This is a genomic window from Nitratireductor aquibiodomus, from assembly GCF_900105565.1.
Lineage (GTDB): Bacteria > Pseudomonadota > Alphaproteobacteria > Rhizobiales > Rhizobiaceae > Nitratireductor > Nitratireductor aquibiodomus.
This window is the reverse complement of sequence record NZ_FNSL01000001.1, coordinates 223,844-280,959: the sequence shown is the minus strand read 5'-3', so window position 1 is coordinate 280,959 and position 57,116 is coordinate 223,844. Positions and strand designations below refer to the sequence as shown.

Sequence of the window (57,116 nt, the reverse complement as noted above, 5' to 3'; positions counted from 1 at the left end):
CAGGGTGACGTCATCGACTATCCCAGAGCATATGCATACTCCGTGGCGCGCAGGGCGGCTTTCGATTTCACGGCAGAGCGAAACAGGGAATGGCTCCAGCGGGTCGATTTCGAGGATGCGGCTGTGGACGGAGCAAGCACGGATCCGACCCCGCTTCTCGACCGTCGCCAGAGGATTCTGAAGCTTTCCGTGGTTCTCAACGAGCTCCCGGAAGCCTGTCAGAGAGCCTTCATTCTCAACAAGATCGAAGGGCATACGCATCGCGAAATCGCCAGCCGTCTTGGCATCTCGATAAGCATGGTCGAGAAGCACATCATTCGCGCGATGATACACTGCCGCGATACGCTGCGGGACGATGAAGCGCTTTAGGCTCTGTTAATCTGATGGATCGTTGAGGATTTTCCCGGCGAAACCGGTCTAAAGCCATAGGAACGCAAGATCTGAGGAGAACCCCGCCCATGCCAGAAATCCGACAATCGCGCTACGCGCCCAGAGAACTGTCGGACGAGGCCATTGCCTGGATTGTCAGATTGCATTCGGGTGAAGTGGGAAACGCGGAGCGCAGCGCTTTCGCCGAATGGCGACAACAGAGCGATGCCCACGAACAGGCAGCCCGGGAGGCCGAAGCCCTGTGGGACGACGCGTCGCAACTGCATCGCGATCCGCGCAACGGCTTCATTCATCCGGGCCGGCGGCCGTCGGGTCCATCGCGCAGAGCGGTTCTTGGCGGGCTTGGCGGCCTCGCCTGCGCCGGGATGGGCGCCTGGGCAGTCAGCCGACAGATGTCTCCGGCGGGCGAGCATGCGACTGGTATCGCCGAGACCCGTACGATTGAGTTTATTGACGGCTCCAGAGCGACACTGAATGCCATGACGGCGCTGGATGTCGCTTTCACGGCGGACCGTCGACAGATCACGCTGATCAAGGGACAGGCCTATTTCGAGGTTCGTTCGGATGCCGCGCGCCCATTCATCGTGCAAGCCGGAAATCTCGACGTGCGGGCGCTCGGCACCGCATTCGACGTGAATGCTTCTCTGCCCGGTCAAAACATTGCCGTTGCAGTGACGGAGCATGCCGTTCAGGTCGGCGCATTCCGAACAGATGCAGCGCACAGGCCCCCACTCGTGATCTCGGAGGGGGAGCGTGCGGTCATGGCGCGTGACGGAACGCTGAAGACACGGGAAAGCCAGTCCGCCGACATCACACAGGCATGGCGTTCAGGACTTTATATAGCCGAAGGGCGGCGGCTGGACGAAGTCCTTTCGGCGCTCAGCGCCTATCATCCCGGCTGGATCATCGCGCGGGACGACGCCCTGAAGGCGCTGCGGGTCAATGCCGTTCTTGATTTGCGCTCACCATCCGCTTCGCTTGATGCCCTGGCAGATGGTCTGCCCATACGGGTGCTGCACGCATCCAGATATCTTACAATAATTTCAAATAGTTAGATTTTTCTTAGATTATTTCCGATTTTTGTTGAGGATTTTAGTCAGGAAACCTGTCTTAGCCAGTGAGGGGTGTTGTGCACTGTGCATGCCAAGCCCCGCTGAAGATAATGGAGACAGGGTGTATGTTGTCTGGAACGGGGCAGAGTAAGTTTCTAAGGGCGCTGTTGGTCGCCTCTACGGCAATCGTGCCGGTTTGCGGTGTGGTTTCCGCCAGAGCGCAGACGACCGCGCAGGTGACGGCGTTCAATATTCCGGCGCAGCCGCTCGCGGCCGCGCTCAGCGCCTTTGCAAACCAGGCGGGACTGAAGCTCGCCTATCCGGCGTCCCTCGCATCAGGGCGCACCGCCCCGGCAGTGCAGGGCTCCTATTCCAGCAATGAAGCGCTTCGGCGTCTGCTTTCGGGAACGGGCCTCTCGCATCAGATCAACGCTTCGGGAACCGTCACCATTGCCGACCGGGTTTCGTCGGCACATGCTCCCGTTGCCGCAGACGGGTCGCTGATGCTCGGTGTGATCGAGGTACTGGGCGGCAATGCAAACAGCGCCGTCTACGCCCCCTATGCAACGGCGGCAGCGACCGCTCATATCGATGAGGCGACAATCGAGCGCTACCGTGGCTCCGATCCTACAGACATGTTTCGCGGGATGCCGGGCGTCGCCTCCGCCAACGCACGTAACGGCTCTGGCGGCATCGACATGAACGTTCGCGGCATGCAGGGTCTCGGACGCGTCGTAACCAAAATCGATGGCAGTTCCAATTCCGTGACGGTGCCGCAGGGTTATCAGGGTTACTCCAACCGCACTTTCGTCGATCCCGACTTCATCGGCGGCATCGACATCACGAAGGGATCGGACGCAGCCTCCAACGGCATTGCAGGCACGGTCTCGATGCGCACAATCGATGCGAAGGATATCGTTGAAGAGGGCAAGCGCTTCGGTTTCCGCGTCAAGGGCGGCTTTGGAACCAATTCGTCCAAACCCACTCCCGGCGCGTTTGGCGGCTATCAATTCCCCGGAAATGCCTGGTCACCTCCGGTGGCGACCCCCTCGCCCGATGGCATGGACCGTCCCTCGTTCCTGAAGCCGACAAATGGCCACGGAAGCGCCGTCGCGGCATTCTACGATGAGAAGTACGATTTTCTTGTCGGCTATGCGTACCGCAAGCGTGGAAACTACCATGCGGGCAAGAATGGTCCCGTGGCCAAGCCCTACAAAAGCGGTCCAAGGGAGCTTTGCAACTCTTGGGGCTGGTGTACCAACTGGCCGGAATATGTCGAAGTCGGCGGCATCGCCAACTACCGCCCCGGCGAGGAAGTTCTGAACACCGAGCTCGAAACGAAATCCACAATTGCAAAGGGAACGCTTCGGTTCGGTGACGGACAGAGCCTCAAGCTTGGCTATACAGGCTTCAGGAGTGAAGCGGGCGATCAGATTTCCTGGCGCATGCAGACCAATCGCGACCGCCCCGTTCAGCGGGATCAGACGAGCGGCACCTCCGTCGACACCTATACCGCACGCTACAAATGGCAGCCTGAGGAAAACGACCTCATCGACCTGACGGCCAATGCCTGGCTGACGGACATGGAACTGCGCAAACCCTGGAACCGTGGTACGCGCACTTGGCCGACGCCGGACCAGTTCGGCCTTCCAATGGACTTCCGGACCGGTTCGGACGTGCTCATGTGGGGTCTCGACATCGGCAACAAATCCAGGCTCGACACGCAGTTCGGCGATGTGAATCTGGATTACGGCCTTTCCTACAACTACATGACCACGGAACCCAGCGCCTATACCGATGAGCTTTCCGGCCCCTATTCCGCTTACGGAAACAAGAAAGAACTGGGTGCCTTCGTCAAGGCGAACTGGAAGCCGATCGACTGGCTGACCGTCGACGGTGGTCTGCGCTACGATCACTACTGGACGCAGGACAAGCGACCGGTCGGTCCGTCTCATTACATCGAGAATTCGGGTAAGCGCTCGGCAGGCGGTCTGAGCCCGTCGCTGGGCCTTACGTTCGAGCCGTTTGAAGATACGCAGATCTACGGCCGCTATTCCTATGCGCTTCGCACGCCCAGCCTGCTGGAAACCGTGTCGGGGGGCATTGCTGTCAGCACGATAACCGATATCGAACCGGAGCGCGCGAGCAACTGGGAGTTTGGGGTCAATCACACCCGACAGGGCCTCTTCAGCGCCGACGATCGCGCCATGGTGAAGCTGGGCTATTTCGACTGGACCATCGACAATTATGTTGCACGCCACGTCGGTTACATGCCGAACGGCTACTTTGGCAGCTTCATGTACAATATGGACAAGGCCAAGTTCTCCGGCATTGAATTGTCCGGTCGCTACGAGAATGCCGGGTTCACGGCCGAACTCTCCGCGAATTACTATACGAATGTGGAGTTCTGCCCAAAGGACACCGGCTGCGCAAACGAGACCATCTATTCGGACTTCGCGACCAATCAGGTGCCGCCGGAATACATGATTGGGCTCTCGCTTTCGCAGAAACTGCTTGAAGACCGGCTGACGCTCGGCGGACGCGTGACCCATGTGGGCCCGCGCGCGGCCGGACACACAAACATCGACGGTCAGGGCGCAGGGCAGTTCATCTCGCTCATCAAATGGGACCCATACACACTTGTCGATGTGTTTGCGGAGTACAAGTTCACCGACAATCTGACCGCCACTTTCCGGGTCGAGAACCTCACAGACGAGTTCTACGTGGACCCGATCAGCCTCATGCAGCGGCCCGGACCGGGACGCACCTTCTATGCGTCCATGACGGCGAAGTTCTGAAACCACTCCCACGCGGGGCGGCACAGCCGCTCCGCGCATCTCACGATCCAAAGGCATTATCCATGAATGAACGCGTCATTCTCGACAACCCTGATGGCAAAACCCGCTCCAAACTCCTGAAGGAGCGCACAGCCACAACGCACGACCGCCTCGACAAGGCGATCATGGACCGCGAGCCTTTCGCCAGCCGCGAACGCTTCGGGCAGTTTCTGCGCATGCAGTATCTGTTTCACCGCGACATCGACGCGCTTTATTGCAACCCGGCTCTCTCCGCTCTTCTGCCGGATCTCGATGTGCGCAGACGCTTCTCGCTCATCGCGCAAGATCTCGCCGATCTCGAAATTGGGGCACCGGCACTGAACGAGGCGCCCATTTTCACCGCTGAAACCCAACCGGACATGCCCGCCGCGCTTGGCTGGCTCTATGTGGCGGAAGGCTCAAACCTGGGTGCCGCCTTCCTGCTCAAGGAAGCCCGGACACTCGACCTTTCGGAGGATTTCGGCGCACGGCATCTGGCCGCCGCTCCCGAAGGGCGCGGACGGCACTGGCGCACCTTTACCGGTGCACTCGACGCGCTCTCACTCCAGGAAACGGAAGAACATTCGGTTGTTGCAGGTGCGGAGAACGCATTTCATCGCGTTCGCACCCTTGTCGAGGAGGTGTTTCAATGAATACGATCCCTGCAGCCATGAAGGCTGCCACCGCCCCGCAGATATCGGGGCAGGAGCAGGTCTCTCTCACAAGCTGGTCGGTCGATGGAGGTCGGTCCTTGAAGATCGCGCCCGCATTCGAACATGCAAAGCGTACGATGCTGCTCATTATGGGCCTCGTCATGCTGCTTCTGGCCGTGATCGGGGCATTCCTGCCAGTCATGCCGACCACGATATTCCTGATTCTGGCCGGGTGGTTCTTTGCGCGTTCCTCACCCGCGCTTGAACGCAAACTGCTCGAACATCCGAAACTCGGTCCCGTTTTGCGCAACTGGCGCGACCATGGCGTGATGTCACGCCGCGCCAAACTTCTGGCGGCGGGCGGTATTGCCTTTGGTTATGGCGTTTTCATCCTGCTTTACGAACCGGGCCTTCTGCTGGCGCTCGTCGTTGGGGCAGCGACAGGCAGCGTGGCGATCTGGATTGCGATGCGCCCCGAGGCCTGAAGAAGCAAGCGCGCCAGCCTGACAATCTTACCGAACGCAATTTTCATCAAGCGACGATGCGTGCCCCACCGCAAGTGGGAGCAATGCGGTGCCGCGCCAGCAAAAAAGACCGATCATGACCGCTTCTCATCATTCCCGCGAAACCGTGCTTCACCGGACTGGCCTCCGGTTTGCCCTGGTGCTCTCGGCCGCTTTGCTCCTGGCGCCGGCAAACCCGGCCATGGCACAGGACGTGGCCGCGCCGGATACGGAAACCAGCGCGCCTGCCGAACCACAGTCCCCAACGCCGGCAGAAAGCACCGGTTCAGGCAGCGCGGAGGCGGACGCTCCCGCGTCCGGGGCGGCACCGGCACCCGAACAGAAGCCGCAACCAGCCGACACACCTGCCGCAGACACCCCCGCCAGCGCCGCACCCGCAGTGGAAGCAGAGCCGGTGGCCGCGCCAACGCTGGCCGAACCGGCCCCCTCGCTTCTCGACGATCCGGCGGCGGCGCTCTCGCAAATGCTCTCCCAGCCAGAAAAGCGTTCCGATCTGCCGCACGACCTTTCCCCCTGGGGCATGTTCATGGCCGCCGACTGGGTGGTGAAGGCGGTGATGATCGGCCTCGCCCTTGCATCGCTCCTGACCTGGACCGTCTGGCTCGCAAAAAGCATCGAAATTGCCTGCGCACGGGCCCGCGCAAAGCGCGTTCTGGGGATCATCACACGGTCTTCCAGCCTGAAGGATGCGGGAAGCGCCCTTGCCCGACGCGGCGGACCCGCCGCCTATATGGTGCGGCTGGCCGAAGAGGAAATGCAGCAGTCCGCCGCAGCGCTCGACCATGCCGGCAATGACGGTGTGAAGGAACGCATCGCTTCGTCGCTCGGCCGGATCGAGGCACAGGCCGGACGCCGGCTGACGCGCGGAACCGGTGTTCTGGCGACGATCGGTTCGACGGCGCCCTTCGTCGGTCTTTTCGGCACGGTCTGGGGCATCATGAACTCCTTTATCGGCATTTCGGAAGCGCAGACCACCAATCTGGCCATCGTCGCGCCCGGCATCGCCGAAGCCCTTCTGGCCACCGCCATCGGCCTCGTCGCGGCCATTCCGGCCGTGGTCATCTACAACGTCTTCGCGCGCAGCATAACGGGATATCGCCAATTGCTTGGCGATGCGGCCGCCGGTGTCGAGCGGCTTGCCAGCCGCGACCTCGACTTCCGTCTCGCCGCCGCCTCGATGCAGGAAGACACCCAGAAGATCGCGGCAGAGTAGAAGCCATGGCCGGACGTATGAAGGAACGGGCAACCGACGATCTCGAAGAGAATCACGAAATCAACGTCACACCCTTTATCGACGTGATGCTTGTGCTGCTCATCATCTTCATGGTGGCCGCGCCGCTGGCCACCGTGGATGTGAAGGTCGATCTGCCGGCATCCAGCGCCAAGAAGGAAGAGCGCCCCGACAAGCCGCTCTACCTGACGCTGACATCCGAACTCGCGCTTTCGCTTGGCAACGATCCGGTGACGCGCGAGGGGCTTGCCGCCGCCATGCAGACCGCTTCGGAGGGGAACCTTGAGACGAGGGTGTTTCTGCGAGCCGACAAGACAGTGGCCTACGAACATCTCATGGAGGTGATGAACCTGCTTCGCGATGCGGGCTATCTCAAGATCGCGCTGGTCGGCCTGGAAGGTTCATCGCCAGCACCGGCGCCCCCCGAACCAAAGGCAGAGCAGCAGCCATGAGCGCCTGGAACGGTTCTGCAGGACGTCTTGCCAGACTGACGGAACTGGCTCTCTGGACAGGTGCCTGTCTCGCGGTTCTGGCCGTTCATGTCGGCGCGGTGGTTCTCCTGACCCGTGAGGAGCCGGTGACGCCCGTGGCCAACGAGCCACCCGCCGCCATCATGATCGAATTCGCCGAAGCGCCGGAGGCAGTGGCCACCGAGGAAGAGGTGATGGCTGCCGAACAGGAAAACTCGACCGAGAGCACCGCCAGCGCAGGCGAAGAACTCCCGGAAGAAGAACCGCCCGAAGAGGTGGCAGAGCCCACCGAGACGGAGGTGAAGGAAGATCAGCCGGAAGTCAGTGAGATTGCGCAGCTGCTCGAAAACGTGGCCGTTCCGCTGCCGACCCCGCGCCCGCAGCCGCCCGCGCCCATCAAAGTGGAGAAGAAAGAGCCCACCAAGAAGGTCACGAAGCGCCGCAAGAAGAGAAGTGCGGCCTCGACACAGGCGACCAAGGCGCAGGCCAATGTGCGCAAGTCGAACCGCACCGCAGCCCGCCAGAATGCGTCGGGACGCTCTGCACCCAACATTTCCCCGGCCCGCTGGCAATCGCGTCTGATGGCGCATCTGGAGCGGCGCAAGCGCTATCCCTCATCGGCAAGGGCGCGGCGCGAACAGGGCACCGTCTATGTGCGCTTTCGCATCGACGGCAATGGCAATGTGAGCGGGATTTCGCTTGCGCGATCGTCCGGTTATCCGGCGCTCGACACGGCGGTTCTCTCGCTGGTGCGCCGTGCCTCTCCCGTTCCGGCTCCACCGCCCGGCGTGAACCGCACACTCACGGTTCCAGTCCGGTTTTCACAAAGGTAGTGTTGGTTGGCGAACCCCGTCTCTCTGTTGGTTCCGTCGCATTCCCCTACGCGGAAGCGCTACTACTGCGCGCGGAACAAGCGGGGCTGTGTTTCCGGCATCATGGGCGGAACGGCCTATAGGAAACGACGGTCGCTTGTTCAGCCGCCACCCTCGCCTCAAGATGTCACGGCCCCACCCGTTGCATGTAACCTTCGGCGCCATCTCCGCAGGTCGCCTGCCCTGTACGGGCGATTGTGTTGATCCGTTTTGGACTGCGCTTCGTATTCTCAGGCAAGAGGGAGACGGAAAGATATGGCACGCAGGAAACACAAAGGAATCGTCTGGGTCACCGGCGCCAGCTCAGGCATCGGACGTGCGCTGGCGCTACGCTTGGCGCGCAATGGATGGCAGGTTGCCGCGAGCGCCAGAAGCGCGGCAGCTCTCGAGGAACTCGCTGCCGATCAGGAGGGCAGTATTTTCCCCTACCCGCTTGATGTGACCGACATGGCGCGAACGAAACAGGTGCATGCGGAGATCGAACTGGCAATGGGGTCGATCGACATGGCTGTTCTGGCCGCTGGTACCTACAAGCGCGACGGGGCTTTTGACTTCCGTGCTCAGGTCGCGCAGTCGATGATCGCGGTGAATCTGCAGGGCACCTGCAACGCGCTTGAGCCGCTCCTGGACAGTATGATGAGCCGCAGGCGGGGAAAGATCGCCATCATGGCTTCCGTTGCCGGCTATAACGGCCTTCCCGGCGGCGCTACTTACGGAGCGACCAAGTCTGCGCTCAACAATCTATGCGAAGCGATGAAACCAGAGGCGGAGCGCCGCAATGTTTCGTTGAGCGTCATCAACCCCGGTTTCGTCGATACTCCCCTGACGGCCAGGAATGACTTCCCAATGCCGTTCCTGATTTCGGCGGATGAGGCGGCAGCCAGCATAGAGAAGGGGCTTGAGGATGGACGGTACGAGATCATCTTTCCCTGGAAAATGAAACTCGCGATCAAATTTCTGCACGCGCTGCCGGCCATGCTTCGCTTCACGATTACCCGCCGCCTTGTAAGGGCGCCGGACTGACCCGTGCGCACACCGCAGCGCTACCGCGACAAAAGCTCGTATTGAGCCACGTCGATGCGGCCGCTCTGGAAGCCGACCCGGCAATAGGCAAGGTAGTAAAGCCACAGGCGGCGGAAACGTTCGTCGAAGCCGAGCGCGGCGATGGCTTGCCAAGTTTGCTCGAACCGCGTCTCCCATTCCGTCAGCGTACGGGCGTAATCCTGTCCGAAAAGGTACCGGTCGGAAAGCGTCAATCCTGCGGCGGATGCAGCGTTCTCGAAAGCGCGTGGCGAGGGCAGCATTCCGCCGGGGAAAACATAGGTCTGGATGAAATCCGCCCTGCGGCGATAGGATTCAAAACGGCTCTCATCGAGAGTGATGACCTGAATGACGGCTCGAGCGCCTGGCGCCAGCAAAACACGGAGGCGATCGAAATAAAGGGGCCAGTTCTCCTCGCCCACGGCTTCAAACATCTCGATGGAGACGACTTTGGAGAACCTGCCTTCGCAATCGCGATAGTCCTGAAGCCGAATGTCGGCCCTTTCGGTGAAGCCGGCTTTCTCCAGCCTGTTCCGCGCATAATCGGCTTGTTCGCGAGACAGTGTCAGCCCGGTCACGCGGCAACCCGTTTTTCGGATGACGTGTTCTGCAAATCCACCCCAGCCGCATCCGATCTCCAGTACGTGGTCATCCGGACCAATCTCCAGCCGGGATATGATGCGGTCGTATTTAGCGGCCTGCGCCTCTTCCAGATTCTGCGCATCCGGAGTGTATATCGCAGAGGAGTAGGTCATCGTGTTATCGAGCCAGAGGCGGTAGAACGCATTTCCCAGGTCGTAGTGAAAGGAAATGTTTCGACGGCTTCCCGCCCGCGAATTGCGGCGCAGGCGGTGCCTGACGGTCTCCAGCCGCGACATGATTGTTGAACTGCCCAGGATATCGCTCCACCGCTCCTCGTTGACCAGCGCAAGCTCGAGCAATGCGTCCAGGTCGGGCGTATCGACATGGCCGTCGATGAAGGCCCGTGCGAAGCCGTTGCTGCCTCCCGTCAGAATTTGCATAAATCCGCGGCCGCTCTTGAAATTCAGTGCGGCTGTCGGTCCGGGGCGTGCGCCGACGGCGGTATGGCGCCTGCCATCGGGAAATCGCAGGGTGATCTGCCCGCAGCCAACGGCATCCGCCCAGCGGCAGACAATGCGCTGCCACAATGGGCTGGCTGGTTGGGCGGGCAACCTGGAGGCGTCCTCAATATGACTCATGATGATCTGCCTTTTTGATCGGATTTGATCAGGGTTTGAGCGACACGCTCTCCCGATGGCGCATGCCGGTGAAAGGGCACTTTCTTCAGCCAGAGGCGCATTGCCTCGAAGTGAATTGCAGCGGTAACCTTGAGGGTCATCAGCGGGTGACTGAGCAGGAGGCCAAGCAGAGCGCGATCCGTCAACTCCCTTCGTTGGCCTGTGAAGGATGCGTGCAGGACGGGCTCGCTGGTTTCTGTCTCGTTGATCGCGACCACCACATCCTGCGCCGGCGGCATGATGTGGAAGTGATACCGGCAATCCATCGAAAGGAAAGGCGAGACGTAAAGAGCCTTGTCGCAGGCATGGCGAATCCCCTTCGGGCCGACACGTTCCACCGGGATCACATAGGTGTGCCGCTCGCCAAAGGTGTTGCACACCTCGTAGAGTATCAGTCGAATATTTCCATAAGTGTCGTGGCAGAAATACACGGACAGTGGATTGAAGACGTATCCAAAGATCCGTGGATAACAAAGCAGGAACACGCGCATCGACCCCGGATCCAGGCCGGCCTTTTCGATCTGCGTGTCGACCCATCGACGCAGGCCGCCCTTTGTGCCATCCCCGTGATCGCCGTCGTTGAAGGAAAACACGCCGGCACCATTGTAGCCGAAAAGCTTCATGGCTTTGGACAGGGCCGGTATCTCGTCAAGATCGAGATAGAGCGCGAACACCCGATAGAACAGGCGGTGCACCTTCGGTCGATGGCGACGGTGTATGACCCGACCGGAATAAATGGCGGAGCTCCGTTTCATTCTGCTGCGACAAGTTCCGGCATTGCCATCTCTTTCCGACCCGGGCGGACGTTTCTCCAGGGGGGCGACACGCCTGCCAGTTGTTCCGCGGCGCTGAGCCCCGAGCGGATCCCGTCTTCATGAAAACCACTGCCGAAATACGCACCGCAGAACCACGTACTGCGGATACCTTGCAACCTCCAGAGCTGCTTCTGAACAGCAAGCGCCTTCGTGTCGAACAGAGGGTGCGCATATTTGAAGGAGGTAATCCGGTCCTGCTCAGGAACGTCAAAAACGGGATTGAGGGTGACAAACAGTGGGTGAGCCGGGTCCAGGTTCTGCAGGCGGTTCATCCAGTAGGTGACACAGAGCTCTTGTGCACCGGACTGCCCCGCTGCCTCGACATAGTTCCAGCTCGACCAGACGCTGCGGCGCTTCGGCATGAGACCCGGATGCCGGTGCAGAACCGCTTCGTTGGCCGTATAGGAAAACGCGCTCAACAGCCGGTGTTCGTCTTCGCTCGCATCTTCAAGCATGCCCAGGGCCTGATCCGCATGGGTGGCGATCACGACATCATCAAACGTGTCGGAGCCTCCTTTCGCGTCGGTAATTTCGACCCCGCGATCCCGGCGCCGCACTCGCGCCACGGGCGTTGAGAGACGCACCTCACCATCGAAATCTTCAAGGAGCCGCTCGACATAGGTGCGACTGCCACCGGTAACGGTGCGCCAGCGGGGCCGGTCAACCAGCGACAGCAGGCCGTGACGCTCGAAGAACATGATAAACGCATGGAGTGGATATTCTCGCATCTGCGCTGCCGTGGCCGACCAGATCGCCGCCCCCATGGGCAATAGATGGTTATTTATGAAACTGTCGCTGTACCCTGCCCTCTCAAGAAACGAGCCGACGGTTTCATTGTCATGGTTCCGCTCGATCAATATCGAGGGTGCCTGTCGATAGAAGCGCAATATGTCTGCGATCATGCGCCAGAAGTCGGGCCGCAACACATTCGACCTCTGACCGAGGAACCCCTTGAGGCCCGAGCCGGAATACTCGAAACGGCCACCGTCCAGCGAAGCGGCGAAGGACATGTCAGAGAGTTGGGTCGACACGCCAAGATGACCGAACAGCGAGACAAGCTCGGGATAATTCCGATCGTTGAAGACGATGAACCCCGTATCGACCGCGACGGGGCCGCCGGGGGTTATGACATCATAGGTGTTCGCATGTCCGCCCGGCCGATGATCCGCCTCATACAGCGTCACACGGCGAGAGCGAGAAAGGAGCCAGGCTGCCGAGAGCCCGGATATGCCGCTCCCGATAACGGCCACTCGACTGTCGGTCGCTCTGTGTTTCTGTGGCAGCAACGGAAGCCCTCCTTGAGATTTATAAGTGTCTACGGGCGCTGAACCTGTTTGGATCTTCGGAACGCAAAAAAATTGCCTGCTGTGATCCGGGATGCTCTAAGTGTCGTAGCTAGGGGCATGAACCTGGAACTCCGCCCGACAAAGTCTGCCAGCCAGACGCTACAAGCTTTTTCCGTCGTGCATGCCGCTCGGCATCACACACACGTTCCGCGGGGCTTGATGAAGCAGAATTCCAAATCGGCGGCTAAGGACGATCTTGCGCGGTTGATCGCCCGCGTCGGCAGCAGCCGCGACATGGAGGCTTTTGAGCGGATATTCCGTGCTTATGCGCCTCAGGTCCGTGCATTTATGTTGCAGCGTGTCCGCGATCCGCAGCTCTCGGAAGAACTGATGCAGGAAACGATGGTCACGGTCTGGCGGAAGGCTGCCCAGTTCGACCCCTCCAGAGGCACGCCCAGCGCGTGGATTTTCACCATTGCGCGTAACCTGCGTATCGACAACTACCGTCGAAGCCGGCGCCCCGACTTTGATCCCAACGATCCCGCATTTGTGCCGGAGCCGGAGCCTGCGGCCGACCATGCCCTCGAAACGCGCGATGAGGAAACACGTCTTCATGCCGCGATGACCGGGCTTCCCTCCGAGCAGCGTGATCTTCTGAAACTTGCATTCTTCGAGGATGTCTCGCACAGCGAGATCGCGGACCGTCTCGGCCTGCCGCTGGGCACCGTGAAATCGCGCATCCGGCTTGCTTTCTCGAAACTGCGCGCAGCGCTGGGGGACCGGCCATGACGATACGGCACCACGTCAGCGACGAACTGCTTCTGGACTATGCCACCGGTGCCCTTTCGGAAGGCTGGCGCATCGCTGTAGCGACCCATCTCGCGCTTTGCCCGCAGGGCCGGCGCCGTCTCTCTTTAATGGAAATGGCAGGGGGTGTGCTGGTGCGCGAACATCCACCAGAGCCCTTGCGATCTAACGACGATGAAGCCTGGATATCGATCAAGAAGCGCCTGGGCGTTTCCGAAATGCAGCCTGCCGTCCTTCAGGCGGACGACCTGGCTGTGCGAGGCGGGGCCGTCGTTTTACCCGAACCTCTGCGGTCTTATGTGGGCGGAGATTTAGAGTCCGTGAAATGGCGACCACTCGGCCGTGGCGCATACCATATGCCGATCGAGCTGGAGGACGAGAGCACCAAAGTACGGCTGCTGCGCATTCCAGCAGGCAAACCGGTGCCTGAACACGGACATCGCGGCCGGGAGTTGACGCTGGTCCTTTCCGGCAGTTTTCACGATGGCGAAGCGCTGTTTGCGCGCGGCGATCTGGAAGAGGCAGACGAGACGCTGCAGCACCAGCCGGTGGCAACGGAAGGTGAGGACTGTATCTGCCTTGCCGTGACCGATGCCCCGTTGAAGTTCCGGAGTTGGCTGCTGCGTGCCATACAGCCGATCCTGGGAATCTGAACCTGACTGTAGACCCAAGCACCGGAGAAACCAATGAGCTATGTCATTGCTTATGCAGCCACGGCGATCGTCTTCTTCGGGTTGGACTATATCTGGCTTTCGCGCGTCGCGGCGGGGTTTTACCGTGACCGCATGGGGCACCTTCTGCTGGATCAGCCAAACTTCGCAGCGGCGGGAATGTTCTATCTCTTCTATGTGGCAGGTGTTGTCTACTTCGCGGTCGCACCTGCCCTCAGCAACGGAACGGCGACGAGCGCCCTGATCGCGGGTGCGCTTCTGGGACTCATAGCCTACGGGACTTACGACATGACCAACCTCGCCACGATCAAGAACTGGTCGGTTGCCGTAACCGTTGTCGACATGGCCTGGGGCACGGTGTTGACCGGGGTCTCTGCCTGGGCCGGCTACACAATGACGCTGCACCTGACCGAAAGGTTCTGACTGGACACCACGCGGGAGCGAATTCGGCGCCCGGGCGTTTGCCTCCATGGGGAAAATGCGATGATTCATGATTGCGAAGCCAGCGCTGAAAGAAGCCAGAAAAACGCAAAGGGCATTCGTCTGTAGAACCTGGTCTCCGCCTCAGCTAATGACGCGAGACCGCTCTATCCAAGGCGTGTGAACCCTGCCCTTCAGCTCAATGGAAATCGGCAATTCCGGCCAGACGATCATCGCCGAAACAGAGCATTTTAGAGAATTTTCAATCGCTTACATGTGCCACATAAACTACACCGTGATTGTGTGGTCCGGCACTCCCCGCTCACCAGGGCATGGCACTCATTTCGCCTGCATTTTAAGTGTATGTGCGAGGTATCACTCAGCGCTGCTCTTCTGCTCGAGCTCGCTACAATGGACGGACCGTCATCTCACACGAAACCGTCCGGCGCGGTTTCTTCTCGCACGCTGCAGTGAGCAAGATGCTTCGCAGGCCTGGCTCCGTCCATGTCGCCCTGCCCCTAACGGCGAATTTCTGCCCGTTCCAGCATGTAACGCTCCGCCGCTTCCATGTGGTCGCGCATGACCTTTTCCGCCCGCTCGCCATCACCCGCCTTGATCGCCCGCATCAGGCTGATCTGGTAATGCAGGCCCGCCTCGCGGAGCGCCGGGTTTGACTCCTTGTAGATCGCCCGGCACACGGTCATGTCGCGCAGAAGGCTGACAAGGAAAATGCAGTTGAAGCCAAGCAGCGCATTTTCCGCGTGGCGTGCGAGCTCGACGTGAAAGTCGAGTTCGGCGAGACGCTGCCGGTATTCCTCTTCCGCCGTCTCCGGTTCTGCCTCGTAGAGCCGTATCTTGGCCTGAAGTGCGGCAAAGGCCTCGGGCGAGAGCCGGCCGGCAACACTCGCCGCAAGCTGCGGCTCGAGAACCTTGCGGATCGCATAGATCTCCGCGATGGACGGTGGCTGGAACAGGAAGAGGTTGTCGAGCAGCCGAATGGCCTGGTCGGCCCCGACAGTCGAGACGAAAACCCCGCCGCCCGGTCCCGTCTTGCTGACGATCAGCCCCTGGAACTCGAGTATTTTCTGCGCCTCCCGCAGCGTTCCGCGCGATGCTTCTTGCGTTTCAGGCAACAGCCACTCATGCGGAATGCGATCGCCGGGCCTTAGCCCGTGCGTGACGATCATCTCGCGTATGCGGTCGGCGATAATATCCGGGCGCTTGCGGCGCTTGAGCACCGTGGAAAGTTGCGAAGGCCCGGGAGCCGGTGGCGAACTGCTGCGGTCAGGCATCCTCGTTCTCTTTGACGGGGTGATGGCAGGCCGCCATGTGCCCCGGGTGGCCGGGTGCAGCCTCGAGTGGTGGCTGCACCGATTTGCATCGGTCGGTTCCGCGCGGGCAGCGGGCGAAGAATGCACAGCCTGGCGGCGGATCATACGGATCCGGCAGTTCTGTATTCGCATCTTCCGGGATGAGCGACCGTTTTCCCGGAACCGGCGCCGATTTCAACAGGAGATGCGTGTAGGGATGGCGCGGCGCTGCGAAGATGCGCTCCGACGCCCCGAGTTCGGCAAGCCGGCCGAAATAAAGCACCGCCACCCGGTCGCTGACGCTTTCGATCACCGAAAGATCGTGGCTGATGAAGACGTAGGTGAGGCCGAACGTCTTCTTGAGGTCGTCGAGAATGTTCAGAACCTGCGCCTGAACCGACACGTCGAGCGCGGAAACCGGCTCATCAAGCACGATCAGCTCGGGGTCGGCGGCCAGCGCACGGGCAATGCCAATGCGCTGCGCTTGTCCGCCGGAGAACTCGTGCGGGTAGCGCTCCAGGAATTCCGGCGCGAGATTGACTGCCTCCATCAGTTCCTCAAGCCGTTTTTCGCGCGCCTCGCGGCCCAGTCCGAGCAGATTTCTGAGCGGCGCTTCAAGAATGGTGCGGATCGTCTTGCGCGGATTGAGCGACGCGACGGGATCCTGAAAGACATACTGCACGCGCCGCGCAAGCTTCTGCGGGTCGCGCCTGGCTTCGACAACCAGATCCACCCCGTCGAAGGTGATCGCGCCGCCGGTGGGCGTATCGAGGCCGACGATCAGGCGCGCAAGTGTCGACTTGCCGCAGCCCGATTCCCCGACCACCCCAAGCGTTTCGCCACGGCGCACGTCGAACGATATGCCCTGCACCGCATGCACCGCCGGCAAGGGCTTGCCGAACAGTGTGCGGCCGCCGCCGAAGACCCGCTCGGCCTTGTCAATTTCCAGAAGGGCCGTGTCAGCCATCGGCGGTCTCCCCCGTCATTGGATAGAGGCAGCGCACGGCCTGCGTATCGCCAAGGCTGGAAAGTGCGATATGCCCCCTGCGGCAGTTGGGCTTCACCCGCGGGCAACGTGCTGCGAAGGCACAGCCCGGCGGCAGATCGTTGACCACCGGCGGACGCCCCTCGATGGCGTCGAGCCTCCGGCCGGGCTCGCCCAGAACCGGCACGCAATCGATCAGCTTGCGGGTGTAGGGATGCGCCGGCGCATTGAGCACCTCCTCCGTCGTCCCCGTTTCGACGATGCGTCCTGCATACATGACGGCAACCCGGTCGCACACGGCCGACACGACCCCGAAATCATGGGTGATGAACAGGATCGCCGCATTGCTTTCGCGTCTCAGCGTGTCCATCAGCGACAGGATCTGCGCCTGCACGGTCACGTCCAGCGCCGTTGTCGGCTCGTCGGCGATGATGATCCTGGCATCATTGGCAAGAGCCATGGCGATGCACACGCGCTGGCGCATGCCGCCGGACAGTTCGTGCGGATAGACCTTCAGCCGCTCCGCCGGATTGGTGATGCGCACCAGACGCAGCAGCTCCTCGGCGCGTGTATCCGCCTCCGACCGCCGGATCGGTCGGTGCGCCATGATCGCCTCCGTAAGCTGGTCGCCGATGGTGAACAGCGGGTGCAGGGTGGACAGCGGGTCCTGAAAGACATGGCTGACATCCGCTCCGCGCAACGCGCGGATACGCTCATCGCTGACGGCGAAAAGGTCTTCGTCGCCTAGCCAGGCGGCCCCGCCGGTGATGCGGCCGGGCGGTGTCGGCACCAGCCCCATGAGCGACATGGCCGTCACCGATTTGCCGGAGCCGGATTCGCCGACAATGCCGAGGCATTCGCCCTGCTTCAGGTGCAGGTCGATGCCGCCCACCGCCCGATAGACGTCATCGCCGATGTGAAACTCCGTGTTCAGGTCCGCCACTTCCAGAACACTGTCGTTATGGGCGCGGGTTTCCGGCACCGTGCGGCGTTCCACTGCCGTGCGGGCCACGGGCCGCGTCAGCGCACCCGATTTCAGCCGCGGGTCGAGCACGTCACGCACGCCATCGCCCAGCAGATTGATGCTCATGACCAGCGCGAAGATCATCAGGCCGGGAATGATCGACACATGCGGTGCGGTGAAGAGGATTTTGCGGCCCTCTCCCAGCATTGAGCCGAGATCCGCCTGCGGCGGCTGTGCGCCGAGCCCGAGGAAGGACAGGCCGGCCGTTTCGAGGATCATCCAGCCGATGGTGGTCGACATGGTGATGATGATGACCGGCAGAACGTTGGGCAGGATCTCACCGAACAGAATGCCCGCGTTGGACTTGCCCGAAAGACGCGCTGCATCGACAAATTCACGCCGCGACAGCCCGATGGTGATGCCGCGAATGTTGCGTGCGAAGAAGGGGATGTTCACCACCGCGATGGCGTAGAGCGCATTGAGCAGTCCCGGTCCGAGCGCCGCCACGATGGCTAGTGCCAGCAGGATGTAGGGGAACGCCATCACCATATCGATGCCGCGCATCAGGAAGGCGTCCACACGGCCGCCCGCATAGCCTGCCACCAGCCCGATGAGCGAGCCGAAGAAGGCGGCGATCAGCGTCGCCGAGATGCCCACGGCAAGGCTGACGCGCGTGCCCCAGACAAGCCGCGAGAGAATGTCGCGCCCGAGCGCATCCGTGCCGAGCAGGTGCCCTTCGGAGAGCGGGCGCAACAGCCTGTCGGCCGGCGCTGTCGCGTCCGGGTCGGGTAGCGGCAAGAGCGGCGCCAGAAGCGCGGCCGCGATGATCAGCACCAGCAGCGCCAGCCCGGAAGCCGCAAGCGTGTTGTTGAGAAGCAGGCGGACCGGTCCGGGGCGGCCTGCCCCGCGCGCCCTGCCCTTCGCGGCGGTGGAAACGGCTTCACTCATCAGCGCATCCTCGGGTCAAGAAGCGTCTGCACCACATCGGCGGCCAGATTGAAAAGAACATAGGCGGCGGCCACCACCAGAACCCCGCCCTGCACCAGAAGCAGATCGCGGGTGGAAATGGCGTTGACCAGCATCGAACCGATGCCCGGCCACTGGAAGACGGTTTCGATGTATACCGCACCGCCGAGCACGAACCCGGCCTGAATGCCGATCACCGGAATGACGCTGACAAGTGCGGCCTTGAAGGCATGACGGTAAATCACGCGTCTTTCGGTCAGCCCCTTGGCGCGCGCGGTGCGTATGTAGTCCTGCCGCAGCACTTCCAGCATGGCCGTGCGGGTCAGCCGCGCGATGACGCCGGTGGCGACGACCGCCAGCGTGAGCGCCGGCAGGAACAGGTGGTGAAGCAGGTCCGGCAGATCGCCGCCGCCATAAATGGCGTACATGCCACTGGCCGGGAACAGCCGAATCTTGACGGCGAAAGCCAGGATGAGAAGCAGGCCGAGCCAGAAGGACGGTATCGAAATGCCGATCAGCACCAGAACGGTGATCACCTTGTCGGCCAGACCATACTGGCGAACGGCAGAGACGACGCCCGCCAGAAGTCCGAGGATCGAGCACAGCACCAATGCCGTTCCGGCCAGGATCAGCGTGGCCGAGAAACGCTCCAGCACCTCGTCCAGCACCGGCCGGTTGAGCGCATAGGAACGTCCGAGATCGCCCTGAAGAAGGTTCCCGAGCCAGATCAGATATTGCTGGGGCAGTGGCTTGTCGAGGCCAAGATCGGCGTTGATCCTGGCCACGTTCTCAGGCGTCGCATAGGAGCCGAGAATGGCCGTTGCCGGGTCGCCGGGGATCATCGCCATGATCAGAAAGACGATGATCGAGAGCCCGAACAGGACCGGGATGGCGGCAAGGAGGCGCTTGGCTATGTAGGCTGCCATGGCTGGGGCCTCGTTTCAGGTTCGGTTATGGGCGCGGTTCGCTTTTGATGCGATGCCCTGCATGCCGCCCTCGCCCTTCAACAGGCTCAGGATGAGGGCTGTGCAGGCTCGGTGCGTCGGTTGAACAACCTGCATGCGCGCCGTCGCCCCACCCTCATCCTGAGCCTCTTGAGCTTGTCGAAAGGCGAAGGACGAGGGTGGGAATGCACGTTCACGCCCCTAGGGCTTGGCCACGTCCTGCAACATCAGGAAGAAGGAAGGCTGGAGCTTGAAGTTCTCGACATTCGCGCCGGTCACCGCATTCTGCTTCCAGTTGGCGACGAAGACCCAGGGCGCATCCTCCTGAACGATCTTCTGCATCTCCTTGTAGAGTGCGGCGCGCTCGGCCTGATCGGTCGAGGTGCGAGCCTTGTTCAGGAGTTCATCCACTCTCTCATTGGCGTAGTAGCCGGAGTTGAACCCGCCCTTGTCAGGCCAGGCTTCCGAGCGCAGCGCCAGGAAGGGCAGCGTGTCCGGCGAGTTGGTCATCCATGCCATTTCGGCCATGTCCGCCTTGCCTTCCAGCCCCGGGTTCACCTTGCCGAGGAACGTGTTCCACTCATAGGTCTCGATGTTGACCTTCATGCCGACGGCCTGCAGATCGGCCTGGATGGCAGTGCCCATGGCGATGGGATCGAGCATGCCCGAACCGCCCTCGGTGACGTAGAAGGTCAGTTCCTCGCCATCATAACCGGCCTCTTCGAGAAGCTGCCTGGCCTTGTCCGGATCATAGGGATAGGGCTGCAGTTCTTCATTATAGGCCCATGCGAAGGCCGGCGGTGTCGGTCCCGCGGCCACGTCCGCCGTGCCCTGGAGGATGTTCTCGACCAGCGCCGTCTTGTTGATGGCGTAATTGGCAGCCTGGCGCACCGCCTTTTCGGTGAACGGCCCCTCCTTCATGTTGAGGATGAGGAACCAGACATGCGGGCCCGCCTGCTCGTAAACGCTGAAGTTCGCCCCATCGCGGAACTGCTGCAGGCTGTCCGGTGGCACCTCCACCATCACGTCCAGACCACCGGAGAGCATTTCGGCAATGCGGGTGTTGGTGTCGGTGATCGGGCGGTAGATGACGGCCTCGAGCGGCGGCGCGCCATCCCAGTAATCTTCGTTACGGGTAATGACGACGCGCGAATTGGCCTGCCATTCCTCGAACCTGAAGGCCCCCGTTCCGACCGGATTGCGGCCGTAATCCTTGCCGTGTTCCTTGACCGCCTCGGGCGAAACGATCAGCCCCGTCGGATAGGACAGGTTCGACAGGAAGGGCGCAAAAGGCTCTTTCAGCGTGAACTTGACGGTCAGGTCGTCCACCGCCGTCACCTCATCCACGGACGAGAAATAGAAGGCGAGCGGGAACGGTCCCGTATCGTGATAGGGGTGATCTTCTTTCAGCATGCGGTCGAAGTTGAACTTCACCGCTTCCGCGTTGAGCGGCGTGCCGTCATGAAACGTCACCCCCTCGCGCAGCTTGAAGGTGTAGGTGATCCCGTCATCGGAAATCTCCCAGCTCTCCGCCAGCGCCGGTTCCGGTTCCAGCGTGCCGTCCTTGTAACGGGTCAGGCCGTCATAGACGTTCATCAGGATGCGAAAGTCGTTGACTGCCGTCACCGCGTGGGGATCGAGCGATTTCGGCTCCGCGATCTGCCCGACGACCAGAACGTTGGGCGGTGTCTGCGCAAAGACCGGCGACGCAAAGAGCATCGAACCGGCGGTGATGGCGGCTGCAATCAGTTTCCTCATGGGGGCTCCTCCCTCTGTTGCGCATAATTAATCCTAACAATCTATCCATTGGCAAGCATTTATTATAATAAATCGAAAACGCACCGCTTTTCTGCACTCCGGACGCGGAACATATGTTTGAAAAACAGGCAGGTCTCATGGCCAACACACCCGGTATCAACTCACAGCGCCTGCGCGCCCTGCTCGACGGGGTCAACACGTTTGGTCGCAATCCACAGACCGGCGGCTATAACCGCGTCGGCTACAGCGATGCGGACATGGCCGTGCGAAGCTGGTTTCTGGAGCAGATGCGCGCCGATGGTCTGGCTGTCCACCGCGACCCCGTTGCCAACCTGTTCGGTAGATACGGACCGGCGGACGGCCCATGCATCATGGCCGGCTCGCATCTAGACACCGTGCCCGAGGGCGGCGCCTTCGACGGTGCGCTCGGCGCCTGTGTAGCGCTTGAATGCGTGCGCGCCATGAAGGACGTCGGTTTCACGCCGGCGACCGCGATCGAAGTGGTCGCCACCGCCGAGGAGGAAGGACGGTTCGGCGGCATGCTGGGCTCGCAAGCGATTGCCGGCGTCGTGACCGCCCAATGGCTGAATGAAGCCCGCGACGCCGACGGGATCCGCCTTGCAGACGCGATGCGCGATCAGGGTCTGAACGCCCGTGATGCGCTCGACGCCGCCCGGCCTCCCCGTGACGTTAAAGCCTTCCTCGAACTGCACATCGAACAGGGTCCGGTGCTGGAACAGGCCGGCATCCCCGTCGGGATCGCCGACAGTGTCGCCGGCGTTATCAATCTCGCCGTGTCGCTGCTCGGCCGCGCCAACCATTCCGGCACCACGCCGATGAACCTGCGCGCCGATGCCTTCGCCGGTCTCTCGGCGGTCGGTCAGGCGGTGCGGAGTATCAATGCCGAACATGGCGGCGAGCGCAGCCGCATCACCATCGGCAAGGTGACGCTTCAGCCCAATTTTATCCACACCGTGCCGGGCCGCGCCGATTTCATAATCAACATCCGCGATACCGATCCCGGCACGATGGCGGCTCTCGCCCAGGCCATGGAACAGGCCGTGCGCGATGCCGCGCAGGCAAACGGGCTGAGCTTTTCCATCGAGGAGCAGAGCCGAATGGAGCCGGTTCGTCTCGACGGCACGCTGGTCTCGCTTTTGAACGAGGAAGCGCATCGGCTCGGGCTTAAAACCCTCACCATGCCATCCGGCGCCGGCCACGACGCCCAGACGATGCAGGCCCTGAGCCCCTCGGGCCTGATCTTCGTTCCAAGCCGCGACGGCATCAGCCATGCGCCCGAGGAATGGACCGACTGGGAAGCCATCGAAAAGGGCGCTCAACTGATGCTTTCAGCGCTGGTCCGGCTCAGCGCTATCGCCGCAGATTAGTGGCATGGCGGCACGGCCATAATCTTATGGAGCTCTGCCGCTGACAGCCAACAGTCCGACTGGGGCTCATCAATGGCTCACGGCTCGGATAAAAGCCCTCTTTCTCAAGGCTTTTTCATAAACCACAGCTCACGCAGTCAGGACGCTGCGCCGGTGAGCGCTCACCGTTCCGTAGCCATCATCGCTGCCTTCAGCGCGGCCGGACCTTCGAGCACCGCTTCCACAGACGGTGAAAAGCCTGCAGCAAGCATCCGCCGCGCCATCATGTGCTCGCCGGGCCGATTGACGGTTTCCACGGCGACCAGATGGTCGCCCGAGAAGAGGTAGACGCCAAAGGCGCCGCTCTCGGGATCGCCCGTCACGATCTCCCGATCCACATCGAATGGGAGACCTGCCATCTGCAGCTTGCGTTCGCCCTGATCGGACCAGAACCACGGGACCGCGTCGTAGGCTGCCTCTTTGCCGAGCATTGCCTTTGCCGCAATGCGCGCCTGATCGGTGGCGTTCTGGACCGATTCAAGACGCAGTGTGCGTCCGGACGCAGCGTGCGGGAAGGAAACACAATCCCCGATCGCGTAGACGTCGGCAGCGCTGGTGCGGCAGCTGGCATCCACGCGAATGCCGTTGTCGCAGGCGAGGGCCGCGGCTTCGGCCAGAGGGGTGTTCGGCAGCGCGCCAATGCCCACCAGCAGGATATCGGCGGAAAGCTCCTGCCCATCCGATGTGATGACACTGCGAAGGTTTCCCTTCTCGCCGACGAGCCGCGCGACACCCGTGTTCGTCAAAATCCTGACACCGAGGCTCTCATGATAGGCGCGCATGTGTTCTGCGACGCGCGCACTCACGGCGCGGCCGAGGATGCGTTCGGCCGCCTCCACCACCGTCACGCTCTTTCCGGCCATGGCAGCCGTCGCCGCCACCTCAAGCCCGATGAAGCCGCCTCCGATCACGACGATGTTCTGCGCCCCGGCCAGGGCATCGCGCAGGATGCGGGCGTCGGCGCAGTCGCGCAGATAATGAACGCCGGCGCCTTCAGAACCGGGCACCTTCAATCGGCGGGGTTCAGCACCGGTGGCAAGCAGAAGTCTGCTCCAGCCAAGTTGCCTGCCATCGTCGAGTGTCAGCGTGCGGGTTTCCGGCGCTATGCCGGTAACGCTGACACCCGTCTCAAGCTCGATATTCTGTGTGTCGTAAAACAGCCGGGCGCGCAAAATCTGCGGTTCGGCATCCGGCGACTTCAGGAAAACCTTGGAAAGCGGCGGCTTGTGATAGGGCAATTCCGGATCGCCCGAAACGAGCGTCAGCCGGCCTTCATACCCCTCCTCGCGCAAACTCGCGGCAGCCTGTACGCCGCCATGGCCTGCACCGATGATAATGATGTGCTCGTCCAGGGTCCCGCCTCCGGCTCTTTGAAATCCCGATGACAACGGGTCCGACATAGAGAGCGCGGGGCACATGGGCAAGCCCGCGATTGCGCCGCAGACGGGACTGCTCCTGCAGTTTCCCTGGGTTGGCACAAACGAAACTGCCCTCCGGCGGGGCTCATGCCGGAGGGCAGCGCTGCAACAACCCTGTCTAGAACAGGGCCGCGGTCTTCTGCAGCGTTATCCAGACACCCCACAGAATGGGGATGCCGACGATGGCCCACGCGGCAAGCGCCTTGCCATCGAAACCACCCCTGCCGATACCGAACGAGCCGGTCGGGCCTGCATCGGCAGCCGCCGATTTCGCCTGAAGTTTCGCGACCTCCTCATCCGACATGTACCATTTGTCCGAAAGCGGCTTGACCAGCATGTTGCAGATCAGGCCAAGGAGAAGCATGCCGGCCAGGATATACATGGTGAAGTCGTAGACCTGCTCGCGCGGAATGCCCGCATTGAGCTGCGCTTCACGAATGTAGTTCACCACGACGGGACCGATAATGCCGGCCGTCGCCCAGGCCGTCAGCAGACGGCCGTGGATGGCGCCAACGAACTGGGTGCCGAAAATATCGGCCAGATAGGCCGGCACCGTGGCGAAACCACCGCCATACATGGACAGGATGATGCCGAACATCAGAACGAAGAGCACCTGGCTGCCCATATGCGCGGCCGAGGGGGCAAGCGCATAGAGCACAATGCCGATCAGGAAGAACGCGTAATAGGTATTCTTCCTGCCGATCCTGTCGGAGAGCGACGCCCAGAAGAACCGCCCGCCGATGTTGAACAGCGACAACAGACCGGCAAAGCCCGCGGCAATCGCCGCAATGGCGCTCTTCTGGGAGGCATCGAGCTCGTTGAATGTCAGTTCCGGCATGCCGAGCAGGCGTCCGCCAAAGATTTCCTGAAGCATGGGTGAGGCCATGCCGATCACACCGATACCAGCCGACACGTTGAGGGTGAGAACCGCCCAGATCAGCCAGAACTGTTTCGTCCTGTGTGCGTCGCGCAAATGGACATGGCGCGACGTGATCATGGATTTCGCGCTCTTTGCCGGCGGTGTCCAGCCTTCCGGTCGCCAGCCGGATGGCGGAATACGATAGCCGAAGGCGCCGCCCATCATGAAGACGAAATAGATGGCGGCCATGACCAGAAAGGTCTGCCAGACGCCAACGGAGCCCGCGGTCTTGAACGTGTTCATGAGCATGTCGGCCAGCGGGGCGCCGATCATAGCACCGCCGCCAAAGCCCATAATCGCCATGCCCGTTGCCATGCCCCGACGATCCGGAAACCATTTGATCAGTGTCGAAACCGGCGAGATATAGCCAAGGCCGAGGCCAATGCCGCCGATCACGCCGGCGCCGAGCCACATAAGCCAGAGCTGGTGAAGCATCACGCCGAGCGCTGCAACAGCGATGCCGCCGCACCAGCAGAAAGCCGCAACCACGCCCGCCTTGCGCGGGCCGGCGCGTTCGAGCCAGCCGCCCCAGATCGCCGCCGCCGAGCCGAGCAACACGAAAAACAGCGTGTAGATCCAGCCCAGATCAGAAACGCGCCAGTCGCAGCTCGTCGTGAAAAGCGCGCTGATGAGCGTCATGTCCTCGCAGACGACGCGCTCGGAAATGCCGATGGCCTGGGTCAGCGGTAGCCAGAACACGCTAAAACCATAAGCCATGCCGATGCAAAGATGGATCGCAAGGGCCGCCGGCGGAACAAGCCAGCGGTTGAAGCCCGGCTGGGCAATGATCCTCTCCCTGTCCAGAATACCGCCGGCGGGGGCGCCGGATAATGTGTCACTTGCTACGGACATAAGTCTCCTCCTCCTGCCGGGTTTTCCGGCAGCCGTCCTGCTGGTTACGCGCTTGAAAGTTCCCGATTGATGCCGACCCGCCGCCCTCCGCGACAGTGGCTTCCGGGTCGGGCCCCGGTCATCGATAGCGTCCTCCTCTTACCTCGTCTGGAGGTAAGCAATGGCCGTGCCAGATGATTGCTGTGAACGATTTCAGATGCTTATCGGCTGACAGATCAGCTCAATGGACAGTTTGTCCGAGGCGGTCGGACATTTTGTCCGAAACGCTTCGAGCATCGCACCGAAAAGTGGAATCCGGTTTTCGGGCTACTCCGATGCTCCATCAATCGCGTGGATCGTCATGCGTCCATCCAGACACATGACGATCTAGCGCGCCTCCGGCAACCAGATCGTGAAACAGGTGCCCTCGCCCGGCCTGCTCTCGACTGAGATCTTGCCGCCCTGACGGCTGATCAGCGTCTGGCTGATCGAAAGGCCGAGCCCGGTCCCCTCCTGCCGCTTTGTGGTGAAAAACGGATCGAACGCCCTGTCGAGCATTTCGGGCGTCATGCCGACGCCCGTATCTGAAACCGCGATAACGAGCCCCTTGTCTCCGTCCTGCTCTTCATCGCGGGTGGCGAGCGAGAGAGAGCCTCCGTCAGGCATTGCATGCACGGCATTGACGATCAGGTTGACGAGAACCTGCTGGAGTTCCGTGCGGTTCATCAACACAAGGCGGGTCGCGCGGTCTTCACGCATGACCACGATTTCTGCCTTGTTGAGAAGGTGCTGCACCAGTGGCAACGTGTCGGAAATCACATCCGTCGGGGCGTGACGCTCCAGAAAGCCAGCATATTCCTCCGGCTTGGCAAACTGAAGCAGCTTGGTGACGATCTGGCTGATCCGGTGGATCTGTTCATCGAGCAGGCGAAATTCCGTCCGCGCCTCATCCGCGCGATCCCCCATCACCTGACGCACCACTTCAAGATTGCCCTGCATGACTGCGATTGGATTGTTGATTTCATGGGCAACGCCAGCCGTAATCTCGCCAATCGCAGCGAGTTTTTCGGACACGATGAGCTGACGGGTCGTGGCCTCAAGCTGCCGGTTTGCAAGCCGCAGCTCGCGCGTGCGCTCTTCCACCCGGGCGTTCAATTCCTCGTTCCAGGCGCGCAATTGCCTGTCGCGTTCCTGCAGCTGCTCAAGAAGCAGGTCGAGATGCTGTGCCACCCGGCCGATTTCGTCATCAACGCCGTGAATGCCCGTGCGTGCGCCCAGGTCCCCGCCTTCGACCTCCGAGATCGTGCCGGCCATGCGCTCCAGCGGCTTGAAGATCGAGCGGGCCCAGCGCAGGAACAGCGGAACACTCAGCGCGGTGATCGCCAGGAAGGCGATGGCGATCATCAGCAGCGTCGTGTACTTCGTTTCCGTGAAGGGCGCTTCCAGAAAGCCGACATAGAGCATGCCGACGCGCGTGCCGTAGCTGTCGGTGATCGGCTCATAGGCGGAGATGTACCAGTCATTGACGACAAAAGCGCTGTCGAGCCAGACGCGCCCCTGACCGAGCACTGCCGAGCGGACGATGCTCGAAACGCGTGTGCCAAGGGCCCTGCGCCCCTCAAAGAGCCGTACATTGGTGCTGATGCGCACATCGTCGAGGAACAGTGTTGCCGTTCCCTGGCTTCCCTCCGGCAGGCTCGCTTCGCGGTAGACGAGATCATTGATCGTGTCGATGAAAACGAGATTGCGGTTCAGGAGATTACCGCCGACAAGGGCGGCCGGGCTGTCATCGGCAAGACGCACCGGCGTTGCCGAATGAACGACCATGCCGCGCGTTTCGGCTGCCCGTTCGGTCGGCACGGCATTGGGCGTTGGCACCAGTTCCAGCCGGGCACGCGCGGCGAGTGCGGGCGCGATTGCGGTCAGTTCCTCCCCCGAAAAGATATCGATCCCCGTAGACGCCTCTCCTGAAAGCGCCCTTTCGATGATCGGCCAGTCAGACCGCGGAGCGCCGGCAAGCTTTGGAGCGGATGTTACGACCCTGCCATTCGTCGGGATCAGATACAGAAAATCGAGATCGAGCGCGCGGCGATGTTCTTCCAGGAGCGCTTCCAGGCCGCCGCCTCCGGCCTCCACGATATCGCGGAACCTCGCCGAGCCGCCAAGGGCCGTGATGCGTTCACCGGTGTTTTCCAGAAGCCGCGCGAAATACTGATGCGCGATGGTCAGATCGCCATTGACCTTGGAGATCAAGGCTGCGTCGAACTTTGCATTCCACCGATAGACCGCCATGCCAAGAAGCAGGGGCAGGATCACAAGTGTGGGCAAAAGAGCGATCACAAGCAGGCGAAAACGAACCGAGCGCCCCTGCCCCCTGCGCCGGTCCGGGTCTAATCGGTCAGACATTCCAGGCCGCGCATTTGCGGTCGATTGTCTTGCGGGAAACACCAAGCTGGCGCGCGGCAGCCTCACGGTCGCCGTCCAGCCGGTCGAGAACGGCCAGTATGTGCCGGCGTTCGATATCGGCAAGGCTCTCGCCACCGGTTCCGCTTTGCTGCATTGTACGAACCCCGCCGCCGAAGTCGTCTGGGAACCGGCCCAGAATCAGCGTGCGTTCGACAAGATTGCGCAGTTCGCGCACATTTCCGGGCCAGGAATAGGCCGCAAGTGCCGATCGTGCATCTGCCCCGATGGATACTTTCGGCGTTCCCAATTGCTGCGACAGCTTGGCCATGAACAGATCGGCAAGTTCCTGCACGTCCTGGCCACGATCCTTGAGCGGCGGCAGGTGGATCTGCATGACGTTGATGCGGAAGAACAGATCGGCGCGAAACTGGCCGGCTTCGACCAGTCTTTCGAGTTCGGCATTGGTGGCAAAGACGAAGCGCAGATCGACAGGGATTTCGCGCTCCGAGCCCACCGGCCTGATCCGGCGATCCTCAAGCACGCGCAAAAGCTTGCTCTGCGTGGCCGGCGGCAACTCACCGATCTCGTCGAGAAACAGCGTTCCGCCCTGAGCATGCATGAAAAGACCTTCGCGGGCCGTGTCCGCGCCGGTGAACGCACCCTTGAGATGACCGAAAAGCTCGGTTTCGATCATGTCCGGCGGAATGGCGGCGCAGTTGACGGGGACGAAGGGTTTGTCCGCCCGGTCCGAGAGCGAATGAAGCGAACGCGCGGCGACTTCCTTGCCCGTGCCCGACTGGCCAGTCAGAAGCACCGACGTCGGCAGCGGTGCAACGCGTGCAATCGTCTCCCGCACATCGCTGATCGCTTTGGAGCCGCCGATCAGCTTGTCGCGCAGCAGAACGTGATCGGAAGTGGATTTCAGTTCGTAGCGCAGGACATAGTTTTCGCGCTGGAGGCGCATCTGATCGAGACAGCGCGCCACGGCGTTCAAAAGCTGGTTGGAGCGGAATGGCTTCAGAATGAAATCCACCGCGCCGGCACGCAATGCCTGGATGGCGGTCTCCAGATCCGCATAGGCCGTCATGAGAATGGCATTGGAGAAAAAACCGATGGCGCGCTGCTCGGCAAGCCAGTCGACACCATTCTTGCCCGGCATGATGTTGTCGAGAATCACCACGTCATAATGGTTGGTGTCGAGCTTGCGCGATGCCTCTTCGGTGTCGACGGCCTCATCGAGACGCTTGCAGCGGGGGCCGAGTGTACGCATGAGAAAATTCCTCATGCCCGGCTCGTCATCGATCACGAGGATGGAGGCCTGTGCCAGCCATGGGCCGAATTCCGGGTCCGCCGCCATGTTGCGTGGCGCTCTTGCAGCCTGTCCGCTTGCCATATCCTCCCGATCCCCCTCCGGTGTTGAGCCGCATGATTAGCCAAGCTCCTTAGGAAAGCAAATAGGGTCCCGCCTACTCTCCGCCGCCTGCCTGAAAGGATTTGCGCCACTGGTCCAGAAACGCCCGGCGCTTGGCCTGATCAAGGCCGACCAGAAGTGCTGGAGAAAGCGCTATGGGCCGGAATGCGGCCTCTCCCGCTGTCGGTCCGGACCCCGTGTCTATGAGATTGAGCATTTCGGGACCGTTGAGCGATGAAAACAGGCGTGACGGTCCGGAGAGAAGCCGTTGTCCGGTATCGGTCAGTGCAAGTGCGATCAGCGCGTTGGCAGCACGCTTGTTGCGCGCGTGACGCGAGACGAACGCAGCGCGCGACAGGGCGAGCGTATAGTCGGACGGAAAGATGATGCCGATCCGCGGGTCCTCTTCCTGTCGGGCAAGGGCATACGAGCCCAGAACGTTGTAGCCGAGCACCAGACGCCCGGTCCGCACACCGTCGATCACCTCGGAACTGCAGCAGAAAAGTTTTGCCTGATTTTGCCCGAGGCTTTCCAGCAACCGCCCCCATGTGGAAGCCTGCGCGGCATCCTCGAATGCGAAGATGTATCCGACGCCCGAGCTCTCGATATCGTAGGTGCCGATGCGGCCGCGAAAGCGCTCCGTCTGGCGCAGAAGGTCAACCAGTTCGAAACGGTTGCGAGGCACTTCCCCGGGTCTCAGTCCCTGCCTGTCATAGACGATGACGGCGGGCTCGAAGGTCAAACCGACAAGCTCGTTGCGCCAGGACGCCCAGTCCGGCAGATCCGGGGGCAGACTGAAACGGAACGGCTCCGAGCAGCCATCGTTGACGAGGCGCACCTGTTCGGGAATGGCGGATGAAATCACCGTATCGGCGAAGAATGTCCCGGCTTCGCAGGCCTCCGCGACAGTCGCATAGAGATCGAGACTGGTCATCTGACGATAGACGACCGCTGTCGAGGGATTGGCGCGCTGAAATTCGCGGATCAGCGGCTCTATGAAGACCAGATCCGTCACGCTGCCGATAACCAGGGTCTCGCTCCCCTCGCCGGTCGCTTCAAACAGCGTGTCTTCAGCCATGCCCGCCACCGGCGCGAACGATATGAGAAGCAGGAAAAGGCCGGTAATCAGGCGTCTCATGGCGCTTCCGCTCCTTCCTGTGCGAGCGGCAGATCAAGGCTGATGGTAAAGCCCCTGTCGCCGCGATCCAGCATGATGCGCCCATGGTGGAATTCCGCCACCTCCCGCACGATTGCGAGCCCCAGCCCGGCGCTTTCCGGCTTGTTGGGATTGATTGCGAAACGGTGGCCGATATCCGCGGGATCGCTGGCAGGCAGCCCCTCACCCTGATCGGTAACCGCGATGCGTGCACGGTCGTCGCTCAACGCGACCACAAGATCAATGGGCGGTTTTCCATGCGCATGAGCATTGTTCAACAGGTTCTTGACCGCTTCGCGCAGACTGAACGCATCTCCACGCACCACGACAGGTTCTTCCGGCAAATCGAGCCGTATGCGCGGTTTTCGACCACCCACGATCTGAACGAAATCACGCTCCGCGCCGACAGCGATGCGCCGGAGATCGAGTGGTTCGAGACGGGCGGTGTCGGCACGGTGCGTCACGAGCGCATGGCTCAGGAGCTGGTCCGTCAGACGGTTCAGGCCGATGGCGCGGCTGCGAATGCGGCGGTGCAGCGCTTTCAGCCGCTGCGGGTCGTCTTCATCCAGCGCAAGTTCGCTATGCGCCCTCAGGGCGGTGATGGAGGTGCGTATCTGATGGGCGGAATCGGCAACATAATCCTGCATGGCACGCACACGCCGGTCGAGACGACCCATGAACCGGTTGATGGAGGCCACCAGCGCCGACACCTCGTCGGGCGCATGCATGGAAAAGGGCGAGAGGTCGAGCGGATCCCGCTCGAGAATCGCCGTCTGAATGCGTTCCAGCGGCCGCATGGCATAGCGCATGGCAAGCAGCGCCAGGATAAGGATGGCAAAACCGGCGCCGGCGATGACCGCAACCGCCTGTGTGGCCATGCTGCGGGCCAGCTGCTCGCGGCTTCCGGTCGTGTGCGCGACAACGATGTATATGTCGCCGCTCACCGCGCGTTCGGCAAGCCTGCGCAACATGGCAAGCGCGCGCACCCGCTCGCCGCCGAAATCCACCTCATAGGCAAAACCGCCCTCAGGGATCGTGTCCGCCTCGGGCATCGGAAAGTCCTCGTAACCCGTAAGGGTCGCCCCGTCGGGCTGCGCAACGCGGTAGAACACACGCTCATCCTTGGCGAGCGACAGGAGTTCAAACGCCGAAACCGGTATGTCGACGCGCACCTCGCCCTCGATGACGAAGATGCGCTCCGCAATCTGCAGCGCGGCCCCCTGAAGCAGTCGGTCGAACGCTTCATTGGCCGCCTGCCGTCCATAGCCATAGGCCGCATAGATGGTGGCGCCGACAGCCAGCGTGAGCACCAGGGTGAGCGAGATCGTCAGGCGATAGGCAATCGACAGGCTGCGACCGGGCACGGCCTGACGCACGGGATGCGCCATCAGGTCCCCGGCTCCATCGTAACCGCCTGATAGCCGAGCCCGCGCAAAGTCCGGATTTCCAGGCCCGATCCCTCGATCTTGCGCCGCAGGCGCCCGACATAGAGTTCGACCGCGTTTGGATTGCGTTCTTCGTCATGGCCGAAGAGCCGTATCAGCAGGTCTTCCTTCTCAAGCACCCGATCGCGGTTGGTGAGAAAGATCTCCAGAAGTGTCTGTTCTCTTCGCGTCAGTTCGCAGGGTTCTCCATCGATCAGGACCCGGCGGGCGGCCATGTCGAAGCTCAGCTTCCCCACGGCCAGTGTGCGGTCGGCATCACCGCTGCGCCGGCGGATGATCGCGCGAATGCGCGCTTCAAGCTCGCCCAGATCGAATGGTTTGATCATGTAGTCGTCGGCGCCCAGATCAAGCGCATCGATCTTGTCATTCACGGCAAGCCTGGCCGTCAGCACAAGCACCGGTACGCGGTTTCCCGCTGCCCGTAGCTTTTTGAGGAACGCAATCCCCGACCCGTCCGGAAGGTTGATGTCGAGCACGATCAGATCGTGGCGCGCCATGGCAACGAAATGCTCCGCGTCCTCAAGCGTTTCAGCGCGATCGCTCACATGGCCGGCCTTCTCAAGCCGCCGTTCTATGGCCTCAGCGACATCGCGCGTATCTTCGACAATCAAGAAATGCATTTTTCCAGACAATGACAGCTTGTTGACAGGCTTACCCTATAGGCTCTCATTCGTCATGAGAACAATCTCGTGTCATACCGTTCCGGCCAATGGGAGGGCGGCGGTATTGAAAAGTTTGAGGACGATTTCGCCATGTCTCGGTGGAATCACTCAAGGAGGAGAAAATCGATGAAAAAGCTGCTCGGCCTCGCGGCCGTCTTCACGCTCGCATCCAGCCTGTCGGCGTTCGCGTTCGAACCGAACAACACTGAGTGCATCGCCCCCGCCAATCCCGGAGGCGGCTGGGATTTCACCTGCCGCCAGGTCGGCAAGACACTTCAGGATCTGAAGCTTGTGCCCGGCACGATGCAGGTTTCCAACGTTGCCGGCGGTGGTGGCGGCGTTGCTTTTGCTGAAGTGGTCGGCAAGCGCAATGCCGAGAACAACCTGATCGTCGCCGCCTCTTCGGCCACGGCCACACGCCTCGCACAGGGCGCCTTCCCCGGCAACACCATGGACCAGGTGCGCTGGGTGGGTTCGGTCGGTGCGGATTACGGCGTGATCGCGGTTGCCAAGGATTCGCCGATCAACACGCTTCCTGAACTGATGGACAAGCTCAAGGCTGATCCCTCTGCGGTATCGGTCGCGGGCGGTTCCGCCGTTGGCGGCTGGGATCACCTCAAGGTTCTTATCGCTGCGTCCAAGGCCGGCATCGAGGATGTTCGTCAGGTGAAATACGTTGCCTTCGACGGTGGCGGCGAGGCTGTGACGCAGCTTCTGGCCGGTTCCGTGCAGGCCTTCACGGGTGATGCTTCGGAGGCCAAGGGCTTCGTCGATTCCGGCGATATCAAGGTGATTGCCGTTCTCGCGCCGGAACGCCTCGAAGGCGATTTCGCGTCCTTCCCGACGGCAAAGGAGCAGGGCATCGACGTGATCGGCGCCAACTGGCGCGGCTTCTACGCGCCCGGCGACATGTCGGATGACGCCTACGCCTACTGGGTCGATGCCGTCAGCAAGGTCTATGCATCCGACGAGTGGAAGGAAGTCATGGCACAGAACGGCCTCGCCCCGCTCAACCTGCAGGGTGAGGAGTTTCAGGCCTTCGTGAAGGAATCCATCGCTTCCATCACCGATCTGTCGAAGCAGATCGGCATCGTGAAGTAACACGCGACAGAACTCACTCGGGCCTGCCGGGACATCCCGCAGGCCCGAATTGTATCAAGAACAATAGGGGAGCGCGTCCGTCATGAGCGACCGTATCTTCGGGGTCTTCGGCTTCCTTCTCGCCGCCTTCTATATGTGGCAGGCAACGCAGATCGAGCTGAGCTTCATTTCCGATCCGTTCGGACCAAAGGCCTTTCCATTCATGATCGGCACAGTGCTGGCGATTTCCAGCGTGATCATCGTCCTCAAGCCGGACACCGAGCCCGAATGGCCCACTTTCTCACGTCTTTTCGAGATCGGCATGGCCACCGCGGTGATGGTCGCCTATGCGCTGTTTCTCAAAGAATACGGCTTCGTCGCCTGCACCGCTGTTGCGGCGAGCTATCTCTCCTGGCGCCTGGGCTCCCATCCGGTAGCCGCCTTCACCGCCGGCGTGATGATTGCCGTCGGCATCTATGTCATTTTCCATCTCGTCCTGGGGCTGTCGCTGGCACGCGGCCCCTGGGGCTTCTGAGACGGGAGGCCCTTCATGGACACACTTGCTTCACTCGCAGACGGATTTGCCGTCGCGCTCACCTGGCAGAACCTTTTTCTGGCTCTGATCGGGTGTTTTCTCGGCACCATCATCGGTGCTCTGCCGGGTCTCGGCCCGTCAAACGGCGTTGCGATCCTCATACCGCTCGCCTTCACGCTTGGCCTGCCGGCCACGCCAGCGCTCATCCTTTTGACCAGCGTCTATTACGGCGCCATGTATGGCGGCCGTATCTCGTCAATCCTGCTTAACATTCCAGGCGACGAACCGGCCCTCATGACAACGCTCGACGGGCACCCGATGGCGAAGGCCGGCAAGGCCGGCGAAGCGCTTGCCATTTCCGGTCTCGCCTCGTTTGTCGGCGCCTTCTTCGCCACATGGGGGCTGGTCTTCCTGGCACCGCAGCTCGTCAAGGTCGCGCTGCTGTTCGGACCGGCCGAGTATTTCGCGCTGTTCGTGCTGGCCTTTGCCACGCTTGGCGGCATTGCAAGCCGAAACCAGGCAAAAGCGGCACTCGCCGCCGTTCTCGGACTGGGCATCGCCACCATCGGCGTCGATGGCCAGACGGGCGTACCGCGCTTCTCGTTTGGTGAAGTGCATCTTTATGACGGCATCGATTTTCTGGTCGCCATCGTTGGTCTCTTCGCACTTTCGGAGGTTTTCATCTTCCTGGAACATCGGGCCGGCGGCGGTGCCGACGACAAGGCCGTGAAAGTGGGCCGCATCGTGCCGCCATGGAAGATGGTGCGCGAGACGATCCCCGCCATGGGCCGCTCGACGATCTTCGGCTTCATTGCAGGCGTGCTGCCGGGAGCCGGTGCCTCGCTCGGCTCCTTCATCTCCTACACGTTCGAAAAGCGCATCTCCGACCGCAACGGCACGTTCGGAAAGGGCGACCCGCGCGGTGTGGCAGCACCGGAAGCCGGCAACAACTCGGCGGCTGGCGGTGCACTTGTGCCTATGCTGGCGCTTGGCGTTCCCGGCTCCGGCACGACGGCCGTCCTGCTCGCCATGCTGCTCGCGCTCAACATCACGCCCGGCCCCCTGCTCTTCCAGCAGAACCCGGATGTGGTCTGGGGCCTGATCGCCGCGCTCTTCATCGGCAACATCATGCTTCTGGCCATGAACCTGCCGCTTGTATCGCTTTTCGTGCGGGTTCTCCTGATCCCGACACGCTATCTGATGCCTGCCGTGGCGATGATTTCTTTCGTCGGCATCTACGGCATTTCAGGATCCACCTTCGATCTGGTGGTAATGGTCATCTTCGGTGTGATGGGCTGGGTCCTGCGAAAGCTCGACGTGCCGCTGGTGCCGATAATTCTCGGCGTGTTGCTGGGCGACCAGATGGAGAAGAATCTGCGCCGCGCCATGACCATTCATGATGGCGACTGGACGATGCTGTTCAACTCGTGGCTGGCCATCGGCCTCTGGACCTTTGCCATTGTCGGCTTTGTCCTGCCGCTCATCGTCGGCCGTTACTTCCGGCCGAAAATCGCCGATGAACCCATCGCGGAAGGCGCCGATCCCGACTGACCGGCGCTTTCAGATCAACTGCCTGAGGCGGCGTGGCTCCTGAGCCGCGCCGTTCTCAATGTCAGGAACCCCGTTGCAAGAACGATGATGGCCGCGCCGATCACCGTGTTGAGGCTAGGTATTTCACCGAAGAAGACGTAGCCGACAAGCCCGGAAAGAATGAGGCTTGAATAGCCAAGCGGCCCGAGAAAACCGGCATCGCCCAGCCAGTGGGCGCGCAGGAAACAGAACTGTGCGGCCTGCGAAAAAACGCCCACCGCCAGAAGAAACGGCCAGTGCCCCGCAGCGACCGGCTGCCAGCCAGAGAGCGCGGGCCACGCGGTGATCAGCGCAAGCCCACCCGTATAGAACAGCATCATGACGACCGGTGGCGTTCCCTTGAGTTGTCGTGTGACGATGATGGCGCCGGTTCCGGCCAGAACGGCAGCGAGTGCGGCCAGAAGGGCCGGCGTCCACGGCACATTGCCCGGATTTGCGGCAATGAACGCGCCCACGAGGCCCAGCCCTGCCGCCAGCCAGCGCGAACCGGAAACAGCTTCGCGCAGGATCAGAGCCGAGAGCGCAACAAGAACCACCGGCCGCGTGAAATTCATCGTCATGTAGAGCGCGAGCGGCAGATGCGCGACCGCGTAAAACCCGCCCGTCAGCGCCACCGCCGAAAGAATCACACGGAACACATGCAGTGGAACCCGGTCGATCCGCGCCAGCACGGCGGACTGGCGCGCGAGCCATGGCAGGATCAGGCAGAACCCGACCAGCGCGCGCAGGAAGACGAGCTGCCACGGCGGATAGCCAGCGCCCAGCGCCTTGACGATGGATATGGCCCAGATGTTGAGGCTCATATCCGCCAGAAGCCATGCGCCGGCGCGCAGATTGTCCTTTGCGGTTGCTCCTGCGCTCACGGCCTGGCCACGAGGTTCGCCATCAGGCGGAACGCGCCCGGCACAAGCTTCTCCATCTGATGGTGCAGGATGAGCGCCACATGTGTGTGCCGCCCCTTGCCGATGCGGGCCGAAAGAAGCGCACCCTCATGCGCCGCCTCATCGGGATCGGCCATGGAGAGAAGCGGCTCGTAGGCCTCGTCCCAGCTCTTGGCAAAATAAAGCCCGCGCTCCTTGTGCCAGCCCTTCCAGTCCTCATCCGTGATGCGGTTTGGCGTGTTGAGCAGCGGATGGCTGGGCACAAGATGGGTCACCTCCGCGTTCTCGTCGGTCACGCGCCAGCGCAGCGACGGTTTGCCGATCTCCAGCCGGCGCGGCGGCACCTTCTCCGGGTCCCAGTCGTCCCACGGTCGATGATAAAGCGTGACCAGATTGCCACCGGCCTCCACCCAGGCCTTCACCTGCGGCATGGCGTCCTTCAGCGCCGGTCGCGCACGCATCGCAAAGATGCCGACCACCACCGTGTCGACGCTTCTCAGGCTGTCAGCCGTCAGGTCATTATCGGCGAGATCGGTCACATCCAGGCCCAGCGCACGCAGCCAGTGGCCAACGCGGTCATTGCCGCCACCGATATAGCCGATCCGCACATCCGGTAAAGCCACATCCAGAACCCGCACAGACAGCTGCGCTGGAAACGTGCGCGCGCGCGCATCGATATGCGGATAAGCGATCCTGTTCACGGTTTCGGCGTGCGCGCCATCAATCTGCAACGGAAGACTGCAGAGACCCGATGCAACATCCTGCGGTGCCTCCACGCGAAGGCCACCGGCTACCGGTTCTGCGTTCCAGCCGGAGGGCAGTGCCAGTGCGGCCTGCCCCGAATGCGGGAAAACGTCCGAGATGCGCAGATCGATCTGGCGCGTTTCAGCCGCCGCGTTGATCAATGCGCGGTCGGGAGACAGTGTGGCCGACCGCGCAGGAAGCACGACAGGCGCCCGCTCCAGCGGCAGAAGCGTTTCTGACGAAACCCCGCCGACGGTCACGCCGACACGTATGGCTGGCAGGCGGGCGACACCGGGACTGTAAACCGCCGGATAACAATCCGTGCTTTGTGCACCCGCCGGAACATGGACAACACCATCCGAATGCCGCCAGCCCTCCGGCAGAACGGGTGTGACCTCGGCCACTGGACCCGTCGTTTCGATGGACAGGGCAACCTCTTCGCCCGGACGCAGAACATCACGTTCAAGCGTTGCGCGTACCGAAACGCCACTGGCAATGCGCATGACGTGTGAAAGCTGGATTTCCTTGGCGGCAAGGCGATGGTGCACCTCGCCGCGCGCCCTGTCCGGACAGGCGTCGCGGGCGGCGCGGACTGCCTTGAGTGCCATAGCCGCCTGAAGCGCCACCCTGTTCATATCCGGGAACGCCGCAAATGCAGCCTCGCAGGCCGATTGCGCCATTTCGAGATGGTCGGCGATTTCAGGTGCACCGGCAAATTCTGCCAGATCGGCGAGCGTCGCCGGCAGCCCGTCGGTCAGCTCGTTGTCGGGCCCGTCCACCTCGGACCGCACCAGATGCAGCGGCCAGTCGTTCGGCTCGCCATAAGGCACCCAGCGGCCCATGCCCTGCGTCAGATGGAAGGCGCGCGACTGTTCACCGATCTGCGCCCAGCTCCAGCCCGTCACCGGGTCTTGTCCGGTGCCCTTAACTGTCAGCGTGGCGCTGGGCGGCGGCAGATCGTCATCGTAATTGTCTCCCGCCCCCGACCATGCCGGAAGATAGAGCTTCTTCACCTGCCAGACAGGCAGATCCACATCCGGGAATGTCGGATCGGCGGCAGCGCTCATCACCTCATGGGCGAGCCCCGTCATGGCGCGGTGGTGACCATGCTGGCCCGGTATGTCCAGAAATGTGGGGCAGATGATGTCCGGACGTTCGGTACGGATGATCTCGACAAAGCGTTTGAGCGCCCTCTCACGGCCCCACTTCTCAAGCGTCTCGGTACCGCTCTTTGAGAAACCGAAGTCGAAGATCGTGTCATCGGGCGTTTCGGAGAGCCAGTAGAGGTTGAGCTTGAGCACATCGGCCGCGCGCTCCATTTCCGCCGTGCGCACGACGCCCAGATCGTGCGTCACCTCGGAGCCGATGGCGTTCTGCCCGCCCTCGCCGCGATTGGCGCAGGCATAGGAGAGCGCGATACCGTCGCGCAGGGCCAGCGCCACCAGCATTTCCGACGTCTCGTCGTCGGGATGCGCGCCCGTGTTCATGAAGGAGACGCACGACCTCAGCGGCGCAAGGGCCTGCCAGAGCCTGACGATGCGCGGATTGCGCATCTGCGTTGCAATACGCTCCTGATCGGAAACGGGCATTTCTGAACCTCCCAGAGAATCAAGTTTTTGCGGCAATGCGCGGTGTGATGGTGTCGTGGATGACGAGCGCTGCCCCGCCGAGCGCGGCGGTGAGGCGCCCGCAGGAACCGCGCTGGACACGCGGTGTGGCTCGTCCGGCCCGTGCAGCAACAGAGCCGCCAGGAAGATCGAGCGAGGCAATAAGGTGATCGAGAACCGCATCCGGCATGGCACCGCCAAGAATGACGGTTTCAGGATCGAAAAGGTTCTCGATCAGACCGACCGCCTGCGAAAGCGGACCTGAAGCCTCGTCGATCCACTCCATCAAATGCGCGTTGCCTGCCCTGTAGAGGTTTTCGATATCGGAGGCGCTGCCGATCTCGATACCCGCGCCTGCAAGCCGCGTGCGGGCGGCGATGCGGCTGGCATAGGTTTCAAGACAGCCATGATTGCCGCAGGCACAAAGACGCCCGCCGGGCCGGACAATGACATGGCCGATCTCGCCGGCATTGCCGAACGCCCCGCGCTGCACCTCGCCCTCTGCAACCACGCCAAGGCCAAGCCCTGCGCCAAAATAGATGAAGCAGAAGGTGCGAAGCCCCGTTGCGACGCCACGCACGCGCTCGGCCACGGCGGCAGCCGTCGCGTCGTTTTCTACCACCACAGGCATGTCGAGCGCTTCCTCGAACACGGCAACGGGGTCGCTGTCCTCCCAGCCGTGAAGCGCAGACTGTCCGGCACCCGATATGCCGACCTTGCCGAACGGACCCGGCATCACCACGCCGGCGCCCAGAATCTTCTGGGTCTTGCCGCAACGCCCCTCGAGCGCGCTGGCACGTATACGCCGGGCAACGGAAACAACCGTGGAAGGAGCATTGTCCGGCAACGCCTCGCGTGTGGTGAACAGCGTTTCACCCTCAAGGTTCACCAGCGCACCGAACATCGCGTCCGGCCTGACCTCGATGCCGAGCGCCACCGCGCCGTCCGCGTTGAGCCGATATTTTAGAACCGGTAACCCCCGTCCCTCGGACTGGCGCCCGGCTTCGATCAGAAGCCGGTCCTCCTCCAGTTCGGCAATGATGTTGCTCACGGCCTGCGTCGACAGGCCCGATATGCGCGCAATCTCCGCACGCCCGATGGGCTGTCGCTCACGCACATGGCCCAGCACCACCTGACGGTTGTGAAGCCGGGTGCGTTCAGCGTTCGATCCGACAATGCGACGGGGGTTGCTGATCTTCATATGCGCTTATTAATTCAACTTACTTGAATATTCAACTTGATTGAGTTAATCGTCAGCGAATGGACATGCCGCCTCATTGAGACGGGTGAACAGAGGGTGACTGCTTTGCCAGACAGCATTTGGCTGGCGATCAAAGGGAGCGAACAGAATGAAACTCAACAGACTACGGACCTTCATGATGGGTGCTGCCACGGCAGCCATGACCATGGCTTCTGGCGCAGGCAGCGCTTCGGCGGTCGAGATCGAGTACTGGCAGTACTTCTTCGAAGCGCGCGTCGACGCGATGGACAAGCTGATCGAGAATTTCGAGGCAGCCAATCCCGACATCACCGTCAAGATGACGCATTTCCCCTATGACAGCTATCGCACCAAGGTGGCTGCTGCCATTCCCGCCGGTCAGGGCCCCGATGTCGTCCAGCTCTTCTATGGCTGGCTGAACGATTATGTGGAAGCCGAGCTCATCCAGCCCCTGCCCGCCGACACCTTCCCGCCGGAAAAGATCGAGGAAGAGTTCTTCCCCATGGTCAAGGCGATGCGGATGGGCGACAGCTACTGGGCACTGCCCACTGCCGTGCGCTCGCTGGCGCTCTTCTACAACGAGCGCATGTTCGAGGAAGCCGGCATCGAGAATCCACCGGCAAATCTCGACGAATTCGTTGAAGCCGCGAAAAAACTGACCGAGAAGGACGGTGCCGGGAACCTCACCGCCGTTGGCATCACCACCGGCATGACCGCGCAGGATCACCACTGGATCCGCGAAGTGCTGATCCGCCAGTTCGGCGGCGAGCCCTATCTGGATGACTACAAAAAGGTCAACTACAACAATGAGGCCGGACTGAAAGCCTTTGGTTTCTATAACGATTTGCAGGCCAAACACGGCGTGACCAAGGCCGCCTTCATGGATGAGCCGCAGGCCGCCTTCAAGGCCGGCCGCGCCGGCATGCACATTGACGGCTCGTTCCGCATCGGCGCGCTGGAAAGCGTGCGCGGCCTCAAATGGGGCGTGGCCGAGCTTCCCGCCGGTCCGGACGGCACCAGGTCGAACTATTCCTCCTACTGGGTGAACGCGATCACCTCGAAGGCGGAAGGCGAGAAGTTCGATGCCGCCGTCAAGTTCATGGAGTATCTCACCTCCGACGAGGCCATGCAGATATGGCTTGAGACGGTTGGCGAGCTTCCTGCAAAGCCGTCAGCCGCAATGACCGACGAGAACGTCAATCATCCCGTCTACGGCCCCTTCATCAAGGGTCTCGAATACGCAAAGACCACGGTCTTCGCCAATGAGAGCGCCCAGCGTCAGACGATGGTGGACATGATGCAGCGCATCGAGCTGCAGGGTCAGGCGCTTGAAGAGAGCGTCTCCCAGGCCGCCGGCGAAGAGCAGAAAATCCTCGACGAGTACTACCAGAAATAAGGCCTTATGGGCGTCCGGCCTGCCGGACGCCCAACGCAATTCGGGACGGGGCCATGCGCTTTTACAACAATCTCACCATCTCGCAGAAGCAGATCGTCTGGGCCTGGATTTTTCTTGCCCTGCCGGTTCTCTTCTACGTCGTCATCCGCTTTTATCCGACAGCCAATGCCTTCGTTCTGTCCTTTCAGGAATGGAACCTGCTCGGCGATCGGAAATATGTGGGCCTTGAAAACTACGCCAAGCTGTTCAGCGATCCGGTCTTCTGGAAAGTGTTCAAGAACACTTTCATGTATCTGATCCTGGGCACGCCGGTCAGCCTCGTCCTGTCCTTCATCATCGCCTATCACCTCGACAAGGTGCGCTTCATGCACGGCACCATCCGTGCGCTCTATTTCCTGCCCTTCATGACAAGCGCGGTGGCCATGGCCTGGGTGTGGCGCTGGTTCTACCAGCCGGTCCCCATCGGCGTGTTCAACAATTTTCTGGCGAGTTTCGGCATCAGCCAGATCGAGTTTCTGAGCTCGACAACCAATGCCCTGCCCTCGGTTCTGGCCTGCGCCGTCTGGGCCGGTCTCGGCTTTCAGGTCATCATCTTCATGGCCGGCCTGCGCGCCATTCCGCAAAGCTATTACGAGGCCGCGCGCATCGATGGCGTCTCCACATGGACCGTTCTCACCGAGATCACCATCCCGCTTCTGAAGCCGACAATCGTGTTCCTGGTCGTTTTCTCCTCAATCGGCTTTCTGCGGATCTTCGATCAGGTCTTCAACATGACCACCAACAATCCGGGTGGTCCGCTGAACTCCACCAAGCCGCTGGTGCTTTTGATCTACGACACCGCCTTCAACGGCTTCAACATGGGCTATGCGGCAGCGCAGACCGTCGTGCTCTTCACCATTCTGCTGGTCGTCAGCCTGATCCAGCTTCGACTTTTGAAGGATAGCTGACATGGCCAGTCAGGACATCGCCGTAAAACCTTCCACCGACGCGCTTTTCTCCGGATCCTCGCGTAATTCCAGGCGCAATATGGGCCAGTTCATCCGCTGGGCGCTCCTGTTCGGTGGCGGCATTCTCATGATCATGCCCATCGTGTTCATGGTTTCCACCTCGCTGAAATTTCCCTTCGAGGTCTACAATCTGAACCTGATCCCCGAAGAGCCGACCATCGAAAACTACACCTATGTGCTCGAAGACGGTCGCTTCTATCGCTGGTTCGTCAACTCGCTGGTGATCTCCATCGTCACCACCGCATCCGCCGTCTTCTTCGACGCGCTGGTGGGCTATGCGCTATGCAAGTTCAGGTTTCCCGGCCGCTATCTGGTCTTCATCGCGATTCTCTCCACGCTCATGATCCCGACCGAGATGCTGGTCATCCCGTGGTATCTCATGAGCAAGAGCTTCGGCTGGCTCGACACCTATTGGGGCATCATGTTCCCGGGCGTCATGACCGCCTTCGGCACCTTCCTCATGAAGCAATTTTTCGAGACCGTTCCTGACGATTTTCTCGAGGCTGCGCGCATCGACGGGCTGAACGAATTCCAGATCTGGTGGCAGGTGGCCATGCCGCTGGTGCGCCCGGCGCTCGCCGCCCTTGCGATCTTCGTTTTCCTCGGCAACTGGACCGCCTTCATCTGGCCGTTGATCGTCACCAATTCGGTCGAGATGTACACGCTGCCGGTCGGGCTTTCGAGCTTCGGCGACGAGGTGGACGTGGCCTGGGAACTGATCATGACAGGTGCGGCCATCTCCACGCTGCCGACACTGGTCGTTTTCCTCATCTTCCAGCGCTTCATCATTCGCGGCGTTGTCATGGCCGGCCTCAAGGGATAAGCGCACGATGAGCCTCAACGAGAAATTCCCCCATCCCGTCTACAAGGACACGGTGCTGGCACCGCTTTTTGAAGGCGTGAAGGCCAATTATGTGGGTGCGTTCCGTGCCATCAACCGTGCGCATCTGGTGATGCTCACAGAGACCGGCATTCTCGCCTACGATGACGCCGCTCGCATCGCCGCAGCCCTCATCGACATTGACGAGACGGTCGATGTCGATGCCCTCACCTATACCGGCGAGGTGGAAGACTATTTCTTCCTCGTCGAGGCGGAACTCAAAAAGCGGCTTGGCCCGGATCTCGCCGGCATGCTGCACACGGCGCGTTCGCGCAATGACATGGATCATACGGTCTTCAAACTCACATTGAAGCACCATGCCGACACGCTGATCGGCAAGGCGCACGCGTTGGCCTCCGCTCTGATCGCCAAGTCCGAAGCCGAGCGCGACACGCTGATTGTCGCCTACACGCATGGCCAGCCGGCCCAGCCCTCCACTTTCGGCCACTACCTGTCGGCCGCCGTCGAGGTGCTTCTGCGCGACATCGAGCGCCTTCAGGCGGCCCGCGCCAATATCGACCATTGCCCGATGGGGGCTGCCGCCATCACGACCAGCGGCTTTCCCATTGACCGCGCCCGCATGGCCGATCTTTTGGGCTTTTCCGAGCCGATGCGCAATTCCTACGGCTGCATCGCCTCGGTCGACTATGTCACCGGCCTCTACAGCGCGATGAAGCTCACCTTCCTGCATCTCGGGCGTTTCATTCAGGACATGCAGTTCTGGTCGGCCTTCGAGGTGGGACAGCTCCATGTGCCCGGCAGTCTCGTGCAGATTTCGTCCATCATGCCGCAAAAGCGCAATCCCGTGCCCATCGAGCATCTGCGCCATCTTGCGTCGATGACCTGCGGGCGCGCCGATGCGGTCGTCAACACGATGCACAACACGCCCTTCACCGACATGAATGACAGCGAGGGCGAGGTTCAGGTGGCTGGCTATTCAGCCTTCCAGAGCGGCGCGCGCGTGCTCGATCTTCTCGCAGCGCTGATCAGCGTCGTCTCCATCGATGGGGAGCGGGTTGCAAAAAACATCGATGCCGCCTGCATCACGGTCACGGAACTCGCCGACACGCTGGTGCGCCGCGAGGGGCTTTCCTTCCGGCAGGCGCATGAGATCGCCGCCGCCACGGCCCGCGCCGTCATCGCCGATGGCAAACCACTCGGCGACGGGTTCGAGGCTTTCTCCAAGGCTTTCAATGAGCTTTCTGGCCGCGACAGCACGCTCGACCCCGCAGCCTACACCGAGGCCGTCAGCGCACGCCATTTCGTGGCGGTGCGCGAGCGTTTCGGTGGTCCGGGCCCCGACGCCATGAACGAGGCGCTTCAAACCTATCGCGCCACCCTCACCCGCCTTTCAGAACAACAGGCAGCGGACCTTGCCCGCGCCGAAAAAGCCGGGGCCGCGCTCGATGCCGCCTTCGGCGCTCTCTTGCAGGAGTAGACCCTTGGCCACCTTGTCCCTTCGCAATCTCGTCAAATCCTACGGCAAGGTCGAAGTGCTTCACGGCATCAATCTCGACGTGGCCGATGGTGAATTCGTCGTCTTCGTCGGCCCGTCGGGCTGCGGCAAATCCACGACCCTGCGCATGATCGCCGGCCTTGAAGAGATCAGCGGCGGCGAAATCCACATCGGCGAGCGCCTCGTCAACAATCTGGAGCCCAAGGAGCGCGACATCGCCATGGTGTTCCAGAACTACGCAATCTATCCGCACATGTCGGTGCGCAAGAATATCGGCTTCGGCCTGCGCACGTCCAGGCTTTCAAAAGAGGCGAAGGACAAGCGCATCGACGAGGTGGCCGCCATTCTCGGCATGACCGACCTCTTGGAGCGCCGCCCCAACCAGCTTTCGGGCGGGCAGCGCCAGCGCGTCGCCATCGGCCGTGCCATGGTGCGCGATCCCGCCGTCTTTCTGTTCGACGAGCCGCTCTCCAACCTTGATGCGCAACTGCGCACCCAGATGCGGCTTGAAATCAAGAAGCTTCACCAACGCGTTGGAAACACGATCATTTTCGTGACGCACGACCAGGTGGAAGCCATGACCATGGCCGACCGGATCGTGATCATGAAGGATGGCTATATCCAGCAGGTCGGCACGCCGCTTGAGGTTTATCACAAGCCGGCAAACACCTTCGTCGCCCAGTTCATCGGCGCGCCCTCCATGAACATGCTGCCGGGCAACTGGGCCGGAAAGGGCGTCAAACTCGGGGGCGGGCTCGGCATCGATCTGCCCCAACGCAGTGCCTCGGAAGGGGCCGACGTGATCCTTGGCATCCGGCCAGACGATCTCGTTGTCACCGGCGGCAACGGGCTTTTCTCGGGCACGGTCAACATTGTCGAGCCGCTCGGTGCCGACACGCTGGTCTATGTCGGCGTCAACGGCCATGAGGTGATCGCAAAGGCATCGGGCCGCAAACCGCCAAAAGCCGGCGACACGGTCAAGCTGACGGCAAAGGCCGGCGAAATGCATCTCTTTGATGCCAAATCCGGGGAGGCGCTGCCGTGACGCAAGCCAACCGGTCGGGCCGCGTCCTGAGCGTGGGGCGGCTCTACTGCGATCTGATTTTTACCGATCTGCCGAAAATGCCAACGTTGGGTGAAGAAGTTTTTGCCGGCGGCCTGTCGATCAAGCCAGGCGGCGGCGCGTTCATCACGGCTGCCTATGTGGCCGCCCTCGGTCGTCCGGTCTCATTGGCCTCCGCGCTCCCTTCGGGGCCGTTCGCCTCAGCACTGATGAAAGAGCTTGAGGCAAGCGGTGTCGATCTTTCGGCCTCGCAGCCCATGCCCGACACGCTCGATCCGCAGATCACCGTGGCCATGACATCGGGCACGGAACGCGCGTTCCTCACGCGCCGCGCCGGTCCCGCCGTGCCGGAAACATTTGCGCAAGTCATCGCCAACGGTGACTTCGCCCATCTCCATATCGGCGAGCTCGCTACTCTGGTCGAAGCGCCCTTCCTCATCGAACAGGCGCGCGGTGCGGGGCTTTCCATCTCGCTCGACTGTTCATGGGACGATGCGGTTCTGGCGCGCGATGATCTTGCCGCGATGATCGGAGCAGTGGACATATTCCTGCCCAACGAAACCGAGGCGCAGCGGCTTGCCATTTCCCCGGGAAAGAAACCGCCCGCACCGCTTACAATCGTCAAGCGCGGGCCGGAAGGATCCATCGCGATCAGCGCCGAAACCACCGTCTCTATGCCGACGCAGCCCGTCAATGTAATCGATTCCACGGGGGCCGGAGACGCGTTCAATGCCGGTTTCATCGATGCGTGGCTTTCCGGAAAACCGGTTGAACAATGCCTTGCAGCCGGCAATCGCTGCGGGGCCGAAGCCGTCATGCGGGTTGGCGGCGCAACCGACCTGCCCGATCTGAGCGCACTGGTAAAGGCGGCCTCCTAGAGCATTTTGCAGGCAGGTGAATTCACCTGCCGTTCGCACAAATGCGGAAAAATATACAGATTGAGCGGAGCAGCGTTTTCGTGAAACGATGAGCCGCTTAAAGAGGTCCGGCCTCCACCTCTTCGCCTGCCCTTTCCTTCAGGCGAGCAAAACTCATGGCCACATGGGCGCGGCGGATTTGCCCGACGCTTTCCAGCGCCCCGCAGGCCACCGCAGCGGCAATGTCGGAGACTTCGCGCAGGAAAAAGCCGATCTCGCTGGCAAGCGTTTCTTCCGTGCCGTCCTCGCCGGCAGCACGCTTCAGCCAGATCCTCGTCGTCTGATAATAGAGCCGCTCGGAAAACTCCTGCAGCGGTTCGTTCTCCGTCAATGTCATCAGGAGATGGAAGAAATCCATATTGAGCTGCGCAAAGGCGCGCTGGCTGGGCGTTCTCACCAAAGCCTCACAGCGCGTCTTCATGCCAGCGAAGGCGCGTTTGGCGTCTTCATCGGGCTCTATCGGTGAAAGCTTGCCGATCAGCTCCGAAAGCTCCACCCGCAGGCGGTAGACCTGTTCCAGCGAGGCGATGTCGATATCCGTGACGATGGTTCCCACGCCATGGACAGAGCGCAGATAACCCTCGTCCTCGAGCCGGGCCAGAACCCGGCGGATCGGCGTTCGGCTGGTGTCGAATTCCTCGGCGAGGTCCTCTTCGCGCAGCCGCATGCCCGGCGGATAGTCGAGCAGACAGATGCGTTCGCGCAAAAGCGTGTAGATACGCTCGAACCGCGCACGTGCCTCGCCTGTCATCGCTCTGGCTCCATCGCCCTCAGCTCACCTTTCTGCCCAGCCGGTCAAGCATGCCAAGGCATTCTTCGAGCTGTTCCAGAGAAACGAACTCGTCTGCCTTGTGCGCCTGTTCGATGGAGCCCGGCCCGCAGATGACGGAGGATATCCCCGCTTTCTGGAAAAGCCCCGCCTCCGTGCCGAACGCCACCACTTCCGCCTCGGTGAGACCGGTAAGCTCCGAAACGATCTGCCGCGCCTCCGATTCGGTTACCGGCTCCAGCCCGTCCACCTCACCGATCACATGGGTGACGATGTCAGCGCCCTCAAAAACCGCCTTCATGGCTGGCTTCAGCTCGGATTCGACAAACGCGCGGATGCGATCTTTCACAAAATCCGCATCCTCATTGCGCACCGGGCGCATTTCCCATTCCACGGAGCAGTGGTCGGCAATCACGTTGCGGGCCGCACCACCCGAGATCGTGCCGACCTGAAGCGTCGTCCAGGGCGGATCGAACCGGTTGCCCTTCGGCGCGCGCGTCTTCAGCTCCTCGGCCAGCGCCATGAGCCGCGAAATATAGCGCACCGCATATTCAACCGCATTGACGCCGCGTTCAGGAGAAGAGGCATGGCCGGCCAGCCCGCGAAACTCGGTCGTGTATTCAAAGCAGCCCTTGTGACCCTCGATGATGCGCATCATGGTCGGCTCGCCAATGATGGCGACGGAGGGCCGGAGTTCGGTCCGCTCCAGTTCCTCCACCAGCGCGCGCGCGCCAAAACACCCCACCTCCTCGTCATAGGTGAAGGCGAAATGGAGCGGTCGCTTGAGATCCAGCTCGGCAAAATGCGGAGCCATGGCGAGTGTGCAGGCGATGAACCCCTTCATGTCGCAGGTGCCACGCCCATAGAGCCTTCCATCCGCCTCGCGCAGGGCGAAGGGATCGCTCGCCCAGTCCTGCCCCTCCACCGGCACCACGTCGGAATGGCCCGAAAGCACGATGCCGCCATCCCCTTCGGGCCCCAGCGTGGCGAACAGGTTGGCCTTGTGCCCACTCTCGTCCAGCGTCATTGAAAGCCTTGCACCGAGCGCGCTCAAAAGCTCGCTGGCATAGGCGATCATTTCCAGATTGCTGTCCGCCGAAATGGTGGGAAACCCCACCAGATCGGACAGGATGCGCGTCGTGTTTTCCAGCGTTTCGGATCGCATGGATCAGTTCTTCACGATCAGTTCGCGCGGGCGGCGGCACAGCGCCTCGGCTGGCCCGTCTTCGGTGATCAGGATGCTTTCGGTGATTTCCAGCCCCCAGTCGGCCATCCACAGGCCCGGCATGAAATGGAAGGTCATGCCCGCTTCCAGAATTGTCTCGTCCTCGCGGCGCAACGAGATCGTGCGCTCGCCCCAGTCCGGCGGATAGGAAATGCCGATCGGATAACCGCAGCGCCCGTCCCGCGTTATGCCGGCCCGCTCCAGCGCGCCATAGAGCGCATCGGCGATCTGGCCTGCGCGATTGCCCGGTCGTGCGATCTCAAGCCCGGCCTCGATGCCTTCCACCAGCGCCTTTTCCGCATCCAGCATGTGCTGCGGCGGCGTGCCGAGAAACACGGTGCGGCAGAGCGGCGCGTGATAGCGGCGATAGCAGCCGGCGATCTCGAAGAAGGTTGCATGCCCCTGCTCGAACCGACGCCCGTCCCAGGTCAGATGCGGTGCAGCCGCGTCCGAGCCGGTCGGTAGGAGAGGCACGATAGCCGGATATTCGCCCCAGTCGTCATCCACACCGCGTATGGCGTCCGCATAGATCTCGGCCACCAGATCGTTCTTCTTCAGGCCCGGCTCGATGCGCTCGACAATACCGTCGATCATCTTTTCGGAGATCCGCGCCGCCCGGCGCATGAAGACGATCTCCTCTTCGGATTTCACGGCGCGCTGCCAATTCACCAGCGCCGTCGCATCGACAAAGGTCGCGTTGGGCAGTTCTTCCTTCAGAACCAGATAAGCCTTGGCGGAAAAATAATAGTTCTCCAGCTCCACGCCGATCCGCTTGTTGCCAAAGCCATGGGCACGCAGAATTTCGGCCAGATGCTGCATCGGATGCAGCGTGTTGGCCTGCACATAATGGTCGGGATAGCGCAGCACCCGGTCGTCATCCATATAGACCGTGCGCACGGCGCCGTTTCCGTCCATCGACCGGCCCCACCAGATCGGGTCGGCATCCTTGAAGACGATCACCCCCTGATGGACATAGAACGACCATCCGTCATAACCCGTCAGCCAGGCCATGTTGGAGGGATCTTCCACGAACAGAACATCGATACCCTTTGCCTCCATGGCGTTGCGGGTCTTTTCGAGGCGAGCGGCATATTCCTGCGCGCTGAAGGGCATTTCGGCTGCTGGCATGGTTCCTCCAAAAAGCGAAAGACCGGACGCTTTTGCACCCGGCGAAACCGTACACCGGAAAGGCAATTCGCAACCTTGTGTACAACTATTCCATGATCACATTTTCGAACCGGTGAATCGCAGGAAAACGACATCGAATGTCGCTACTTCTATTCCCGAGCCAACGATGTTGTGTACAAATCAGCACCATCATGCTGCCTCGCAGACAATCCGGGAGATTTTCATGAGCCACAGGGCTACGCTTGCGCTGGCAGACATTCTGGCTGCGCGTCGCCGCATTGCTGGTATCGCGACACGCGATACCCCTCTCCCGCCGTCGCCCTTTCTCAGCCGTCTCGCGGGAGATGACTTCCTCCTCAAGCTCGAGATTGGACAGGCAAGCGGCGCCTTCAAGCTGCGCGGTGCCGCCAATGCGGTCCTCACCCTGCCGGATGACGCCACCGGCGTCACATGCTGCTCCACCGGCAATCATGGCCGCGCCGTCGCCTATGCCGCACGCGCGCGTGGCCTGCGCGCCGTTATCTGCATGTCGAAGCTGGTACCGGAGGCGAAAATCGCCGGCATCAGGGCGCTTGGTGCCGAAGCCCGCATCATCGGTGCAAGCCAGGATGAAGCGCAGGTCGAAAGCCGCCGCCTCGCCGATGAAGAGGGGTTTTGCGAAATCTCCCCTTTCGATGACCTCGCGGTCATCGCCGGCCAGGGCACGATCGGGCTTGAGCTTCTGGAGCAGCGCCCGGATCTTCAAACCGTGCTCATACCGCTGTCGGGCGGCGGGCTCGCGGGCGGCATCGCGTTCGCGCTGAAGACGATCAAACCTTCCATCCGTGTCATCGGCATCACCATGGAGCGGGGTGCGGCCATGCACGCCTCGCTTGCCGCCGCAATGCCGGTCGCCGTCACCGAAGTGGCGAGTCTCGCCGATTCGCTCGGCGGCGGGATCGGGCTTGAAAACCGCCATTCCTTCGAACTGTGCCGCAATCATCTGGATGATGTCGTGCTCGTCACCGAGGAAGAAATCTATCGCGCCATGCAGGCGCATTATTTCGAAGACCGGCTGGTGTGCGAAGGGGCGAGTGCCGTCGGTGCCGCCGCCCTCATGGCCGGCAAGATTTCCGGAAGAATCGGCCCCACCGCCACGCTCATCACCGGACGCAATGTCGACATGCGGGTCTTCACCGACATTGTCTGCGGCCGCGATGTGGCGCTCGGCGACACGATCATCAAGGGAGCGCCCCATGCCGCATGATATTCTTGTCCTGACCGAAGCCGATCTGCGCAAGGCCGTCCGGCTCGACCTCAAAGCCATCGACGTGGTGGAAGAAGCCTTCCGCGCGCTCGCTTCGGGCGGCGTCATCATGCCACCCATCCTCTCCATGGACATTCCGCAGGTTCATGGAGAGGTGGATGTGAAGACGGCCTATATTCCGGGCTTCGAAGGCTTCGCCATCAAGGTCAGCCCCGGTTTCTTCGACAATCCGAAAATCGGCCTGCCGAGCCTCAACGGCCTGATGATCCTGTTTTCGGCGAAAACCGGCCTCGTGGAGGCGCTTCTGCTCGACAATGGCTTTTTGACCGATGTGCGCACAGCTGCCGCCGGCGCGGTCGCCGCCCGCCACATGGCACCCTCGACGGTCGAGACAGCGGGCGTCATGGGAACCGGCGTTCAGGCCCGCCTGCAAATGATCGCCGCCCATCAGGTCCGTCCCTTCTCCCGCCTTCTCGTCTGGGGGCGTGATGCGGCAAAGGCCACAGCCTGTGCGAACGATCTTGCCGAAACCCTCGGCATCGAAGTGCAGGCAGAACCGGACCCGGCCCGCCTCGTCGCTCAAAGCCAGCTTGTCGTCACCACCACGCCGGCCCGAGAGCCTGTTCTCAAGGCCGACTGGCTGCATCCCGGCCTCCACATCACCGCGATGGGCTCCGATCAGGAAGGCAAGAACGAGATCGAGCCGACGGCTCTCACCCGCGCCGATCTCTACGTCGCCGACCGTGTGAGCCAGTGCGAAAAACTCGGCGAACTGGCAGCCGCGATTCATGACGGCGTATGGCATGGCGGCACGCCACCCGAACTCGGAGACATCGTTTCTGGAGCCGGTACCGGCCGCACCGGCGATGACCAGATCACCATCTGCGACCTCACCGGAACGGGCGCGCAAGACACGGCCATTGCCACATTTGCGCGCGCCCGGGCCTTGACAGCGAAGGCCGGGACGACGATCCAGAGCTGACCATGCTCAAGCTCGACGATCGCGATCTCAAAATTCTGGGTATCCTTCAAAGGGAAGGCCGCATCTCCAAGGCGGCACTGGCCGAACGCGTGAACCTCACGCCCGCCCCCTGCTGGGAACGGCTGAAACGCCTTGAAAAGGCCGGCATCATCACTGGCTACCGCGCCGAGGTGGCGCTGGCGAAGCTCGCCCCGCACATCGCCGTCTTCATGGCCGCCGAACTTTCTGGCCACCGCGCGGAAGACTTCCAGCGATTCGAACGCAGCGTTCAGGACATCGATGAAATCACCGGCTGCTGGGCTGTCGGCGGTGGTTTCGATTATATCCTGCAGATCATCGCCCGCGACATCGACACCTATCAGCGGCTGGTCGATCGGCTTCTTGAGATGAATGTGGGGCTGGCGCGCTATTTCACCTACATCGTCACCAAGCCGGTGAAACAGCCGGGCGCGTTTCCGCTCGGCGTTCTGGTGAACACCGACGAGACGGCGCAGAAGGAATAGTGGGCGCGGGCCACGAAGTTCAGAAGAAACCTTGGTGCGCCCTGCCAAGATCGTCAGAAAATTTGGCGGCCCGAACGGCATAATCCCAGTCGATCCATAAACTGGAAATCCGCTTGGGAGTGAGCCGATGTCCGCTATTGCAGCCCTTCAGAAAACCGCCCTTTCCGACCTCGCCGATCCGCGTCTTTTCCGCGAATACGCCTATGCGAACGGCCACTGGATCGCCGCACCCGGCGACCCGGTCGTGGATGTCTTCAACCCGGCCGATGGCGCGCGGCTCGGCTGCGTTCCGGCACTCACCGCAGAGCAGGTCGATGAGACCATCGAAGCGGCGCATGCCGCATTTCCCGCCTGGGCGGCCCTTCTGCCGCAGGAGCGCGCGCAGATCCTGATGCGCTGGTACGACCTGATTGTCGCGGCCAAGGAAGACCTCGCCCATCTCATGGTTCTCGAACAGGGCAAGCCGCTCTCGGAAGCGCGCGGCGAGATCGATTACGCCGCCTCTTTCGTTTCCTTCTACGCCGAGGAAGCCAAGCGCGTTTCGGTCGAGAGCGTCGCTTCGCACCTGCCGGGCGCGGACATGCAGGTTTCGCGTGAGCCTGTGGGCGTCGCGGCCCTCGTCACGCCGTGGAACTTCCCCTCCGCCATGCTCACCCGCAAGGCGGCAGCGGCCCTTGCCGCCGGCTGCACCGTGGTGTCCCACCCGTCATCCGAGACGCCCTTCTCCGCACTCGCCCTTGCAGAACTCGCCGAGCGCGCCGGCGTGCCGGCAGGCGTCTTCAACGTGCTCACCGGCAAGGCAGCCGAAGTGGTCGGCGCGATGACCGCCTCAACCCGTGTGCGCGCCGTCTCCTTCACCGGCTCCACCGAGATCGGCCGCCTGCTCTACGCGCAGTCCGCACCGACCGTGAAGCGCCTGGTCATGGAGCTTGGCGGCCATGCGCCTTTCATCGCCTTTGCCGATTGCGATCTCGACCATGCGGTCGAGAGCGCCCTTTCGGCCAAGTTCGCCACGTCCGGGCAGGACTGCCTTGCCGCCAACCGCTTCTATATCGAGCGCTCCATCTACGACGCCTTCGTCGCGGCCTTCGCCCGCAAGGTCGAGGAACTGACGGTCGGGAACGGCCTCACCGATCCCGATATCGGCCCGCTCATCCATGAGCGCGCGGTCGCGAAGCAGAAAGAACAGGTCGCCGATGCGCTCGCAAAAGGCGCGCGTCTGGTAACAGGCGGAAAAGTGTCGCGGCACGGCCCCACCTTCTTCGAACCCACGGTTCTGGCCGATGTGCCAGAAACCGCCCTCATCTTCCGTGAGGAAACGTTTGGGCCGATTGCCGCCTTCACGCCCTTCGACGACGAGGCGGACGTGCTGGCGAAGGCAAACGACACAGAGACAGGCCTCGCCGCCTATCTGCACACGCGGGATCCCGGCCGCATCGCACGCCTTTCGCGCGGTCTCGAATTCGGCATGGTCGCCGTGAACCGCACCAAGATCACCGGCGCGCCCATCCCCTTTGGCGGGGTCAAGCAGGCGGGCCTTGAGCGCGAGGGCTCCCGCCATGGGCTGGAAGCCTTCACCAACATCAAATATGTCTGCCGCAACATCGGTTGAGCAGCGCTGAATACACAGTTTGAGACGAACAGGAGAGTGACATGCTGTTGAAGAACGACCAACTCGACCAGTGGGACCGCGAGGCCTTCTTCCATCCCTCGACCCATCTGGCCCAGCATGCGCGCGGCGAAAGCCCCAACCGCATCGTGACCGGCGGCAACGGCGTCTATATCGAGGATCGTGACGGCAACAAGCTGCTTGACGCCTTCGCCGGCCTCTATTGCGTCAATGTCGGCTATGGCCGCACCGAGATCGCCGACGCCATCGCCGAGCAGGCGAAGGAACTTGCCTATTACCACGCCTATGTGGGCCACGGCACGGAAGCCTCCATCAAGCTTGCCAGGATGATTGTCGACCGTGCGCCGGAAAACATGTCCAAGGTCTATTTCGGCCTCGGCGGCTCCGATGCCAACGAAACCAACGTCAAGCTGATCTGGTACTACAACAACATTCTCGGCCGCCCCGAGAAAAAGAAGATCATCTCGCGCTGGCGCGGCTATCACGGCTCCGGCCTGATGACGGGCTCGCTGACCGGCCTTGAGCTGTTCCACAAGAAGTTCGATCTGCCGCTTGCCCAGGTGGTCCACACCGAAGCGCCCTATTACTACCGCCGCCCGGACCTCGCCATGAGCGAGGAGCAGTTCACCGCCCATTGCGTGGCCGAGCTTGAAGCGCTGATCGAGCGTGAGGGCGCGGACACCATCGCAGCCTTCATCGGCGAGCCCGTGCTCGGCACGGGCGGCATCGTGCCGCCGCCGGCCGGATACTGGGCCGCGATCCAGAAAGTGCTGCGCAAGCACGACATCCTGCTCGTGGCCGACGAGGTGGTGACCGGCTTTGGACGCCTCGGCTCCATGTTCGGCTCCATCCATTACGACATGGAACCCGACCTCATCACCATCGCCAAGGGCCTCACCTCAGCCTATGCGCCGCTTTCCGGCTCCATCGTCGGCAAGAAGATGTGGGAGGTGCTTGAGCGCGGCACGGATGAATACGGCCCGATCGGCCATGGCTGGACCTATTCGGCCCACCCGATTGGTGCTGCCGCCGGCATCGCCAATCTCGAACTGGTCGACAAGCTTGGCCTCGTGAAGAATGCCGGCGAGACAGGCGCTTATTTCGTCAACGCCATGCGTGACGCCATTGGCGACCACGCCCATGTTGGCGAAGTGCGCGGCGAAGGCATGCTCTGCGCCGTCGAATTCGTGAAGGAGCGTGAGAACCGCCAGTTCTTCGACGCTTCCGAGAAGATCGGCCCGCAGATGGCCGCAGCCCTTCTCGAACAGGGCGTCATCGGCCGCGCCATGCCGCAGGGCGACATTCTGGGCTTTGCACCCCCGCTCTGCCTGACGCGCGAAGAAGCAGACACGATTGTCGATGCGACAGCCAAGGCCGTGAAGACCGTCTTCAAGGACTGATCTCGAGGGTCAGGACCTACTAATATGGCCGCAATGGTCGGCCTGATTTGTGCGGATACGCGAAGCAAGGCCGCAGGAAGACTTCATGTCTTTCAAGGCCTTGTGACAAAGTAGCCCGTGCTGATCAGGCCGATCCGAAGGACGCTCGATAGACCGGCAACCTGCCGCGTCAAACCCCTTGACCGGGGAAAGGCCCCGCTCTGCGGGCTTTTCCTTGCATCTCTTGGTCTATCGAACGCCATTGTGGCCATATTAGTAGGTCCTGACCCTAGACTCCGGCGCTTCGGGGCCTTGCCCCGGAGCGTCAATTCGGCCATCTCTTCTCCCCAGTGTTTTGGGAGAGTTTCATGGCCGATTTCGTTTTTCCGCCCGCCCGCCAGCCGTCTGTTGCCGTTGCCGGCACCGAGGCCCGCTTTCCCGTGCGGCGCATCTTCTGCGTGGGGCGCAACTATGCCGCCCACGCGCGCGAAATGGGCCATGATTCGGATCGCGAGCCGCCATTCTTCTTCACCAAACCGGCTGACGCCGTGGTCGATACCGACACGGTGATCCCCTATCCCAGCCTGACCAAAGATCTTCACCACGAAATCGAGATGGTCGTCGCCATCGGCAAGGGCGGCAGCGACATCGATCCGGCCAACGCGCTCGATCACGTTTACGGCTATGGCGTCGGTCTCGATCTAACACGCCGTGATCTTCAGGGCGATGCCAAGAAAAAAGGCCGACCATGGGACTGGGGCAAGGCGTTCGACCGCTCGTCGCCCTGTGGCCCCATCGTGCCTGTTGCCGAGACCGGTCACCCGTCGCAGGGCCGCGTCTGGCTCGCCGTCAACGGCGAAATCCGCCAGGAAGGCGATCTGGACGAGCTGATCTGGCCCGTGGCCGACGTGATTGCACTGTGCAGCCAGGCCATGGAGCTGAAGGCCGGCGATCTGATCTATACCGGAAC

At 61.8% G+C, this 57,116-nt stretch carries 49 protein-coding genes (2 of these 49 running past the window's edge); 28 read left to right on the top strand and 21 right to left on the bottom strand.

The window, feature by feature from the left end; all coding sequences use genetic code 11:
- The 9 genes from BLW55_RS01330 to BLW55_RS01290 form a co-directional block, all read left to right on the top strand.
- Positions 1-369 carry the 3' portion of a sigma-70 family RNA polymerase sigma factor gene (locus tag BLW55_RS01330; RefSeq protein ID WP_007006756.1) on the top strand. Its footprint begins 150 nt before the window's first position, so 369 of the gene's 519 nt are visible here — the last part of the coding sequence; its start codon lies beyond the left edge, outside the window; it ends in the stop codon at positions 367-369.
- 89 nt (positions 370-458) lie between these two features.
- Positions 459-1,445: a FecR family protein gene (locus BLW55_RS01325; RefSeq protein ID WP_025029826.1), complete on the top strand. Its 987-nt coding sequence runs from the start codon at positions 459-461 to the stop codon at positions 1,443-1,445.
- 122 nt (positions 1,446-1,567) lie between these two features.
- Positions 1,568-4,240, top strand: a complete 2,673-nt coding sequence (locus tag BLW55_RS01320; RefSeq protein ID WP_177174997.1) for a TonB-dependent receptor — start codon at positions 1,568-1,570, stop codon at positions 4,238-4,240.
- 62 nt (positions 4,241-4,302) lie between these two features.
- Positions 4,303-4,911, top strand: a complete 609-nt coding sequence (locus tag BLW55_RS01315; protein ID WP_090326181.1) for a biliverdin-producing heme oxygenase — start codon at positions 4,303-4,305, stop codon at positions 4,909-4,911.
- Positions 4,908-5,396 (top strand): YbaN family protein, encoded by a 489-nt coding sequence (locus tag BLW55_RS01310; protein ID WP_025029823.1) that lies wholly within the window; start codon positions 4,908-4,910, stop codon positions 5,394-5,396. Before BLW55_RS01315 ends, BLW55_RS01310 begins: the two co-directional genes overlap by 4 nt.
- Positions 5,397-5,511: 115 nt before the next feature.
- Positions 5,512-6,648: a tonB-system energizer ExbB gene (gene exbB, locus BLW55_RS01305; RefSeq protein ID WP_244508959.1), complete on the top strand. Its 1,137-nt coding sequence runs from the start codon at positions 5,512-5,514 to the stop codon at positions 6,646-6,648.
- A gap of 5 nt (positions 6,649-6,653) precedes the next feature.
- Entirely contained in the window at positions 6,654-7,118 is a 465-nt protein-coding gene (exbD, locus tag BLW55_RS01300) for a TonB system transport protein ExbD (RefSeq protein ID WP_090326175.1), read from the top strand.
- Positions 7,115-7,969: an energy transducer TonB gene (locus BLW55_RS01295; RefSeq protein ID WP_090326173.1), complete on the top strand. Its 855-nt coding sequence runs from the start codon at positions 7,115-7,117 to the stop codon at positions 7,967-7,969. The genes exbD and BLW55_RS01295 overlap by 4 nt, the downstream gene beginning before the upstream one ends.
- A gap of 294 nt (positions 7,970-8,263) precedes the next feature.
- Positions 8,264-9,031 carry an SDR family NAD(P)-dependent oxidoreductase gene (locus BLW55_RS01290; protein WP_090326170.1) on the top strand — a complete coding sequence of 256 codons (768 nt, stop codon included), beginning with the start codon at positions 8,264-8,266 and terminating at the stop codon, positions 9,029-9,031.
- 20 nt (positions 9,032-9,051) lie between these two features.
- Here BLW55_RS01290 and BLW55_RS01285 read toward each other — a convergent pair whose 3' ends face one another.
- From BLW55_RS01285 to BLW55_RS01275, 3 genes are read right to left on the bottom strand one after another with little or no spacing between them, the layout of a single operon-like run.
- Positions 9,052-10,269 (bottom strand): SAM-dependent methyltransferase, encoded by a 1,218-nt coding sequence (locus BLW55_RS01285; protein WP_177174996.1) that lies wholly within the window; start codon positions 10,267-10,269, stop codon positions 9,052-9,054.
- Positions 10,266-11,063 (bottom strand): DUF1365 domain-containing protein, encoded by a 798-nt coding sequence (locus tag BLW55_RS01280; RefSeq protein ID WP_090326167.1) that lies wholly within the window; start codon positions 11,061-11,063, stop codon positions 10,266-10,268. The genes BLW55_RS01285 and BLW55_RS01280 overlap by 4 nt, the downstream gene beginning before the upstream one ends.
- Positions 11,060-12,409: an NAD(P)/FAD-dependent oxidoreductase gene (locus BLW55_RS01275; protein WP_244508958.1), complete on the bottom strand. Its 1,350-nt coding sequence runs from the start codon at positions 12,407-12,409 to the stop codon at positions 11,060-11,062. Before BLW55_RS01275 ends, BLW55_RS01280 begins: the two co-directional genes overlap by 4 nt.
- A 219-nt stretch (positions 12,410-12,628) precedes the next feature.
- On the opposite strand from BLW55_RS01275, the gene BLW55_RS01270 reads away from it, so the two are divergent.
- Genes BLW55_RS01270 through BLW55_RS01260 form a run of 3 tightly spaced genes read left to right on the top strand, consistent with a single transcriptional unit; the run spans position 12,629 to position 14,310 of the window.
- Positions 12,629-13,198 (top strand): sigma-70 family RNA polymerase sigma factor, encoded by a 570-nt coding sequence (locus BLW55_RS01270; RefSeq protein ID WP_090326163.1) that lies wholly within the window; start codon positions 12,629-12,631, stop codon positions 13,196-13,198.
- On the top strand, positions 13,195-13,869 hold the full coding sequence (locus BLW55_RS01265; RefSeq protein WP_007006768.1) for a ChrR family anti-sigma-E factor: 675 nt from the start codon (positions 13,195-13,197) through the stop codon (positions 13,867-13,869). The genes BLW55_RS01270 and BLW55_RS01265 overlap by 4 nt, the downstream gene beginning before the upstream one ends.
- Positions 13,870-13,902: 33 nt before the next feature.
- Positions 13,903-14,310: a DUF2177 family protein gene (locus BLW55_RS01260; protein WP_007006769.1), complete on the top strand. Its 408-nt coding sequence runs from the start codon at positions 13,903-13,905 to the stop codon at positions 14,308-14,310.
- Positions 14,311-14,825: 515 nt separating this feature from the next.
- Here BLW55_RS01260 and BLW55_RS01255 read toward each other — a convergent pair.
- From BLW55_RS01255 to BLW55_RS01235, 5 genes are all read right to left on the bottom strand, one after another.
- On the bottom strand, positions 14,826-15,599 hold the full coding sequence (locus BLW55_RS01255; protein WP_007006770.1) for a FadR/GntR family transcriptional regulator: 774 nt from the start codon (positions 15,597-15,599) through the stop codon (positions 14,826-14,828).
- The gene (locus BLW55_RS01250; RefSeq protein ID WP_090326158.1) at positions 15,592-16,584 is read right to left on the bottom strand and encodes an ABC transporter ATP-binding protein; all 993 of its coding nucleotides are present in this window, start codon (positions 16,582-16,584) and stop codon (positions 15,592-15,594) included. The genes BLW55_RS01255 and BLW55_RS01250 overlap by 8 nt, the downstream gene beginning before the upstream one ends.
- Positions 16,577-18,514, bottom strand: coding sequence for a dipeptide/oligopeptide/nickel ABC transporter permease/ATP-binding protein (locus tag BLW55_RS01245; RefSeq protein ID WP_090326156.1), 1,938 nt, complete (start codon positions 18,512-18,514; stop codon positions 16,577-16,579). Before BLW55_RS01245 ends, BLW55_RS01250 begins: the two co-directional genes overlap by 8 nt.
- On the bottom strand, positions 18,514-19,458 hold the full coding sequence (locus tag BLW55_RS01240) for an ABC transporter permease (RefSeq protein ID WP_090326154.1): 945 nt from the start codon (positions 19,456-19,458) through the stop codon (positions 18,514-18,516). Before BLW55_RS01240 ends, BLW55_RS01245 begins: the two co-directional genes overlap by 1 nt.
- A gap of 219 nt (positions 19,459-19,677) precedes the next feature.
- Positions 19,678-21,234 (bottom strand): ABC transporter substrate-binding protein, encoded by a 1,557-nt coding sequence (locus BLW55_RS01235; protein WP_090326150.1) that lies wholly within the window; start codon positions 21,232-21,234, stop codon positions 19,678-19,680.
- Positions 21,235-21,347: 113 nt separating this feature from the next.
- Between BLW55_RS01235 and BLW55_RS01230 the strand changes: the two genes are divergently transcribed.
- A complete protein-coding gene (locus BLW55_RS01230; RefSeq protein ID WP_090326147.1) occupies positions 21,348-22,622 on the top strand; it encodes a Zn-dependent hydrolase in 1,275 nt (424 codons plus the stop codon).
- Positions 22,623-22,783: 161 nt separating this feature from the next.
- On the opposite strand, the gene BLW55_RS01225 is transcribed toward BLW55_RS01230, so the two are convergent.
- From BLW55_RS01225 to BLW55_RS01195, 7 genes are all read right to left on the bottom strand, one after another.
- Complete coding sequence (locus tag BLW55_RS01225) at positions 22,784-24,061, bottom strand: NAD(P)/FAD-dependent oxidoreductase (protein WP_244508957.1); 1,278 nt, start codon at positions 24,059-24,061, stop codon at positions 22,784-22,786.
- A 136-nt stretch (positions 24,062-24,197) separates the two neighbouring features.
- Positions 24,198-25,850, bottom strand: a complete 1,653-nt coding sequence (locus BLW55_RS01220; protein ID WP_090326144.1) for an OFA family MFS transporter — start codon at positions 25,848-25,850, stop codon at positions 24,198-24,200.
- 366 nt (positions 25,851-26,216) lie between these two features.
- Positions 26,217-28,235: a sensor histidine kinase gene (locus tag BLW55_RS01215; protein WP_090326139.1), complete on the bottom strand. Its 2,019-nt coding sequence runs from the start codon at positions 28,233-28,235 to the stop codon at positions 26,217-26,219.
- Positions 28,228-29,628, bottom strand: a complete 1,401-nt coding sequence (locus BLW55_RS01210) for a sigma-54-dependent transcriptional regulator (protein WP_090326138.1) — start codon at positions 29,626-29,628, stop codon at positions 28,228-28,230. Before BLW55_RS01210 ends, BLW55_RS01215 begins: the two co-directional genes overlap by 8 nt.
- 73 nt (positions 29,629-29,701) lie before the next feature.
- Complete coding sequence (locus tag BLW55_RS01205; RefSeq protein ID WP_090326136.1) at positions 29,702-30,784, bottom strand: ABC transporter substrate-binding protein; 1,083 nt, start codon at positions 30,782-30,784, stop codon at positions 29,702-29,704.
- On the bottom strand, positions 30,781-32,190 hold the full coding sequence (locus BLW55_RS01200) for a sensor histidine kinase (protein WP_090326133.1): 1,410 nt from the start codon (positions 32,188-32,190) through the stop codon (positions 30,781-30,783). The genes BLW55_RS01205 and BLW55_RS01200 overlap by 4 nt, the downstream gene beginning before the upstream one ends.
- On the bottom strand, positions 32,190-32,867 hold the full coding sequence (locus tag BLW55_RS01195; protein WP_090326131.1) for a response regulator transcription factor: 678 nt from the start codon (positions 32,865-32,867) through the stop codon (positions 32,190-32,192). Before BLW55_RS01195 ends, BLW55_RS01200 begins: the two co-directional genes overlap by 1 nt.
- Before the next feature lie 168 nt (positions 32,868-33,035).
- On the opposite strand from BLW55_RS01195, the gene BLW55_RS01190 reads away from it, so the two are divergent.
- From BLW55_RS01190 to BLW55_RS01180, 3 genes are all read left to right on the top strand, one after another.
- Positions 33,036-34,010, top strand: coding sequence for a Bug family tripartite tricarboxylate transporter substrate binding protein (locus BLW55_RS01190; protein ID WP_090326128.1), 975 nt, complete (start codon positions 33,036-33,038; stop codon positions 34,008-34,010).
- Between the two features lie 82 nt (positions 34,011-34,092).
- On the top strand, positions 34,093-34,524 hold the full coding sequence (locus BLW55_RS01185) for a tripartite tricarboxylate transporter TctB family protein (RefSeq protein ID WP_007006783.1): 432 nt from the start codon (positions 34,093-34,095) through the stop codon (positions 34,522-34,524).
- 15 nt (positions 34,525-34,539) lie between these two features.
- The gene (locus tag BLW55_RS01180) at positions 34,540-36,075 is read left to right on the top strand and encodes a tripartite tricarboxylate transporter permease (protein ID WP_007006784.1); all 1,536 of its coding nucleotides are present in this window, start codon (positions 34,540-34,542) and stop codon (positions 36,073-36,075) included.
- A gap of 14 nt (positions 36,076-36,089) precedes the next feature.
- Here the strand turns inward: BLW55_RS01180 and BLW55_RS01175 are convergent, their stop codons facing one another.
- The 3 genes from BLW55_RS01175 to BLW55_RS01165 are packed head-to-tail and all read right to left on the bottom strand — an operon-like array spanning position 36,090 to position 40,547.
- On the bottom strand, positions 36,090-36,977 hold the full coding sequence (locus BLW55_RS01175) for a DMT family transporter (protein ID WP_090326125.1): 888 nt from the start codon (positions 36,975-36,977) through the stop codon (positions 36,090-36,092).
- Positions 36,974-39,328, bottom strand: coding sequence for a PIG-L family deacetylase (locus BLW55_RS01170; RefSeq protein ID WP_090326123.1), 2,355 nt, complete (start codon positions 39,326-39,328; stop codon positions 36,974-36,976). Before BLW55_RS01170 ends, BLW55_RS01175 begins: the two co-directional genes overlap by 4 nt.
- Positions 39,329-39,347: 19 nt before the next feature.
- Entirely contained in the window at positions 39,348-40,547 is a 1,200-nt protein-coding gene (locus BLW55_RS01165) for an ROK family transcriptional regulator (RefSeq protein WP_025029765.1), read from the bottom strand.
- 148 nt (positions 40,548-40,695) lie between these two features.
- Between BLW55_RS01165 and BLW55_RS01160 the strand changes: the two genes are divergently transcribed.
- From BLW55_RS01160 to BLW55_RS01135, 6 genes are all read left to right on the top strand, one after another.
- A complete protein-coding gene (locus BLW55_RS01160; RefSeq protein WP_090326119.1) occupies positions 40,696-41,961 on the top strand; it encodes a sugar ABC transporter substrate-binding protein in 1,266 nt (421 codons plus the stop codon).
- A 53-nt stretch (positions 41,962-42,014) separates the two neighbouring features.
- Positions 42,015-42,908: a carbohydrate ABC transporter permease gene (locus BLW55_RS01155; protein ID WP_090326116.1), complete on the top strand. Its 894-nt coding sequence runs from the start codon at positions 42,015-42,017 to the stop codon at positions 42,906-42,908.
- 79 nt (positions 42,909-42,987) lie between these two features.
- Positions 42,988-43,791: a carbohydrate ABC transporter permease gene (locus tag BLW55_RS01150; RefSeq protein ID WP_425286767.1), complete on the top strand. Its 804-nt coding sequence runs from the start codon at positions 42,988-42,990 to the stop codon at positions 43,789-43,791.
- Positions 43,792-43,798: 7 nt separating this feature from the next.
- A complete protein-coding gene (gene argH / locus BLW55_RS01145; protein WP_090326111.1) occupies positions 43,799-45,286 on the top strand; it encodes an argininosuccinate lyase in 1,488 nt (495 codons plus the stop codon).
- Between the two features lie 4 nt (positions 45,287-45,290).
- On the top strand, positions 45,291-46,349 hold the full coding sequence (locus BLW55_RS01140) for an ABC transporter ATP-binding protein (RefSeq protein WP_090326108.1): 1,059 nt from the start codon (positions 45,291-45,293) through the stop codon (positions 46,347-46,349).
- Positions 46,346-47,245 (top strand): carbohydrate kinase family protein, encoded by a 900-nt coding sequence (locus tag BLW55_RS01135; protein ID WP_090326106.1) that lies wholly within the window; start codon positions 46,346-46,348, stop codon positions 47,243-47,245. The genes BLW55_RS01140 and BLW55_RS01135 overlap by 4 nt, the downstream gene beginning before the upstream one ends.
- 97 nt (positions 47,246-47,342) lie before the next feature.
- Here the strand turns inward: BLW55_RS01135 and BLW55_RS01130 are convergent, their stop codons facing one another.
- From BLW55_RS01130 to doeA, 3 genes are read right to left on the bottom strand one after another with little or no spacing between them, the layout of a single operon-like run.
- Positions 47,343-48,035, bottom strand: a complete 693-nt coding sequence (locus tag BLW55_RS01130) for a GntR family transcriptional regulator (protein ID WP_025029761.1) — start codon at positions 48,033-48,035, stop codon at positions 47,343-47,345.
- A gap of 19 nt (positions 48,036-48,054) precedes the next feature.
- Positions 48,055-49,218 (bottom strand): acetylornithine deacetylase, encoded by a 1,164-nt coding sequence (gene argE / locus BLW55_RS01125; RefSeq protein WP_090326103.1) that lies wholly within the window; start codon positions 49,216-49,218, stop codon positions 48,055-48,057.
- A 3-nt stretch (positions 49,219-49,221) separates the two neighbouring features.
- Positions 49,222-50,406 carry an ectoine hydrolase DoeA gene (gene doeA / locus BLW55_RS01120; RefSeq protein ID WP_090326100.1) on the bottom strand — a complete coding sequence of 395 codons (1,185 nt, stop codon included), beginning with the start codon at positions 50,404-50,406 and terminating at the stop codon, positions 49,222-49,224.
- 223 nt (positions 50,407-50,629) lie between these two features.
- Here doeA and eutB point away from each other — a divergent pair, with 223 nt between their 5' ends.
- The 6 genes from eutB to BLW55_RS01090 form a co-directional block, all read left to right on the top strand.
- A complete protein-coding gene (gene eutB / locus BLW55_RS01115) occupies positions 50,630-51,652 on the top strand; it encodes a hydroxyectoine utilization dehydratase EutB (protein ID WP_090326099.1) in 1,023 nt (340 codons plus the stop codon).
- A complete protein-coding gene (locus BLW55_RS01110) occupies positions 51,642-52,634 on the top strand; it encodes a cyclodeaminase (protein ID WP_090326096.1) in 993 nt (330 codons plus the stop codon). The genes eutB and BLW55_RS01110 overlap by 11 nt, the downstream gene beginning before the upstream one ends.
- Before the next feature lie 2 nt (positions 52,635-52,636).
- A complete protein-coding gene (locus BLW55_RS01105) occupies positions 52,637-53,137 on the top strand; it encodes an Lrp/AsnC family transcriptional regulator (protein ID WP_090326094.1) in 501 nt (166 codons plus the stop codon).
- A 127-nt stretch (positions 53,138-53,264) separates the two neighbouring features.
- Positions 53,265-54,749, top strand: a complete 1,485-nt coding sequence (locus BLW55_RS01100) for an NAD-dependent succinate-semialdehyde dehydrogenase (protein WP_090326089.1) — start codon at positions 53,265-53,267, stop codon at positions 54,747-54,749.
- Between the two features lie 44 nt (positions 54,750-54,793).
- Positions 54,794-56,167 (top strand): aspartate aminotransferase family protein, encoded by a 1,374-nt coding sequence (locus BLW55_RS01095; RefSeq protein ID WP_090329847.1) that lies wholly within the window; start codon positions 54,794-54,796, stop codon positions 56,165-56,167.
- Between the two features lie 347 nt (positions 56,168-56,514).
- Positions 56,515-57,116, top strand: partial view of a fumarylacetoacetate hydrolase family protein gene (locus BLW55_RS01090; protein WP_090326086.1) — the 5' portion only. The gene runs 94 nt beyond the window's last position; the window shows 602 of its 696 coding nt (coding positions 1-602); the start codon lies at positions 56,515-56,517; its stop codon lies beyond the right edge, outside the window.

What these genes read in the sequence shown, in the direction of transcription:
- BLW55_RS01200 (WP_090326133.1), bottom strand. Translation starts at nt 32,190, where the DNA reads ATGGCGCATCCCGTGCGTCAGGCCGTGCCCGGTCGCAGCCTGTCGATT.
- BLW55_RS01295 (WP_090326173.1), top strand. Translation starts at nt 7,115, where the DNA reads ATGAGCGCCTGGAACGGTTCTGCAGGACGTCTTGCCAGACTGACGGAA.
- BLW55_RS01180 (WP_007006784.1), top strand. Translation starts at nt 34,540, where the DNA reads ATGGACACACTTGCTTCACTCGCAGACGGATTTGCCGTCGCGCTCACC.
- BLW55_RS01255 (WP_007006770.1), bottom strand. Translation starts at nt 15,599, where the DNA reads ATGCCTGACCGCAGCAGTTCGCCACCGGCTCCCGGGCCTTCGCAACTT.
- BLW55_RS01240 (WP_090326154.1), bottom strand. Translation starts at nt 19,458, where the DNA reads ATGGCAGCCTACATAGCCAAGCGCCTCCTTGCCGCCATCCCGGTCCTG.
- BLW55_RS01230 (WP_090326147.1), top strand. Translation starts at nt 21,348, where the DNA reads ATGTTTGAAAAACAGGCAGGTCTCATGGCCAACACACCCGGTATCAAC.
- BLW55_RS01205 (WP_090326136.1), bottom strand. Translation starts at nt 30,784, where the DNA reads ATGAGACGCCTGATTACCGGCCTTTTCCTGCTTCTCATATCGTTCGCG.
- BLW55_RS01165 (WP_025029765.1), bottom strand. Translation starts at nt 40,547, where the DNA reads ATGAAGATCAGCAACCCCCGTCGCATTGTCGGATCGAACGCTGAACGC.
- BLW55_RS01210 (WP_090326138.1), bottom strand. Translation starts at nt 29,628, where the DNA reads ATGGCAAGCGGACAGGCTGCAAGAGCGCCACGCAACATGGCGGCGGAC.
- BLW55_RS01130 (WP_025029761.1), bottom strand. Translation starts at nt 48,035, where the DNA reads ATGACAGGCGAGGCACGTGCGCGGTTCGAGCGTATCTACACGCTTTTG.
- BLW55_RS01100 (WP_090326089.1), top strand. Translation starts at nt 53,265, where the DNA reads ATGTCCGCTATTGCAGCCCTTCAGAAAACCGCCCTTTCCGACCTCGCC.
- BLW55_RS01195 (WP_090326131.1), bottom strand. Translation starts at nt 32,867, where the DNA reads ATGCATTTCTTGATTGTCGAAGATACGCGCGATGTCGCTGAGGCCATA.
- BLW55_RS01155 (WP_090326116.1), top strand. Translation starts at nt 42,015, where the DNA reads ATGCGCTTTTACAACAATCTCACCATCTCGCAGAAGCAGATCGTCTGG.
- BLW55_RS01220 (WP_090326144.1), bottom strand. Translation starts at nt 25,850, where the DNA reads ATGTCCGTAGCAAGTGACACATTATCCGGCGCCCCCGCCGGCGGTATT.
- BLW55_RS01320 (WP_177174997.1), top strand. Translation starts at nt 1,568, where the DNA reads ATGTTGTCTGGAACGGGGCAGAGTAAGTTTCTAAGGGCGCTGTTGGTC.
- BLW55_RS01285 (WP_177174996.1), bottom strand. Translation starts at nt 10,269, where the DNA reads ATGAGTCATATTGAGGACGCCTCCAGGTTGCCCGCCCAACCAGCCAGC.
- BLW55_RS01260 (WP_007006769.1), top strand. Translation starts at nt 13,903, where the DNA reads ATGAGCTATGTCATTGCTTATGCAGCCACGGCGATCGTCTTCTTCGGG.
- BLW55_RS01325 (WP_025029826.1), top strand. Translation starts at nt 459, where the DNA reads ATGCCAGAAATCCGACAATCGCGCTACGCGCCCAGAGAACTGTCGGAC.
- argH (WP_090326111.1), top strand. Translation starts at nt 43,799, where the DNA reads ATGAGCCTCAACGAGAAATTCCCCCATCCCGTCTACAAGGACACGGTG.
- BLW55_RS01245 (WP_090326156.1), bottom strand. Translation starts at nt 18,514, where the DNA reads ATGAGTGAAGCCGTTTCCACCGCCGCGAAGGGCAGGGCGCGCGGGGCA.
- BLW55_RS01150 (WP_425286767.1), top strand. Translation starts at nt 42,988, where the DNA reads ATGGGCCAGTTCATCCGCTGGGCGCTCCTGTTCGGTGGCGGCATTCTC.
- BLW55_RS01225 (WP_244508957.1), bottom strand. Translation starts at nt 24,061, where the DNA reads ATGTCGGACCCGTTGTCATCGGGATTTCAAAGAGCCGGAGGCGGGACC.
- BLW55_RS01160 (WP_090326119.1), top strand. Translation starts at nt 40,696, where the DNA reads ATGAAACTCAACAGACTACGGACCTTCATGATGGGTGCTGCCACGGCA.
- BLW55_RS01110 (WP_090326096.1), top strand. Translation starts at nt 51,642, where the DNA reads ATGCCGCATGATATTCTTGTCCTGACCGAAGCCGATCTGCGCAAGGCC.
- BLW55_RS01185 (WP_007006783.1), top strand. Translation starts at nt 34,093, where the DNA reads ATGAGCGACCGTATCTTCGGGGTCTTCGGCTTCCTTCTCGCCGCCTTC.
- exbB (WP_244508959.1), top strand. Translation starts at nt 5,512, where the DNA reads ATGACCGCTTCTCATCATTCCCGCGAAACCGTGCTTCACCGGACTGGC.
- doeA (WP_090326100.1), bottom strand. Translation starts at nt 50,406, where the DNA reads ATGCCAGCAGCCGAAATGCCCTTCAGCGCGCAGGAATATGCCGCTCGC.
- BLW55_RS01270 (WP_090326163.1), top strand. Translation starts at nt 12,629, where the DNA reads ATGAAGCAGAATTCCAAATCGGCGGCTAAGGACGATCTTGCGCGGTTG.
- BLW55_RS01235 (WP_090326150.1), bottom strand. Translation starts at nt 21,234, where the DNA reads ATGAGGAAACTGATTGCAGCCGCCATCACCGCCGGTTCGATGCTCTTT.
- BLW55_RS01290 (WP_090326170.1), top strand. Translation starts at nt 8,264, where the DNA reads ATGGCACGCAGGAAACACAAAGGAATCGTCTGGGTCACCGGCGCCAGC.
- BLW55_RS01250 (WP_090326158.1), bottom strand. Translation starts at nt 16,584, where the DNA reads ATGGCTGACACGGCCCTTCTGGAAATTGACAAGGCCGAGCGGGTCTTC.
- exbD (WP_090326175.1), top strand. Translation starts at nt 6,654, where the DNA reads ATGGCCGGACGTATGAAGGAACGGGCAACCGACGATCTCGAAGAGAAT.
- BLW55_RS01215 (WP_090326139.1), bottom strand. Translation starts at nt 28,235, where the DNA reads ATGTCTGACCGATTAGACCCGGACCGGCGCAGGGGGCAGGGGCGCTCG.
- BLW55_RS01105 (WP_090326094.1), top strand. Translation starts at nt 52,637, where the DNA reads ATGCTCAAGCTCGACGATCGCGATCTCAAAATTCTGGGTATCCTTCAA.
- BLW55_RS01280 (WP_090326167.1), bottom strand. Translation starts at nt 11,063, where the DNA reads ATGAAACGGAGCTCCGCCATTTATTCCGGTCGGGTCATACACCGTCGC.
- BLW55_RS01170 (WP_090326123.1), bottom strand. Translation starts at nt 39,328, where the DNA reads ATGCCCGTTTCCGATCAGGAGCGTATTGCAACGCAGATGCGCAATCCG.
- BLW55_RS01190 (WP_090326128.1), top strand. Translation starts at nt 33,036, where the DNA reads ATGAAAAAGCTGCTCGGCCTCGCGGCCGTCTTCACGCTCGCATCCAGC.
- argE (WP_090326103.1), bottom strand. Translation starts at nt 49,218, where the DNA reads ATGCGATCCGAAACGCTGGAAAACACGACGCGCATCCTGTCCGATCTG.
- BLW55_RS01315 (WP_090326181.1), top strand. Translation starts at nt 4,303, where the DNA reads ATGAATGAACGCGTCATTCTCGACAACCCTGATGGCAAAACCCGCTCC.
- BLW55_RS01310 (WP_025029823.1), top strand. Translation starts at nt 4,908, where the DNA reads ATGAATACGATCCCTGCAGCCATGAAGGCTGCCACCGCCCCGCAGATA.
- BLW55_RS01265 (WP_007006768.1), top strand. Translation starts at nt 13,195, where the DNA reads ATGACGATACGGCACCACGTCAGCGACGAACTGCTTCTGGACTATGCC.
- eutB (WP_090326099.1), top strand. Translation starts at nt 50,630, where the DNA reads ATGAGCCACAGGGCTACGCTTGCGCTGGCAGACATTCTGGCTGCGCGT.